Genomic DNA, 53,971 nt, shown 5'->3' on the forward strand with positions numbered 1-53,971 from the left:
GCAGCACGCGCACGTTGGCCTTCTTCTGCGCGTACTCCAGCGCGGCCGGCTCGTAGTCCGGAGCGATCAGCACTTCCACGAACTGGCGGTCCAGGATCACCTTGGCGGTGGCGGCGTCCAGCGGCTTGTTGAAGGCGATGATGCCGCCGAAGGCGCTGGTCGGGTCGGTGGCGTAGGCCAGCTCGTAGGCATCGCCGTTGCCGGCACCGACGGCCACGCCGCACGGGTTGGCATGCTTGACGATGACGCAGGCCGGCGCATCGAACTGGCGCACGCATTCCCACGCCGCATCGGCATCGGCCAGGTTGTTGTAGCTCAGCTCCTTGCCCTGCAGCTGCTGGAAGGTGGCCAGCGTGCCCGGCACCGGGTACAGGTCGCGGTAGAACGCGCCGCTCTGGTGCGGGTTCTCACCGTAGCGCAGGTCCATCACCTTCACGAAGGTGGAGTTCATCTGCGCCGGGTACTCGGCGCGCGCCGGCACTGCAGCGTCGGTAGCGGTGACTGCCGACAGGTAGTTGCTGATCGCCGCGTCGTACTGGGCGACGCGGTTGAACGCGGCCACCGAGAAGGCGAAGCGGGTGGCGGCCGTCAGCTGGCCATTGTTGGCGTCCAGCGAGGCCAGCAGCTCGGCGTACTGCGACGGGTCGGTGGCCACTGCCACACGGGCGAAGTTCTTGGCCGCCGAGCGCAGCATGGCCGGGCCGCCGATGTCGATGTTCTCGACCGCGTCGGCCAGGGTGCAGTCGGCCTTGGCGGTGACCGCCTCGAACGGGTACAGGTTCAGCACCAGCAGGTCGATGGCGCCGATGCCGTGCTCGGCCATCACTGCATCATCCAGGCCCGAACGGCCCAGCAGGCCACCGTGCACCATCGGGTGCAGGGTCTTGACCCGGCCGTCCATCATTTCCGGGAAACCGGTGACCTCGGCCACGTCCTTCACGGCCAGGCCCATGTCGCGAATGGCCTTGGCGGTGCCGCCGGTGGACAGCAGCTCCACGCCGCGTGCCGCCAGCGCAGTGGCCAGTTCGGCCAGGCCGGTCTTGTCGGAAACGGAGAGGAGGGCCCGACGGACGGGCAACAGATCAGCAGTCATGGGGACAGGGCAATCGGCAGCGGAGCGGGGCCGATATTGTAGGCGGTGGGGGCCGGTGGCGGGCGCTGGCGCGGAAAATCGACCCGCACCGACGGCCCGGCGGCCGCCTTCAGCACAGCCCGGCCAAGGTCGGTCCGCAAGCAGATCGATGGGGCGCGCTGCTCCAATCGGGTAGGCTGTGCCGGAACTGCCAAGGATCAGCGGGTTCGGATCGTGTCGATCTATGCATTGAAAGGACGTTTTCAGGACCTCCTGCGTCCGGCCGTACGCGGCCTGTACCGCACGGGGATCACCGCCAATGCGGTGACCGTGGCCGCCGCCGTGGTCTCGCTGCTGGTGGCCGGCGCCGTCTGGTGCTGCGCGCCGGCCCAGCCCCTGCTGTACCTGCTGCTGCCGCTGTGGATGCTGCTGCGCATGGCGCTCAACGCCGTGGACGGCATGCTGGCCCGCGAGTTCGGCCAGCAGTCGCGGCTGGGCGCCTATCTGAACGAGCTGTGCGATGTGATCGCCGATGCGGCGCTGTACCTGAGCCTGCTCAGTGTGCCGGGCGTACGCCCGGAGGCGCTGTGGCTGCTGGCCTGGACCGCGGCGCTGAGCGAGTACGCCGGCGTGCTGGGGCTGATGGTGGGGGCCAGCCGCCGCTATGACGGCCCGATGGGCAAGAGCGACCGCGCCTTCGTCATCGGTGGGCTCGGCCTGTTGCTGGCATTCGGCTGGGTCGGTGCGCCGGTGGTCAGCGGCATGGCCTGGGCGATGTCGATCCTGTGCGTGATCACCCTCGGCCGTCGTGTGCGGCAGGGATTGAAGGAATCTGCGGCGACGCCGCAGCGATAACACAACACGCCCAACCAATACGGAGATTGCATGCGCCAGGCGCAGGAACGGGAATTCCACAGCTTCGACCAGGTACCGCTGTTCTACCGGTACTGGGCGGGCACCACCGCTACCCCGGCCACCCGGGCCATTGTGCTGCTGCACCGCGGCCATGAGCACTCCGGGCGTGTCACCCACCTGGTCGATGAGCTGGACCTGCCCGACACCGCCTTCTTCGCCTGGGATGCGCGCGGCAATGGCCGTTCGCCGGGCGCGCGCGGCGATGCACCGGGCTTTCCGGCGCTGGTGCGCGACCTCGACAGCTTCATCGCCCACATCGGCGCCGAGCATGGCATCGCGGTGGAGGACATCGTGGTGATCGCGCAGAGCGTGGGGGCGGTGGTCGCCGCGACCTGGGTGCACGATTACGCCCCACGCCTGCGCGCGCTGGTGATGGCTTCGCCTGCGTTCAAGGTGAAGCTGTACGTACCGTTCGCGCGGCCGGGCCTGGCATTGATGCAGAAGCTGCGTGGCAACTTCTTCGTCAACAGCTACGTCAAGCCGCAGTGGCTGACCCATGATCCGGTGCGGGTGGAAAGCTACCGCACCGATCCGCTGATTACCCGGCCGATCTCGGTGCGCGTGCTGCTGGGCCTGTACGAAGCGGCTGACCGCATCGTCGCCGATGCACAGGCGATCAGTGTGCCGGTGCAGCTGCTGGTGTCCGGCTCGGACTTCGTCGTGCACCGTGGCCCGCAGGACCGCTTCTACGAGCGCCTGTCCAGCCCGGTCAAGGAGCGTGTGCACCTGCCGGGCTTCTTCCACGACACCTTGGGCGAGCGTGATCGGGTGCCGGCGCTGGCGCGCATCCGCAGTTTCATCCAGGCGCGTTTCGCCGAGCCGCTGCGTGAGCTGTCCCGCCGCGATGCGCACCGCCATGGGCCGACCTTCGAGGAATCGGAGATCCTGGCCTGGCCACCGGAGCGCAACAGCCTGGCCGACCTGCGCTGGCGCGTGGTACGCGGCGGCCTGCGTTTCGGCGGCACGCTGTCCGAAGGCATCGCGCTGGGACTGCAGACCGGTTTCGACTCCGGCAGTACGCTCGACTACATCTATCGCGACGAAGCGCGCGGCAAGGGCCCATTGGGTCGCATGGTCGACCGCAATTATCTGGACGCGATCGGCTGGCGCGGCATCCGCATCCGTGGCCAGCACCTGCAGGAACTGCTGCGCGACGCCGCCCAGCGCCTGCGCGGGCAGGGCGTGCCGGTGCGTGTGCTGGACGTGGCCGCCGGCCATGGCCGCTACGTGCTCGAAGCACTGGGCCAGGGTGAACAGCGCGCCGACCGCATCGTGCTGCGTGACTTCAGCGATCTGAACGTGACCCAGGGCCAGGCCCTGATCGAGCGCCTGGGTGCGGCCGACATCGCGCGCTTCGAGCAGGGTGATGCGTTCGATCCGGCGCAGCTGGCGAAGGTCGATCCGGCGCCGACGCTGGCAGTGGTGTCGGGCCTGTACGAACTGTTCCCCGACAACGACGCCGTGCTGCGCTCGCTGCAGGGCATTGCCGCAACGGTTCCGGTGGGTGGCTACCTGGCCTATACCGGCCAGCCCTGGCACCCGCAGCTGGAATTCATCGCCCGCGCGCTGACCAGCCATCGGGGGGGCGCAGCGTGGGTGATGCGCCGCCGTACCCAGCAGGAAATGGATGAGCTGGTGCGCCTGGCAGGGTTCGAAAAAGTGGCGCAGCGTATCGATGAGTTCGGCATCTTCACCGTGTCGCTGGCTCGCCGGACCGCGTGATGGCGACGCTTGTCGCAACTCCGCTGGCAGAGCAGGGGCGCCCCTGGCGGCGCGCCCTGCTGTGGCTGGCCCTGCTGGGCCCGTTCTTCTTCGCCAGCTATGGCTTTGCCAACTGGATGGCCGGCCGCCACGCCACGCTGCCGGTGATGGCGTTCGCATGGGAGGTACGCATCCCGTTCGTGCCGTGGACGATCGTGCCGTACTGGTCGATCGACCTGTTCTACGCGATCTCGTTCTTCCTGTGCCGGCAACGGCTGGAACTGGACCGGCACGCATTGCGGCTGTTCAGTGCCCAGCTGATCGCGGTGAGCTGCTTCCTGTTGTGGCCGCTGCGCTTCAGCTTCGAGCGGCCGGAGATCGATGGTGTGTTCGGCTGGCTGTTCGATGTGCTGCTGGGCTTCGACAAGCCGTTCAACCAGGCGCCATCGCTGCACATCGTGCTGCTGATCGTGCTGTGGGTGAAATTCGCGCAGTACCTGCACGGTGCCTGGCGCTGGGTGCTGCATGCGTGGGCGCTGCTGATCGGTGTCTCGGTGCTGACCACGTTCCAGCATCATTTCATCGATATCCCGACCGGGCTGCTGGCCGGCTGGCTGTGCGTCTGGCTGTGGCCAGAGCAGGGCACGCCGCCATTGCGCGCCTGGCGCACTGCGGATGACGCCAGGCGCTGGCGGCTGGCGGCGCTGTACCTGCTCGGGGCGGCGATGCTGCTGGTGCCGGTGTTCCTGCTGCGCGGTGTGGCGCTGTGGTTGCTGTGGCCGCTGGTGTCGTTGCTGCTGGTAGCGCTGGCCTATGCCGGGCTGGGTAAGGCGGTGTTCCAGAAGCGCGCCGATGGACGCCTGACGATGGCCGCGCGCTGGCTGCTGGCGCCGTACCTGGGCGCGGCCTGGATCAATTCGCGGCTGTGGACGCGACGTGCACCGCAGCCGGTCCCCGTGATGGACGGCGTGTGGCTGGGACGTATTCCCTGCACCGTGTTGCCGGCACCGCTGGTGGCCGTCGTCGATACCTGCGCCGAGCTGTCCTGCCGTGCGCCGGGCGCCGCATATGCCAGCGTACCGATGCTGGACCTGGTGGTGCCCACGCCGGAACAGTTGTGCGAGGCGGCCGAGGCCATCGAGCGGCTGCGGACGCAGGGGCCTTTGCTGGTGTGCTGCGCATTGGGTCGTTCGCGCAGCGCCGCCAGCCTGGCGACGTGGCTGCTGCGCAGTGGTCGTGCCACCGATGTCGACGCGGCGGTCGCGATCGTGCGTGCCGCACGCCCCGGCATCGTGCTGGGCCAGGCACATCTGCGTGCCATCGAGGCGGCGAAGGAAGGCCTCGCATGAGCGCGGTTCCCGACCTTGCGACCATGCAGCTGCTGCTGCGCCAGGGGCGTTGGCCAGCGCTGCTGTCGCTGGGGCTGCTGCTGGTGGCGTTGCTGCTGCTTGGCATCGAACCCGGGCTGGCGATGATCGCCGCTGGCCTGTTGCTGCTCAGTCTTGCCGCGGGGCTCGTGCAGGCCTACCACGCGTGGCGGGTAGGCCTGGATGCCAGCCTGCTGCAGCTGTTGCGCGATGAAGGGCTGGACGGCGAAGCCGCTGCGCACCGTACCGACCAGCTGCTGCACGACAGTGGCCTGCGCCGTACGCGGCCCGACGCGCCGCTGCGCGGCTGGGACGTGCGCTGGGCCGGCATGCGCCGCCTGCTGCTGCGCCAGTACCTGCTGACGGCAGTGCAGGCCGCACTACTGGTTCTGGCCGTGTTGTGGCCGCAGACGTGAACGGGAGGGACCGATGTTCGCCGAACTGATTGCCCGCGCCTGCAGTGGCGCGATCCATGTGGTGACCGGCGCCCGCGCGCTGTGGATCGGCTGTGCGCCGTCCAGCGAGCGCCGCGTGTACTACGGCAACCACGCCAGCCATGGTGACTTCGTGCTGATCTGGTCGTCGATGCCACCGGCTTTGCGACGCCAGGTGCGCCCGGTTGCCGCAGCCGAATACTGGCAGCGCGACGGCCTGCGCCGCTACCTGATCGATGCGGTGTTCAACGGCGTCCTGGTCGAGCGCGAGGCAGGCCATCGCCAGCAGGACCCGTTGCAGGCGCTGCGTGATGCGGTGGACGAAGACTGCTCGCTGATCCTGTTCCCGGAAGGCACGCGCAATGTGGGCGACGAGCCGCTGCTGCCGTTCAAGAGCGGCATCTACCACCTGGCGCGGCAACGGCCGGAGCTGGAGTTCGTGCCGGTGTGGATCGACAACCTGAAGCGGGTGATGCCGAAGGGCCGGTTCCTGCCGCTGCCGCTGCTGTGCACGGCCACCTTCGGCACGCCGCTGCGGCTGCAGGCCGACGAGGACAAGGCCGCGTTCCTGGCCCGCAGCCGGCAGGCGCTGCTGGACCTGGCGCCGAATGGAGGGCGCGCATGAGCTATCTGATGGACGTGTCCGGTGACCTGGCCGCGCGCAGCGTGGGCCAGCAGACCGGCCTGTTGTTCGCCGGCGTGGGCGCAGTGCTGGTACTGGCCACGCTGGTGGCGGAGACCCTGCGCTGGCGCCAGCGCGGCCGGCCCAGTGCGGTGATCGCCAATCTGGTGTCGCGCATCCGCGCCTGGTGGGTGATGGCGATCGTGGTCGGGCTGGCGTTGTTCTTCGGCCGTGCCGGGGTGATCGTGCTGTTCGCGATCATCTCGCTGTTCGCGCTGCGCGAGTTCATTACCCTGGCACCGACGCGCTCGGGCGACTACTACGCGCTGCTGGCCGCGTTCTACATCGTACTGCCGTGGCAGTACTACCTGGTGTGGATCGACTGGTACGGCATGTACACACTGCTGATCCCGGTCTATGCATTCTTGTTCCTGCCGATCCTGTCGACCATCGGCGGTGACACCACGCACTACCTGGAGCGGACGGCGAAGGTGCAGTGGGGGCTGATGATCTGCGTGTTCTGCATTTCGCATGTACCGCTGCTGCTGAACCTGCATGTGCCCGGCCATGATCCTTCGCGCAACGTGTTGCTGTTCGCCTTCCTGGTGATCGTGGTGCAGTCCTCGGACGTGCTGCAGTACATCTGGGGCAAGCTGCTCGGCAAGCACCTGATCGCGCCGAAGCTGTCGCCCTCGAAGACGGTGGAGGGCTTCGTGGGTGGCGTGCTGAGTGCCAGCGCGCTGGGTGCGGCGCTGTGGTGGATCACCCCGTTCACGCCGCTGCAGGCATTCGGCCTGTCGCTGCTGATCAACCTGATGGGGTTCTGGGGGGGGCTGGTGATGTCGGCGATCAAGCGCGACCGCGGCATCAAGGACTGGGGCCACATGATCGAGGGCCATGGCGGCATGCTCGACCGGCTCGATTCAGTGTGCTTCGCCGCGCCGGTGTTCTTCCATGTGGTGCGGTATTACTGGAAGGCGGGCGGGGGCGGGTGACCGCACCGGGTGTCATCCACGCATGGCGTGGATCTACCGGGCGGGGGGCGGGTGATTGCACCAGGGGCATCCACGCATGGCGTGGATCTACCGGTCCTGCCATTGTTCATGGGTTTGCCGGCCAGCGGCCGGCACTACCCGTGCGCGCTTACGCGCTGATGCCGTATTCCTTCAGCTTCTTGCGCAGGGTGGCGCGGTGGATGCCCAGCATCGCCGCGGCGCGGCTCTGGTTGCCTTCGCAGTGGTTGAGCACTTCCACGAACAACGGGATTTCCATCTCGCGCAGCACGATCTCGTAGACATCGTCCGCGTCGCAGCCATCAAGGTCACGCAGGTAGCGGCGCACGGACTGGGCGACGTGTTCACGCAGCGGTGGCCGGGGAGCGCCACGACTGTTGTCAGGACGAGAGAGGACAGCGTTCAAGGGGGTTCCCGATTCGGTTGGCCCGTGCGCGCGGAGCGCGCGGCCGGACAAGGTGGTGGCGGCCAGTCTAGCGCGAGCGTGCCCGACCTGCCACGGCTGGTGCCTCTACCTTGGTCAGAGGAAGTCGAAGGTGAATGCGACGGTGGATGCGGCGGGCTCCTGCACGCGGAACGCGATGCGTGCACTCTGGCCCGGTTCCAGCAGGGCCGCGCCGGGGTTCTCGCCGAGGTACTGCGCGGGTGCGAACACGCCGCTGCCGATCACCCGGCCATCGGCATCGGACAGCGACAGGCGCAGGTCCGGCCAGGCCTGTGCCCAGCGCGCATCGTTGCGGATGCTGGCCTGCACCTGCAGCACGCCGGCCTGGCCTGGCAGGGGCCGGATCTCGCGGCTGGTCATGGTGAACGCGGCCGGCTCGTGCCAGGCCGGCAGGCTGCAGCGCAGTACGCCGCACAGTGCCCCCAGCCAGGCGCGGTTGCCGGCGTCGGCGGCCAGTCGTGCACGATCGGCCAGCACGCTCTGCAGGACCAGCAGCAGTGCCAGCCCGGCGACCAGCACCCAGTGCCAGCGCGGCGTCGGCAGCGCGCGTGGCCGCGTGGTGCCCAGGAAACTCGGCGCATCGCCGGCCACGGCCTGCGGGGCCGGGGTGGCAACGACGGGTTCGATCCCGGCCGCTCCGTCGAGGATGACGATGTCATCGCTCTGTCGCGTTTCCTCCATCGGCGGCATGTCCGTGGCCAGCGGGTCGCGGGTTTCCGCTGCCGGGATGTCACGCATCGCCGGGTCGGGCGTGTGCGCATCGGTCGCAGGTGCAGCTTCGCCTTCCGGCGCGGGGCGCAGGAAGGTGGCCAAAGGGCGGCGCGGCGGGTTCGGCTCGGACATGCTCAGGGTGCGGGCTCGGATCCAGCGGTCATTCAATCACGATCAGGCGCGGCGCACGCCGGTGATACGCATCCAGTCACCATCCTGGGTGGCCTGCAGATCGTCGAACCACGCGGCATAGCGCTGCAGCAGTTCGCCTTCCTGGCCATGCAGGATGCCCGACAGGGCGATGCGGCCGCCGGTGGCGACGCGCGCGGCCAGCAGCTCGGCCAGTGCATCCAGCGCCGAGGCGAGGATGTTGGCAACCACGACCGGATAGGTGGCGACCGGTTCGTCCTGTGGCAGGTATACGTGCATGCGGGCCTGCTCGCCATTGCGTTCGGCATTGTCGGCGGTGGCGACCAGCGCCTGCGGGTCGTTGTCCACGCCGATGGCGTCGGCGGCACCCAGCTTCAGCGCTGCCAGCGCGAGGATGCCCGAGCCGCAGCCGAAGTCGAGCACGCGCTGGCCCTGCAGCTGGCCGTCCACGGCCAGCTGGTCCAGCCAGCGCAGGCACAGTGCGGTGGTCGGGTGGGTGCCCGAGCCGAACGCCAGGCCCGGGTCCAGCCGCACCACGGCGGCATCGGCGGCCTGCGCGGCGTCCGGCAGTTCATGGTTCCACGGCACGATCCAGGTACGGCTGCCGAAATCCATCGGCTGGAACTGGTCCAGCCAGGCGCGTTCCCAGTCCTCGTCCTCGACCGCGCGGAAGCTGCCGCCGCTCCAGTCCAGTTCCGGGTCGAACGATTCCAGTGCGGCCAGCAGCAACAGCGCATTGCTGTCGGCGGGGAACAGTGCGCTCAGCACCAGGGTGTCCCACAGGGGGGTTTCACCTACGCCGGGTTCAAGGATGGCCTGTTCGTTGCTGGTGTCAGCTTCGGCATCGAGCAGGGTCACGGCCAGTGCGCCAACGTCCTCCAGCGCATTTTCATAGCGGGGCTGGGTGGCTTCGGTGCAGCGCAGGGTCAGTTCCAGGAACGGCATGGCGGTGGGGACAGTCGCGGGAAAGGGGGCCATGCTAGACCATCGGGGCGTCTCCGTATTGCCTGAGATGCCACCCCGAGATGAACGGGGGTAGTTCAGACAGGCCTCTCCGGCCTTGCTAAACTCGGCGCTTTCCTGTGCGCCGTGATCGCTTACCGCCGCCGATGGCCTTCGCTCCGACCCTGAAAACCTGGTTGCTCGTGCTGCCGGCGGTGGCCGTGCTGGGCGTGGCCGGGTATCGGGCCAGCGGCCACGCTGCGGGCGTGGCATCGCCGTCGCCGGACCTGCCGACCGCCGTGGCCAGCCGCGACAGCGGAGCGCCGCTGCCGGTGGTACCAGAAGCGCTGGCGCGGCGGCTGGCCGCCTTCGAGCGCGGCAACATGCTGCCGTCGGGCCTGCCGCTGGACCTCCGTGCCGACATCGAAGACGCCAGCGATCTGTATGCCTACGCCCAGCGCCTGCGCGTGCAGGCCGATTCCGGAAACCATGAGGCGCGCTGGATGCTCAGCCGCGTCTATGACTATTGCGCGCAGTACGCACTTGATCCGGGCGGCTACCGCCTGGACAACAACGTACTGAGCGGGCTGGGCTTGACCGCAGCGCCGGCGATGATCGAGGCACGCGAGCGCGTGGCGCAGCGGTGTGGCGGTTTCGTGCCGGGTGACAAGCTGGGCGCGGCGCTGGTGCTGGCCGAACGCCGCAAGGCGGCCGCGCAGGGCAACCTTGCCGCAGAAGCATCGCTGTTCGCCGAGGGTGAGCCGTTGCATGACAGTGCCGAGTACCGCCGTGACCTGGTCGAGCGCGTGCGCACCTCGCGTGATCCGGAGGCCTATATGGCCATCGCGCCGGGCATGGGCGTGCGTGCAGCCGGTGACAGCGCGCTCGATGGCCTGGTGGCGGGCGAACAGCTCAGTGAACTTGCATGGCGGCTTGCGGCCTGCGAACTCGGTCTACCGTGTGGAGCGGACAGCGTGCTGGTCAACAGTTTGTGTGCGAACGGAGGGATCTGTTCGCAGGATGGAGCGCAGGATTTCCGGGATTTCGTGTATGACGCTGCGGTATCGCGGCAAGGTGCTGGGAAAATGAAGGAATGGATCAAGCGATTGGTTGGAAAGAGGGACGGCCGATGAATTACCGTCGATTCCTGCATGGGGCCAAGTTCTGGTTCTGGGTGGCGCTGTTCGTGGCCTACTCGGCCGGTGCGGTCGGCCTGCTGATGATCGATACCTACGAGGATCGCTACCGGCATCTGTCGAAGGTGGAACTGACCACGGTGAAGGCGCAGGAGGACGTGCGCCGCGCCGGTGCCAGCCAGGTCGCTGCGGTCTATCGCGCGCAGAGTGGCATGCCGTTCGCTTCACTGCCGGCCGGCAGCACCTTCCAGGTGGTGTGGCCGGATGGTTCCACCGAAACCATGGTGATCGTCGATCCAACCTCGCCCAATGGCGTGCGGCCGCTGGCCAACTCGCAGATTCCGGCGACGGCGGCGGACGCGCGCTGAGCCGGTTCCGGTAGAGCCGAGCCTGCGCTCGGCTCCACGGCAACAGAAAAAGGGCGGGGATATCCCCGCCCTTTTCATGTCCAGCACCTGCTACCGATCAGGTCAGCGCGATCGGCTTGTTCTTGCGCTCGGCAAGACGCTTTTCCAGGTAATGGATGTTCTGGCCACCGGCCTGGAAGCCCTTGTCGCGCATGATCCGCTGCTGCAGGGCAATGTTGGTCTTGATGCCATCGACCACCATCTCGCTCAGTGCCACCCGCATGCGGGCGATGGCGGTTTCGCGGTCCGGACCGTGCACGATCAGCTTGCCGATCATCGAGTCGTAGTTCGACGGCACGCGGTAGCCACTGTAGATGTGGGTGTCCACGCGCACGCCGGGGCCACCCGGCGGGTGGAAGCCGGTGATGGTGCCCGGGCTCGGCACGAAGGTCTCAGCGTCTTCGGCGTTGATGCGGCACTCGATGGCATGGCCGGTCAGCACCACGTCGCTCTGCTTGATCGACAGCTTCTGGCCAGCGGCGATCTTCAGCTGCTCGGCCACCAGGTCGATGCCGGTGACCATTTCGGTGACCGGATGCTCCACCTGGATGCGGGTGTTCATTTCGATGAAGTAGAAGCGGCCGTCCTCGTACAGGAACTCGAACGTGCCGGCACCGCGGTAGCCGATGCGCACGCAGGCTTCGGTACACACCTTGCCGATCTGCTCGCGCTGTTCGGCGCTGATGCCCGGTGCCGGTGCTTCTTCCACCACCTTCTGGTGGCGGCGCTGCATCGAGCAGTCACGTTCGCCGAGGTGGATGGCGTTGCCCTGGCCGTCGGCCAGCACCTGGATCTCCACATGGCGCGGATTCTCCAGGAACTTCTCCATGTAGACCTCGCCATTGCCGAACGCGGCCTTGGCCTCGCTCTTGGTGGTTTCGATCGAGGTCTTCAGCGAGGCTTCGGCGTGCACGACACGCATGCCGCGGCCACCGCCACCGCCGGCCGCCTTGATGATGACCGGATAACCGATCTCACGGGCGATCTTGGTGTTGGCGACGATGTCCTCGCCCAGCGGGCCGCCCGAGCCGGGCACGCACGGCACGCCGGCGGACTTCATGGCGCGGATGGCTTCGACCTTGTCACCCATCATGCGGATGGTGTCGGCCTTGGGGCCGATGAAGATGAAGCCGGATTCTTCAACGCGCTCTGCGAAGTCTGCGTTCTCCGACAGGAAGCCGTAGCCCGGGTGGATGGCCTGGGCGTCGGTGACTTCCGCCGCGGCGATCAGCGCGGGGATGTTGAGGTAGCTCTGCGGCGACGGTGCCGGGCCGATGCAGACCGACTCGTCGGCCATGGCCACGTGCTTGAGGTTGCGGTCGACCGTGGAGTGCACAGCCACCGTGCGGATGCCGAGGGTATGGCACGCGCGCAGGATGCGCAGCGCGATCTCCCCTCGGTTGGCGATGACGACTTTGTCGAGCATGGCGTGCCCCTCAGCCGATCACGAACAGCGGCTGGTCGAATTCCACCGGCTGGCCGTTCTCGCCGAGGATGGCGACGATGGTGCCGGACTTGTCGGCTTCGATCGGGTTGAACATCTTCATCGCTTCGATGATGGCCAGGGTTTCGCCTTCCTTGACCTGCTGGCCAACGGTGACGAAGGCCGGCTTGTCCGGGGCGGACGAGGCGTAGAAGGTGCCGACCATCGGCGAGCGCAGCACGTGGCCTTCCGGCAGCGCCGGGCCCGGCTTGGCGGTGCCGCCGGTGGAGGCTTCGGTCGGCGACTGCATCGGCATCGCCTGCGGCGCCGGAGCGGCCGGAGCGGCATACACCGGGGCAGCAATCGGGGCGGCATAGCCGGCCACCGGGGCACGCGACAGGCGCACCGACTCTTCGCCTTCCTTGATTTCGATTTCAGCCAGGTTCGACTCTTCCAGCAGGTCGATCAGCTTCTTGATTTTGCGGAGATCCATGGTGGCCTCTTTGCTCTTGATGTCAGTGTGGTGGAGAGTGCGGTTGCACCCGGGTCAAAGCAGTTCGTAGAACTCGCGCAGCTGCCGCGTACGGTCGCGCGCGAGGGTGGTCAGGCAGCGCATCTGTGCGCCGTTGCGTGCCGTACCATCGGAATTGAGGGCATAGACTGCGTTGCAGTCGTGGTCGCGCAGCTGTATCCAGGCACGCTGGGCCAGGACCAGCTCCTGCTCGGCATCGCCGCAGTAGCTGCAGCCGCCGCCCTTGGCTGGCGTGCGCAGCTGCTGGCGTGCCAGGGCATATGTGGCGTTGAGTTCCGCATCAGCGGCTGCGGCCACGTCCGAGGCGCACAGGTCGCTCTCCATCGTGGTGGTCGGATGCGCGCAGTCGATGCCTTCTTCCTTGCGGTCGAAGGCGACGGCGGCACCGCACAGGCCGGCCCACAGCATGATGCTGGCGAGCACGCGCGGCAGCATCTTCACGCGCTGGCCGCCTGCACGCGCAGCAGCGCCGCGTCCATCGCATAGCGATAGCTGTCGGCACCGAAGCCGCACACCACGCCCACCGCCTTGTCACTGAAGTAGCTGTGCTGGCGGAACGGTTCGCGGCTATGCGGGTTGGACAGGTGGATCTCGATGAACGGCACCGCCACCGCCGCCAGCGCATCGCGCAGGGCAACCGAGGTGTGGGTGAAGGCGGCGGGGTTGATCAGGATGAAAGCGGTTCCGTCGTTGCGTGCGGCCTGCACGCGGTCCACCAGTACATGCTCGGCGTTGGACTGCAGGCTTTGCACGGTGTGCCCGGCGGCCGATGCCTGGGTGGCCAGGGCCTGATCGATGTCGGCCAGCGTGGTGTGGCCGTAGACCTCCGGCTCGCGGGTGCCGAGCAGGTTGAGGTTGGGGCCGTGCAGGACCAGCAGCTTCGCCATGGGATCCGGAAGACGGGAAAGGGCGGCAGTCTGGCGGAACCGGCGGATGCTGTCCAGTTCGGCGAAGTTTGCCGCGTTTCAATCGTATGTTTGAAATTCGCCGGAGCGCTTGTGGCCGTATGGCGGGCGCTGGATCAAGGCGCGCTGAACGCCGCGCTGGCCGGGGATGCGCGCACGTAGGCCGACGATGGCAGCAAGGCCCATGGGGCGGTCGATCCACGTCATGCGTGGATGAGGGCCGCCGATCAGTAGATCCATGCCATGCGTGGATGAGGGCCGCCGATCAGTAGATCCACGCCATGCGTGGATGAGGGAAGTTCGGTGCTCAGCAAGCTACGCACCCACCGGAGGGTGGCTCAAGGTGCGCAGCAAGCTACGCACCCACCGAAGGGCGGCTCAAGGTGCGCCGCAAGCTACGCACCCACCGGAGGGTGGCTCATGGTGCGCAGCAAGCTACGCACCCACCGGAGGGCGGCTCAAGGTGCGCAGCAGGCTACGCACCCACCGGAGGGTGGCTCATGGTGCGCAGCAGGCTACGCACCCACCGGAGGGCGGCTCAAGGTGCGCAGCAAGCTACGCACCCACCGGAGGGCGGCCCAGGGTGCGCAGCACGCCACCCACCGCAACCGCCGCATGCCCACTCACGTCTCCAGTGGCACCGTCGGCACCACGTTCGGGAAGACCTCTTCCAATGCCTCCCGCTCGCCGGGCTTCGGCGCCGGCCAGTTGTAGGCATTCACCGGCTGCGCGCGGTTCACCCACAACGCGTAATGCAGATGATCGGCGCGACCATCACCGGTATTGGGGTGGATCAGGATGGTCAGGCCCAGGCTGTTGAGCTGCAGCCAGGGCACCAGTACCGGCAGCAGGTCGTTGGTGAAGCCGAAGTAGAACGACGGGGTGACATGCGGGCCACGTGGCTGCAGGTTCCAGTTGCCCAGTTCCACCGGGAAGCGCTCGGCGGCCCAGCGCCGCAGCAGCGCGGCCTTCTGGAAGCTGTCCTCATCGAAGTAGATGTGCGCGTGATAGCTCTTGATGGCGGTGTAGGCGCGTGGCGTGGCGGGCAGCGTGGCCTCGCCAGGGCGCACGCTGGCCGGGCGCGGGGTGGGTTCGCTGGCGGTGGCCTGGCCCCAGGGGCTGCGGCCCTCGGGCGCTGGCGGAACAATGGCGCGGAAGCCGGGCCGCCCGGGTTCGGTGGTGTTCACGGTGCTGTCGCTGCGCGCGGCGGCGGTCGACGCGCTGGCCAGGCCGCCGGCGGCCAGTCCGGCCGAAGCGATCAGGCGGCGACGAGCGGGCGAGAGCAGGTCGGCCCAGTGGGCGTCATCGTCGCCGGCGTCGATGAGGGTGTGCGGGTCCGGGTGCATGAAGGGCTCCGTGGCGGCTTTGTGTGGGCAGGCAAGGCAAGCACGCTCGGGCAGGGCTGCCGGTGGCGTCCAATAAGAAGCCGGCATCACCTCATGCACGGCGGGCTTCGTCGCCATTGAGCGCGACCGGGCGGCAGGCTAGGGTGCAGGTCTGCCCCCCCGGAGCGCGCCATGGTCCCGCCTGATGCCGACACCGCGCGCAAGCGCGCTGCCTTCCGCCAGCTGCATGCTGCGGGGTGCTTCGTGCTGCCCAACCCATGGGACGTGGGCAGTGCGCGCTACCTGCAGCGGCAGGGCTTCCTGGCGCTGGCCACCACCAGCGCCGGCTGTGCCTGGAGTGAAGGGCGGCCGGATGGCGCGGTTTCACTGCCGGCCACGCTGGAGCATCTGAGATTGATGGCGGCGGCGACCTCGTTGCCGTTGAATGCCGACTTCGGTGATGGTTTCGGTGCCAGCCCGCAGCTGGTCGCCGAGGCAGTGAGCGCTGCCATCGATACCGGCATCGCGGCGCTGTCCATCGAGGATGCCAGCGGCGTGGCCGATGCACCGTTGCGCCCGATCGGCGAGGCCGTCGAGCGCCTGCGTGCAGCGCGCACGGCGATTGATCAGGCCGGTGGCGACGTGCTTCTGGTGGGGCGTGCGGAGAATTTCTTCGTTGGCGTACCGGATCTGCAGGACACCTTGCGGCGCCTGCGTGCCTACGCCGAGGCCGGTGCCGATGTGCTGTATGCACCGGGCATCAGCACGCGCGAGCAGATCAGTGCGGTGGTCGCCGCGGCGGGAGCGAAGCCGGTCAACCTGCTGGTGGGTGGGCCGACGCCGCTGAGCCTGCAGGACATCGCCGCCCTGGGCGTTCGCCGGGTCAGCCTGGGCGGTGCGCTGGCGCGCGCGGCCTGGGGCGGCTTGATGCAGGCCACCCAGCCGATCGTGCAGGAGGGGCGCTTCGATGGCCTGCAGCAGGCGGCAGCGGGCGCAGCGTTGAACGCGTTGTTCCGCTGACCGAACCGCCGCCACAGGTCCAGGCCCAGGGATCGGCCGACGGATCCGCGCCCGGCGTGGATGGATGAGCCCGCAGGCAGCGATATCCTGCCATTGCGCTACAGCGTTTCCACTTCACCCTTGGGCAGGGTTACGCCCGGCTCCAGTGCAGGCAGCAGATGCCACAGCAGCGAAGGGTCTTCCATCAGCCCGGCGCCATCCAGATAGCTCCACTGCGCGGCGCCGACGCGACGCACGGCGACCATGAACGAGGTGCTGCGGATCGGGGTTTCGCGTACACGCAGCAGTGACTGCCGTGGGACGAAGCAGACTTCCTCGTCGCCGGCGGCATAGGTGCGGCTGGGCACCCCGGCCTCGTCACTGATGATGACGACGCCGGCCTTGTGCAATGCCTTGATGGTATCGCGGGTCGATCGGGCATAGCGCTCATCACCGCCGGCCAGGCGCTTCAGGCTGGGATGCGTGCGGGCGATGATCAGCTCGGCATCACCTTGGGCAAGTGCGGCCAGCATCGCCTGCACGTCCTGGCGCAGGCCGGCCGATTCGGCAGGGGTGAGCTCGCCGGCCAGGGCTGGCGGTGCCAGCGTGGCCAGCAGCAGGAACAGCAGTGGGGCGAACAGGTGTCGGAACATCGTCAAGCGTCTCACGGGCAATCGCCGCACTATACGGTGGACGCGAAAACAGCGTCCCACGCATGGCGCTGGTATCCTGGATGCTGTTACTTACCATTGGTAGGTAATGCTTCCTGGAGATCCCCACATGCACAGCCTCGTTGTCATCACCCATCCTGAGCCCGGTTCGCTCACCCATGCCATCGCCCAGCACATCGGCGAGGCGATCGCTGCGGCCGACGCCCGCAACACCGTGGCCTACGCCGACCTGATGGACGAAGGCTTCGACCCACGGTTCACTCCGGGGGACCAGGCATTGTTCCGCGGTACCGGCGTGGTGCCGGACGATGTCGCGGCCGAGCATGCACGGCTGGACGCCACCGACACGCTGGTGCTGGTCTATCCGCTGTACTGGTGGTCGTTCCCTGCATTGCTGAAGGGGTGGATCGACCGCGTGTTCACCCAGGGCTGGGCCTACCAGGACGGCGCCGATGGCAAGGTGCAGAAGAAGCTGCACCGCCTGCGCGTGCATCTGATCGGCGTCGGTGGAGCGGGCGCGGAGATGATCGAACGGCGCGGCTACGGCGCAGCGATGAAAACGCAGATCGACATGGGCATCTTCGACTACTGCGGCGCCCACGTACTGTCGTCCGAACTACTGCTGGAGGCCGACAGCGGCGCGGCCGAGGCGCATCTGCAGACCGCGCTGCAGATCGGCCGTAAAATCGGTACTCCGACAAGCTGATCGCCGTGTTCCGCCGATGCCTGCCAACGCCGCCCCCACGCGCCGCCGACTGACCCGAGAGCAACGCGCCCGCCAGTTGCTGGATGTGGCCTGGGCACTGGTCGGCGAAGAAGGCACCAGCGCGCTGACGCTGGGGCGGCTGGCCGAGGCCGCCGGCGTGACCAAGCCGGTGGCCTACGATCACTTCGTGACCCGCAATGGCTTGCTGGCGGCGCTCTATGATGACTATGACGGACGCCAGACGGTGGTCTTCCACGAGCGCATCGGCCGCGCCCGGGCGCAGCTGGCCGACCGGGCGGCGGCCATCGCCTCCGGCTACATCGACTGCATCCTCAGCCAGGGCAGTGAAGTGCAGGGCATCCTCGCCGCACTGGTGGAGGCGCCGGAACTGCATGAGGTACGGCGGCGCTACCAGCAGGATTTCATCGACAACTGCCAGGTCTGGCTGGGCCCGTTCGCCGCCGAGGGAACGGTGCCATTGGCGGGACGCTGGGCGATCCTCGGTGCGGCTGAAACCCTTTCGGAGGGCGTGGCTGCCGGTGCGCTGGACAAGGCCGATGCCGAGGCCGAGCTTCAGCGCCTGATTGTGGCAACGGTCAAGCGGCGCTGAGCCGCACGAGCGATCAGCCGTCGGCCAGCGCGGCGAATCCTGCCGCCAACTGATCGCGCACCAGCGCGTCGCGCGCGTCGCGGCTTTCAGAACCCAGCACCACGGTGATCAGGCGCACCGGCGGGTCCCGTCCGGGCACTGCCCGGCATGCAGTGGCGGCCAGGCAGAAGCCTGCGGCCCGGGTGTAGCCGGTCTTCAAGCCATCCACGCCGTCTTCGCCAAGCAGGGCGTTCTGGTTGTTGCGGTGGAAGCTGCCATGCGCGAACGCGCGCTGCGCGGTGATTGCCAGTATCTGCGGATGATCGTTCAACAGGCAGGCGGCGAGCACCGCCATGTCGCGCGCGCTGGAGGCATGGTTCGGCGTGGTGATGCCGGAGACGCTGGCAAACCACGTGCTGCGCAGCCCCAGCTGGCGCGCGTGCCGGTTCATGCGGTCCAGGAATGCCGTCTGCGATCCGTCCAGATGGCGCGCGATCGCCAGCGCAGCATCATTGCCGGAGACGATCATCAATCCTTCCAGCAGGCGCGCCAGGCTGATTGTTTCGCCGGGCGCCAGGCCCATGCGCGTTTCATCTTTGGCCACGGCGTGCACATCGTCGTCGGCGATGGTGACGGTCTCGTCCCAGCCACGTCCGCTCTCTTCGACGCACGCATAGGCGGCGTAGGCGGTCATCAACTTGGTCAGCGATGCCGGTTGCCGCGCGGTTTCAGCGTTGTGCTGGTGGATCACCGCGAACGTGCCGGCTTCAACGGTGATGGAGGAGGGCGCGGTCGGCGATGCTGGCATGTCGGGAAGGCTGTACGGGAATGCCGCACGAGGATAGCGGATCACAGGCGTGCGGACCGGTTCCCGGCATGAATCTTGCCTGTGCATCGCCCCGTACGAATGTGCCGGCAAGTACGCTAACGTTGCGCCTCCGCCGGGCCGGAAAGCCCGATTTTCCAGTAGCGAAAGGATATCCATGAAGAAGCGTCTGATCGTCACCGGCCTGGCCTGCCTGATGCTGGTGGCATGCGCCAACCCGAAGAACACGGTGATTCCGCAGGACGTGGACCAGTTGGCCACGATCAAGCCCGAGCTGGAGAAGCTCACCCCTGAAGAACAGCAGCTGGCTGCCGCCTACATCGTGCGTGTGACCCTGACGTCGAAGATGGCCGGCGTATTCGGCGGCAAGGAAGGCCAGGGCATTCCGCCGGGCATGACGCTGGGCAAGGCCGTGGAAGAGCAGCGCCGCTTCGTCGAAGAGCGCAAGGCCGAGGAAGCGCGCCAGGCCACGTTGAAGGCGGAACTGGAAGCGCGTCGCGAAGCGGCGATGAAGCCACTGCGCGAAGCGGTCACCGTCACCGTGGTGTCCAAGGGCATCGAAGTGCAGCGTTCGCATGGCATCACCACCGACGAACTGCTGGTCGTGGATTTCGGCTACCAGAACAACACCGGCAAGGACATCGCCGGCGTGAAGGGCTATGTGTCGGTACGCGATCTGTTCGGCGAGGAGATTTCCGGATTTGCCATCACCAATGACGTGACCATTCCGGCCGGCCAGAGCGTGATCTGGCAAGGCAGCCGCTCGGTGCGTTTCGCGCAGACCCAGAGCAATGACCGCAAGCTGGCCAGCCTGGATGAGAGCAAGTACACGGTGGTGTGGACGCCGGAAGCCGTGGTGTTCGTTGATGGCAGCTCGCTGACGTTGCCGCAGGACGCGGCGTCCTGAGCCCGTCGGCCGGACCCGATGGCGGGTCCGGCCCCTTGGGCGCTGCTCCGGTGGCGCCCGCACACTCCTGCAATATAGCAATGCTATAACGTTGCAAAAGCGACGCGATCCGTCGCTGATCCGTTTGCAGGAGCCCATGAACCGACCCGTTGCGCGACGTTGGCTGTGCCCGTCGATCCTGGCCGTACTGGCCACCCTGAGCGGCTGCCAGCCGAACCTGCGCGCCGATGCTGTTCCCGTCGCCGAAGCCCGTCCGCACAACGTGATCGTGATGATCAACGACGGTGCCGGCTGGGGTACCTGGGATGCGGCGGCCTACTGGCAGTACGGCAGCCGCGAAGGCGCACCGTATGCCGATTTCCCGCAGCGCCTGGCGGTGACCACCTTCCCGTTGAACGCCAGCAGCCAGCCGACCCGCGACAGCGCGCAGACCCTCGGCTACGACGCAGCCAGGGCGTGGGATGACACCCCGGTACCGGCGCCGGACCTGCCGTTCGCCGGCTACCAGTACCTGGCGGCGGTCGCGACCGACAGCGCGGCGGCGGGCACCGCGTTGTCCTCGGGTATCAAGACCTACAACAACGCCATCAACTTCAACAATGATGGAAACGCGGTCGAGTTCAACACGCTGCGCGCCAAGCGCCTGGGCATGGCCACCGGCGTGGTCACCTCGGTGCCGTTCGCGCATGCCACGCCAGCCGCGTTCGCTGCGCAGAACGCGTCGCGCAACAGCTACCACGCCATTGCGCACCAGATGCTGGCGCAGGGCCACATGGACCTGGTGATGGGCACCGGTGGTCCCGGCTACAGCGTTGATGGTCGCGCCTGTGAGGAGGGCGCGGGCGCGGCGAAGGCCGAGGGCTGCGCGAACCCGTGGGAGTGGGTCGCGCAGCAGGACTGGCAGCAGCTGGAGGCGGGCAGCACCATTGCCGGCAATCCAGCGGGGCCGTGGCGCCTGATCCGCAGCAAGGAGGAGTTCGCCGCACTGGCGCAGGGACGGCTGCCGGCCGACCGGCCACTGATCGGGGTACCGCGCGTGGCCAATACGCTGCAGCAGGCGCGCCAGCTGCAGGTGCTGGGCAAGGATGCGACCACGCCGTCCGGCGTGAGGAAGATCGACAGCGTCCCCGACCTGGCAACCATGACGCGTGGCGCGCTGCGGTTCCTGCAGCAGCGTTCGAGCAAGGGCCTGTTCCTGATGGTGGAAGGCGGCGCCACCGACTGGGCGGCGCATACCAGTGCCTGCGGCACCGAATGGCACTACGGCCAGTGCAGCGACCAGCCGCAGTTCGGCCGCCTGATTGAGGAAACCGTGGAGTTCAACGACGCGGTGACGGCGGTGGTCGAATGGATCGAACGCAACGGGGGCTGGGAACGCAATCTGCTGATCGTCACCACCGACCATGACAACAGCATGCCGATGGGCCCGGATGCACAGAAGGTTGCCTTCGCGCCGGTACGCAACAATGGCCGCGGACGCATGCCGGGAATGAGCTTCCGCCCAACCGGCAACCACTCCAACGCGCTGGTGCCGCTGTGGGCCAAGGGCGCCGGCGCGGAGCTGCTTGGAAAGCGCGTGCGCGGTATCGATGCCGGATACCGCGAGCATGTGCGCTGGAATGACGGCAGTTACATCGACAACACCGACGTGGCTGCGGCGGTGCAGGAGGCGCTGCAGCGCTAGGGACGTACCGGCCAGCGGCCGGCACTGCCGGACGGTGGGCGTTGTACCGGCGCGGCGGGCTGCGGAGCGCACCGCGGCGGGACCGGGCTGGCCAGCTGCCGTGCCAGCTCGGCGCTGGCCACGTGGCCGTGCAGGAACAACAGGCTGCCGAAGATGTTCATGAGCGTGCCTCCACTTGAGTGGATTGCACGATACGGGCAGCATGGAAGGGCAAAAAGCGACATTTCCGCAAGCTCGCCTTGAGAGGAATTCAAAGCTTATGTCCCGTCCACCCCTCCATGCCCTGCAGGGCTTCGTGGCCGCCGCACGGCTGGGCAACCTGTCACGTGCGGCGGCGTCGATGAACCTGACGGTCAGTGCGCTCAGCCACCAGATGCGCCAGCTGGAGGAGCGACTCGGGCAGCCGCTGCTGGTCCGCCAACCGCGGGGCGTCACCCTCACCCTGGAGGGGCAGCGCCTGCTCGACCAGGTCGGCCCGCATCTGGATGCGATCAACGAGGCCTTCCAGCCCTATGCGGCACGCGCCGAGCACGTGCTGACGATCAGCGCGGTGCCGTCGATGGCGTCGGCGTGGCTGGTGCCGCGCCTGGGTCACTTCGTGGCTGAACACCCACAGATCGAGATCAACCTGCAGTCGAGTGAACGCCTGATCGATTTCGAGCGGCAGCGCCAGTTCGACGCCGCGCTGCGACTGGGCAGCGGACAGTGGCCGGGCCTGGTGGTGGAGCCGCTGTTCGACGAATGGCTGTTGCCGATGGCCAGCCCGGCATTGATCGAGCGCATGGGAGGGATCGACCGCGTGCCCCTGAACCAGTGGCCGCTGCTGGGTGACCCCGATGGCGCGTGGGGGGCCTGGTTCGCGTTGAGCGGGCTCAGCCCGCCGCCGCGCTTCGTGGCGGTGCTGGATGATTCGGAGGCACACCACCGTGCGGCGCTGGACGGGGTGGGCGTGGCGCTGGGGCGGGTGACGCGGGCGCGCCTGTTGCTCGATTCCGGCCAACTGGTTGCGCTGTCCAGCCTGCGCCTGAAAACCGCCTGGCCACACTGGCTGGTCTACCCGCAGCGTTCGGCCCGCCATCGCGGCTTTCTCGCCTTCCGCGACTGGCTGCACGCGCAGGCTGCCGAGCATGTGAGGCACATGGCGGCGCAGGAGTCGCCAGGCTAGACAGGTGCACCGGCCTGTGCAGCCGCTGTCATCAGGGCGTGGCCGGGCGCGGCGAAGCTGGGAACCTCCGCCCAACGCTGCCTGCCGCCATGCGCTACCGCCTTGCTGTCCTTGATATCGCCGGAACCACTGTTGCCGATCCGGGCCTGGTCGCGCAGGCCTTCGCCGACGCGATGGCCGCCGCCGGCCACGCCATCGAAGTGGAGGACGTGCGCCCACTGATGGGCTATCCCAAGCCGCAGGCGATCGCGCGGCTGCTGGGGGCCACGGTGGACGACCCGCGCGTGGTGCCGATCCACACCGACTTCGTGGCGCGCATGCTCGAGTGCTATCGCCATGCACCGGGCATTGCGCCGCTGCCGGGCGCCGAGGCGCTGTTCGACACGCTGCGCGCGCACGGCATCCGCATCGGCCTGGATACCGGGTTCTCGCGCGACATCGCCGAGGTGATCATCGAACGGCTCGGCTGGCACGATCGCATCGACGCGCTGGTGGCCAGCGATGAAGTGCCGTCGGGCCGCCCGGCGCCGTACATGATCCAGGCACTGATGCAGCGCACCGGTGTCGACGATGCTGCGACGGTGGTCAAGGTGGGTGACACCGAAGTCGACATCAACGAAGGGCGCAATGCCGGTGTCGGCCTGAACGTGGCGGTTACCACCGGCGCCTTCACCCGTGCCGAACTGCTGCCGCATGGGCCGGACCACATCATCGATCATCTCGACCGCCTGCCGGCGCTGCTTGGCCCGGCACGCTCCGGCACGGTCGCCGCTGCATGAACCGGGCATCGCTGTGGGCGCGCCTGCAGGGGCATCCGCTGGCGCTGACCGTGTTCGCCGGCAGCGCCGCGCTGTCCACCTACGCGTGCATGTATGCCTTCCGCAAACCGTTTGCGGCCGCCTCGTTCGACCACCAGCATCTGTTCGGCGCCGACTACAAGGTGTGGCTGGTGGTGGCGCAGGTGCTGGGCTACATGTGCAGCAAGTTCATCGGCGTACGGGTGATCGGCGAACTGCGCGCCGAGCGCCGTGCCAACCTGCTGCTGGGCCTGATAGGTATCTCGTGGCTGGCCCTGCTTGGCTTCGCACTGGTGCCGGCACCCTGGAACATCCCGTTCCTGTTCCTCAACGGCCTGCCCCTGGGCATGGTCTGGGGCCTGGTGTTCAGCTATCTGGAAGGGCGACGGACCACCGAAGCGATGGGCGCGATCCTCGCCTCCAGCTTCATCATGGCCTCCGGCGTGGTGAAGTCGGTCGGCAAGTGGCTGCTGCTGCAGGGCGTGAGCGAGTTCTGGATGCCCTTCCTGTGCGGCCTGCTGTTCCTGCCGCTGCTGCTGGTGTCGGTGCGCATGCTCGAACGCATTCCCGCCCCGGACGCCGCCGACCTGCGCGAGCGCTCGCCACGCCTGCCGATGGACCGTGCGCAGCGTCGTGCTTTCGTGCGCCGCTTCCTGCCGGGGCTGGCGCTGATGATCCTCTGCTACGTATGCCTGACCGTGGTCCGCGATTTCCGCGACAGCTTCGAAGCCGAGCTGTTCCGCGAGCTGGGCTACGGTGGCAGCGCCGGCGTGTTCGCCGCCATCGAAACGCCAGTGGCGTTCGCGGTGCTGGCACTGACTGCCGGCCTGACCTGGTTCCGCAACAACCTCAACGGCCTGATGGCATTGCACGTGCTGATGTTCATCGGCCTGGCCACCGCAGGATTGAGCACGCTGGCATTCCGCGAAGGCATGCTGCACCCGCTGGCATGGCTGGGGTTGGTGGGCTTCGGCCTGTATCTGGCCTACGTTCCCTTCAACTGCGTGTTCTTTGAGCGCCTGATCGCCACTTTCAAGGTGGCCGGCAACGTCGGCTTCGTGATGTACCTGGCCGATGCCTTCGGTTACCTCGGCAGCGTGCTGGTACTGCTCGGTCACGAGTTCTCCGGCCTGCAGCTGTCCTGGGTGCGCTTCTTCTCCAGTGCCGTGATCCATCTGTCGCTGCTGGGCGGTGCCTGCCTGCTGTTGTCCCTGCTGTACTTCCACCACAAGGCGTTGCGCCTGGCCCGCATGCCGGCACTCGCCTCCGTCTGAGTCCATCCCCCATGAAGAACACAACCGCCCTCGTGGTCGGTGCCGGCATCGTCGGTCTGGCCGTGGCCCGCGCACTGGCTGTCCGAGGCTGCAAGGTCACCGTGCTGGAGCGCCATGAACGCGCTGTCGGCGCCTCCATCCGCAACTTCGGCATGGTCTGGCCGATCGGCGTGCCCAATGGACCGCTGTATGAGCGCGCGCTGCGCTCGCGGCAGATCTGGCAGGAGCTGATCGACATTGCCGGCCTCTGGCACGATCCCAGCGGATCGATGCATGTCGCCCATGCCGACGACGAGTGGGCCGTGCTGCAGCAGTATGCGGCGGCCAATGCGCAGCTGCGCCCCTGCCGCCTGCTGGACCGCGACGCAGCACTGGCGAAGTCGCCAGCACTGGTTGCACGCGAACTGCGCGGCGCGCTGTTCAATGCCGACGAGCTGGTCGTCGATCCACGCCAGGCGATTCGTGCACTGCCGGATGTCCTGCGCGAGTGCCATGGTGTGCAGTTCCATTGGTGCACCCCCGTGACGGCGGTGGAGAGTGGTCGCGTGTGGTCCGGGAATCGCCAGTTCGAGGCCGACCAGGTCTTCGTCTGCAGCGGCCCGGAGTTCGAGCAGCTGTATCCGGAGTTGTACGCGGCAGCGCCATTGACCCGCTGCAAGCTGCAGATGCTGCGCCTGGCTGCGCAGCCATCCGGCTTCCGCCTGGGTGCCGCGCTGTGTGGTGGCCTGTCGCTGGTGCACTACGCCGGTTTCCGCGAGGCTGCGGACGTCGCCCCGTTGCAGGCACGCTACCAGGCCGAGCATGCCGACCTGATCGAACTGGGCATCCACGTGATGGCAGCGCAGAACGGTCTCGGTGAAGTCACCATCGGCGACTCGCATGCCTACGCGCACACGCACGACCCGTTCGATGAGCACGCCATCAACCAGAAGGTGCTCGACTACCTGGCCCGCTTCATGCAGGTGCCCGACGCGCGCATCGCACAGACCTGGCATGGCGTCTATCCCAAGCTGCTGGATGGCAGCAGCGAATTCGTCGCCGAGCCCGCCTCCGGCGTGACCATCGTCAACGCCATCGGCGGCGGTGGCCTGGGCATGACGCTCAGCTTCGGCCTGGCCGAAGAGCTGGTGGACGGCCGCTACAGCGCATTGCGCCGCGCGGCCTGAGGCTACACCTGCGGCGGGCGCAATGCCCGCTGCATCCCCTCTACGGATCGCTGCTGACCATCAGCTGCACCCAGTCGCCGGCGAAGCAGGTGATGCCGAACTGCACGGGTTGCCCCTGCGGATCGACATTCAGCGAGTGCACGCACAGCACCGGCCGGCGCGTCGATTGCCCGAGTACACGCGCGACGTCGGCATCGGGAAGGCGTGCCATTACCGTGGTGTGCCGGCGCAGGTAGTCGGTCACCCCGAATGCGGCCAGCGTGCGGGTGACCGACGGCGTCCGTGCGAACACGTCGCCCAGCCCCGGGAAGCGGGCGGCCGGGAAATAGGCCTCGCTGTGGTCCACCGTGCGGCCCTCCACCTGGCTGGAATACAGCACCCGATGCACGCGTTCGCCGGCCGGCAGGCCAAGCGCACGCGCCACCTGCCGGCTCGGCACCTGCACGCGGCAATCGAGCAGGGTGTAGTGGCTTTCCACGTTCAGGTCATGCATGGCACGGCCAAAGCGGGTGCGGCGGCTGATCGGGTAGTGGTAGGGATGCTCCTGCACGAAACTGCCGCGGCCGGTTTCAGTGCGCACGTAGCCGCGTTCTTCCAGAGCCTCGATCGCACGCCGAACGGTGTGGCGGTTGACCGCGAAGCGCTTGGCCAGCACCTGCGCCGAGGGCAGCTGGTCGCCTTCCACCAGCTGGCGCTCGCGGATCTGCCGCAACAGCGCCTGTTCGATCTGTTGCCACAGCGGCAGCGCCGAAGCGCGCGGCGCGGCGGTTGGCTCGGTCATGGTCATCAAACCTCCATCTGCGGCTGCTGGACTAGACAGGTGCACTGCACGTGCAGGCATATCAACGCGTTGCGGTTGCAGCGGCATGACACAGGTGACGGAATCCATGGGCGAACGCATCCTCGACAACCTGAAACTGGTGCTGGCCGAGGAGGTCGTGCACGGGCATGTGGTGCTGGACGGGCCGCGCATCCGTGCAGTGGGGCAGGGACGAGTGGGCCTGCCGGGCGCCGAAGACTGCGGTGGCGACTGGCTGCTGCCCGGGTTTGTCGAACTGCATACCGACAATCTCGAGAAGCATCTGGTACCGCGCCCGGGTGTGGCGTTCCCTGCAGCAGCAGCGGTGCAGGCGCACGATGCACAGCTGCTGGCCGCCGGCATCACCACCGCCTGTGACGCGCTGGCGGTGGGGGACGTGGAAGCCGACAGCGTGCGTGTGCGCAGCCTGCAGGCCGCCCATGCGGCGCTGGCCGAGGCGCGCCGTTCCGGCGGCCTGCGCAGTGACCACTACCTGCACCTGCGTGCCGAGCTGCCGTATCCCGGATTGCTGCCACTGCTGGAGCCACTGCTGGACGACCCGGCCGTGCGCCTGGTGTCGTTGACCGATCACACGCCCGGACAGCGCCAGTTCCGCAACCTGCAGCGCTACGCGGCCTACTACGGCCTGCCGGCCGACCCACGGACCGGCTATCTGGACGATCTGCTGCAGGCACGCCGTGAGCAGCAGGCACGCTTTCGCCCCACGCATCTGCAGCAGGTGCTGCGCTGGGTGCGCGAGCGTGGCCTGTGCCTGGCCAGCCATGACGACACCCTGGCGTCCGATGTGGACGAGGCACTGGCCTGCGGTGCGTGCATCTGCGAGTTCCCGACCACGCTCCAGGCCGCTGCGGCCGCGCGTGGGGCCGGCCTGACGATCGTCGCTGGCGCCCCCAACCTGGTGCTGGGGGGATCGCATTCCGGCAATGTGGCCGCGCTGGACCTGGCCCGGGCCGACTGTCTCGACGTGTTGTCCTCCGACTACGTGCCGGCCAGCCTGCTGCCGGCGCTGGGCGTGCTGTGCGCGCAGCTGGGCTGGAGCCTGCCACGGGCGGTGGCCACGGTCAGCCATGCGCCGGCACAGGCACTGGGGCTGCAGGATCGCGGCCGCATCGGCGACGGCCTGCGCGCCGATCTGCTTCGGGTGCGTGGATCCATACCGGACTACGTGGCCGAGGTATGGGTGGGCGGGCGTCGCCTGCTCGCCCAGTAGCCGCCGCCGCACGAACGCCTAGACAGCTGCCCCGACCTGGCTAGTCGCTGCCGCCAGCGCTTCACCGCGCTCATCGAAAGTGGCCGTCATCGCCGCTCCGCTGTGAGCGGTCCACTTTCCCTTGCCGCCACCATCGCCATGCCCACACTGCCTACGCGCCACCCGCTCACCCTGGGCCTGCTCGCCCTGCTGCATGCCCCGCTGGCCGTCCAGGCCGCCACTCCGGTTGCGACCGATAGCGCCCCCGCCCCTTCCGCCGTCGATCTGGATACCGTCACCGTGGTCGGCAGCATCGTCAGTGGCGAGAAGCAGGCGCTGGATGCACAGCGCGAAGCCAGCCACCTGATGAACGTGGTCAGCGCCGACGGCATCGGCAAGCTGCCCGACCACAACGCGGCCGAGGCGGTGCAGCGGGTGCCCGGTGTGTCGATCGAGCGTGACCAGGGCGAGGGCCGCTTCGTCGCGGTGCGTGGCCTGCCGGCGCAGTGGAGCTCGACCACCCTCAACGGTGACCGCCTGCCGACCGCCGAGGAGGAAACCACCAGCCGCGCCACCGCATTCGATTTCTTCCCGACCGAGCTGATCGAGCGCATCGAAGTCAGCAAGACGCTCACGCCCGATCGTGAGGGCGATGCCATCGGTGGCCAGGTCAACTTCGTCACCCGCACCGCACCGACGCGCCGCACCTTCGCCGCCAGTGTGGCTGGAAACTACAACGACAAGGCCGTCGATACCGGTACCAGCGCCAACGTGCTGTACGGTGACCGCAGTGCCGATGGCCGCTTTGGCTTCCTCATCAACGGCACCTACTGGAAGCGTCCGTGGGCCACCGACAACTTCGAGCCGCGCCGCAGTGCCGACGGCCAGGGCATCTACCGGCTTGAACTGCGCGACTACACCGGCGAGCGCACCACCCGCGGTGTCAATGGCGGCATGGAGTTCCTGCCGGCCGATGGCCACCGCCTGTACGTGCGTGGCCAGTATGGCGAGCTGAGCGACGACGAAACGCACTACAAGCATCGCTACCGCTTCGACAAGGACCGCGTCGAGCTGCAGAACATCCACAACGAGCTGATCACCAAGTTCAGGACCTTCGAATTCGGTGGCCAGCACACCTTCGGCCGCGGCCAGGTGGACTGGAGACTGGCCACTGCCGAGAACGACTTCCGCTATGGCTGCATTCCCACCTGCGCCGACAATGCCTACTTCGTGGTCCAGTTCAACCAGGGCAAGGTCGGCTACCAGGGCCTGCAGGACCGTGGCGTGGGTCGCAACTCCTACAACACCGTCGATGGCGGCAACGTTGCTGCCGATGCCCCGGACACCCACCTGCCGCCGGGTTTCACCATGGATCCGCGGAAGATGGCGCTGAGCGCGGTCGAGCTGTACCGGGTGGCGATCAACGAGAAGGACAAGGCGGTTGCGCAGCTGGACTTCAGTTTCGATGCCAGCGACACGCTGACCTGGAAGGTGGGTGCCAAGTACCGTGACAAGCAGCGCCGCGCGCGCTTCTCCGACGAGTTCTACGCCTGGAATACCGCAACCGGCGGGCCGGTGCCGACCCTGGCCGACTTCCCGTTGATGGATCAGCCCGGCCGCAGCGGCTATGACATCGGCAACGGCCGCGACTACGCCCGTGACTTCTCGCAGGTGGTGCCGATGCAGGCCCTGGCCGAGTGGTACCGGCAGAACAAGCAGCACCTGGTGCTGGTGCCGGGCGACTCGGCGCTGGTGGCCAACGGTGCGGCGCTGGGCCGCAACTTCGACCTGGCCGAAAAGCAGTACGCGACCTATGCGATGGCCACCTGGAAGCCGGACGAGCGCTGGGACGTAGTCGGCGGCGTACGCCTGGAACGCACCGCCACCGACGTGCGCGGGCTGGTGCTGGAGCGCGATGCCGATGGCAGCAGCGCGCTGGTACCCAACCTCGGTCGCAAGCGCTACACGTCGGTGTTGCCACAGCTCAACGTGCGCTTCTCGCCGCGCAGTGACCTCAACCTGCGGTTGGGCCTGACCCGCAGCTTTGCCCGCCCGAACTTCGGCGACATCAATCCCGGTGGCTCGTTCATGGAGGCCGATGGCACCTTCACCTCCGGCAACGCCGGCCTGGATCCGACCTATTCGGACAACCTGGACCTGATGGCCGAGTGGTACGCCGGCCCGCTGGGCCTGCTGTCCGGCGGCGTGTTCTACAAGAACATCAGCAATCCGGTGTTCCAGAGCAGCAGCACCGGCAACTTCAACGGCAATCCCAACGTCACCTTCTACCGGCCCGAGAACGGCGACGACGCCAAGCTGTGGGGCGCCGAGTTCGCCTTCGTGCGCCGCTTCGATTTCCTGCCTGGCCTGTGGAGCAACTTCGGCATCAACGCCAACCTGACCCTGATGGACTCGCGCATGCGCATCCCCGGGCGCAGCGGCGACGTGCCGATCACCGGCCAGGCCGACCGCCTGTACAACGTCACCGTGTACTACGACGACGGTGCCTTCGCGGCCCGCCTGGCGACCAACCACAAGGGTGCCTACATCGAATCGCATGGGGACAGCAGCACCACCGATGCCTGGTACGGTGCCAATACCTCGGTCGACTTCAGCGCGTCCTACACCTTCGATCGCTGGACCGTGTTCGCCGAGCTGGGCAATCTCACCAACGAACCTCTCAAGTACTACCAGGGCAGCCCGCAGCGCCCGCTGCAGGTGGAGTACTACGGTCGCCGCGCGCAGATCGGCCTGAAGTACCTGTTCCAGTGATCCGCAGTATCACCGCAGCAGCGTAACCGCCTGTCCTGCACGGGCAAACGCGGCTTCCAGCAACACGCTGGCCTTGATCGCCTCCACCTCGTTGAACAGCGCCTGCAATGCATCGGCCGGCCGCGAGGCCGGCGCCGCGACCGCCTGCTGGATCGCGGTGAAGCGGTCGGCCAGCACGCGGTGGCCGGGATGTGCCTGCGCCCAGGCGGCCAGCGGTTGGCGCACGCCGGCGGCGGCATCCAGGCGCTGCTGTTCAAACAGGATGACAGCTGCTGCCGACGTCCCGGCCCGTTCGATCGTGGCGTGGCGCAGTTCGCGGCTGTGGAACAGGTCGTAGGCCGCACCACGGCCGACTGCGATGCGCAGGCCTTCGCGGTCCATGTCGGCGACCCGGCGGGCAGGGCTGTCCTCGCGTACCAGGTAGGTGCCTTCGATTTCCACATAGGGGGCACTGAAGGCGATGCGGTCGGCCCGCGCCGGATCGATGGCCAGGAAGGCCAGGTCCCAGGCATCCGCGCTGGCGGCAGCAACCACCGATGCGGCCGCGTCGTGACAGCTGAAGCGGGCCTGCACGCCCATGCGCTGCGCCAGTGCCGTGGCCAGTTCCAGCGACGGGCCGCGCGGTGAGCGGGCATCGCCCTGCGCAAGGACCGGATTGCCCAGGTTGATTGCCACGCGCAGGAAGCCCAACGGTGCCAACGCACTCCGGTGATCGGCCAGGGACATGCAGGACTCCACGGGGCAGGGGGGATCCAGCATGCCAGTGCTGCCCTGCAAGGGGATGTCAGTATCCGGTTATCCTGCGGGCATGAACCCCATCCTGCACGTTGAGATACCGGTCAGTGACCTGGCCCGGGCCATCACGTTCTACCAGCAATGGCTGCAGGTGGTGGTGGAAAAGCCGATCCTGCTGCACGACTGCAGGATGGCCTGCCTTCCGTATGCCGACGAGGCGGCCGGCGCCAGCATGGCGCTGGTGCAGGGGACTGACTATCAGCCCTCCGAGCACGGTGCACGCATCTACATCGGGGTTGATGACCTGGACGCCAGCCTCGACCGCGCGCTGAAGGCGGGGGCCGAGCTGCGCTTTGGCCCGGCCGATGCCGGCGACTGGCGCGTGGCCGAGATCGCCGACAGCGAAGGCAACCGCATCGCGCTGCAGGCGCGCGCGCCGTTGTAGAGTCGAGCCCTGCTCGACTCCACACCTGCATCCGCTACACAGCCGCGGTACGCGAACGCTGCAGCCAGTCGTTGATCGCCGGATCCAGCCGTGGGTCGTCCGGCAACTGCATGCCGAAGCGCTGCTGCAACACCTCGCGCACGTCGCCAACATCATGCAGCGGGCGCCTGTCCGGTGCCTGGCCGGGGCGATACTCGGTGTAGTTGCCGCTGCCGATGGTGCGCCGCCAGTCCGGTCCGGTCAGCGACGCGCGCAGCTGGCCGGGGAAACTGGAATCGGGATGGGTGCACACGTACCAGTTGCCCACCACGTTGTCGATCGGCGCTGGCGCGTGCAGGTCGAAGCGATACATCGCCCGCCAGCCATCGCCGGACTCGGCGGACAGCACGAAATCGCCCTCATCGGGCAGGCGCTGCAGCAGGTAGCGCTCGTGTGGCGTGGGCTGTGGCTGCGGGTCGCGCAGGCGTAGCGGTACGGTGGGGGTCAGGCTGCCGAACCCGGCATCCACCAGCCAGTCATCGCCGTCCACCCGCACGCGCAGCAGCAGGTGGGTACGTGCGGTCACTTCGTCGTCCTGGGCGGCCAGCAGCACCCGCGCGCTCAACGGCTGCGCATCGAAGCCCAATGCCTGCAGCAGCGCCAGCAGGCCGCCATTGAGTTCGAAGCAGTAACCGCCACGGCGGTCGTCCAGCAGCTTGCGCTGCACGCTGTCCAGGTCGATCGGCACCGCATCGCGCAACAGGCAGCTGAGGGTCTCGAACGGCAGCAGTGCGTTGTGACGCTGCTGCAGCAGGGTCAGGCCAGCCAGCGTCAGCGGTGGTGGTGCATCCAGCTGCAGGCGCTGCAGGTAGCGGGGGACATCGAGCGTCGTCATGCGGGCACCAGGCGGGGGAGGGAGGTCCACTGTGCTCCCCCAACCGGGGTTGAGGTCAAGCACGGCTCTGGTGTCATCCCCCCGTCGCCTGTGCCGGGTACAAAGGCCGCGTCCGCCAGCAAACAGCGGGGCAGAACCAGAAACGCCCTAAAGTTGCTCCAGATCCAGCCGATACAGGTGCGTCCTTCCGTCTGGAGCCTGTCATGTCGGCCGTTGTCCCCCACCTCCGGTCCCTGCGCACGCGGCTTGCCGCGCTGCGCTCGGCATCCCCCGGCCTGCTGCTGTGGCTGCAACCGCACCGGCTGAGCGTGGCCAACAAGCTCAAAGCGACCCTGTGGGTCTGTGGCCTGGGCCTGATCGCGATCGCCGTCGTCTATGCCTGGACCGGCCATGCCAGCACGCAGGCTGCACGCAGCCAGGCCAGCTACCAGCGCGGCAGCGATCTGGCCGCGAGCCTGGCCACGCGGGTGGCCGAGGCGCGCCGCCTGCAGACCCAGTATGCGCGCAGTTTCGACGATGCCGACCGCGCGCAGTTGCTGGCGGCGCAGAAGGCGCTGCAGATCGATCTGCAGGCGCTGCGCGCGATGCCGATGGATGCCGGCCGGCGCAAAGCGCTGCAGGCGCTGACCGAAGCCGCCGACGCGTTCTCGCAGGGGGTGGCCGCGCTGTTCGAGCGCGTCGATGAGATGGGGCGTGGTGACGCCGGCCTCGCCGCGCAGCTGCAGCAGGCTGCCGACACCCTGCAGGCGCAGGTGGATGCGCTGCAGCGGCCGATGTTGGCGTTGTCCCTGCAGAAGATGCGGAGGCAGGAGGCGCTGCTGCTGCTTGATGGCGATTCCACCCACGCCGACCGCGCCAGTGAGGAGAAACTGCCATTCGACCTGGCACTGGCGGGGTTGCCCGCCGATGTGCAGGACACCCTGCGCAGCGGAATGGAGGGTTACCAGACCGCGCTGCTGGGCTACACCGCCGCGCGTGTCGGGCTGGACGTGGAAGCGCAGTCGTTGCTGGATACCGCCGCCGGCGTGGCACCGGCGCTGGCCGCATTCCAGCAGGCGCAGGTGGCGGCGCTGGCCAGTGCACAGGCGCGCCAGCAGGCCGGGGCGCGCACCATGAGCGTGCTGTTCGCACTTACCCTGATGCTGGTTGCCGGTGTACTGATCACCAGCCTGGTGCTGGTCCTGCGCGCGGTACGCCAGCCGATCCAGGACACCCTGCGTTTCGCCAGCGACATCGCCGACGATCGCCTGGATACCACCCTGCGCGTCTACAACGCCAATGATGAGATCGGCCAGCTGGCCCAGCGCCTGGTCGACATGCAGCAGCGCCTGCGCGCGCGTATCGAGACCGAACGTGCGGTGGCGCGCGGCAACACCCGCGTGCGCCAGGCATTGGACAGCGCGCAGACCGGCCTGATGGTGATCGATGCCGAGGGCCAGGTGGCGTATGCCAATCCGGCGCTGCTGCAGCAACTCGAACGCCAGGTCGACGACCTGGTGGGCAGCGATGCAGTGCACCTGCATCCGGCGCTGGGCAGCCTGTCCAGCGTGCGCCAGCGCGAGGAGCGCGAGATCGGTCATGCGGGCGTGCGCTACCAGCTGATCGCCAACGCCATCATCGACGAAGGCCAGTTCCTTGGCGTGGCGGTGGAATGGCGCAGCCGTGCGCTGGAAACCCTGCTGGAAACCGAAGTGGCCGCGCTGGTCGATGCCGCCGCGCACGGTGACCTGCACGGGCGTATCGCACTGGAGGGCAAGCAGGGCTTCGTGCGCACGCTGTCGACCAGCATCAACCGGTTGCTGGCCACGTTTGAAACCAACCTCGGCGACCTGCAGGCGCTGCTGGCGGCACTGGCCCGCGGTGACCTCAGCGTGCGCATGGAAGGTGAGCTGCAAGGGGTGTTCGCGCGCATGCGCGACGATGCCAATGCCACCGTGGCGCAGCTGGGCCGCATTGTCACCCGCATCCAGCAGGCCACGTCGAGCCTCGATACCGGTGTCGGTGAGATCGTTGCCGGCCATCACGATCTGTCACAGCGCACCGAGCAGCAGGCCGCCAACCTGGAAGAGACCGCGGCGTCGATGCATGAGCTGACCGACACCGTCGGCCGCAATGCGGATGCGGCGGGGCGTGCCGACGCGCTGGTCAAGGGGGCCGCGGCGGTGGCGCAGCGTGGCGGCGAGGCCGTCGGCCAGGTGGTGGCGACCATGCATGGCATCAGTGAGGCGTCGCGGCGGATTGGTGACATCACCCAGCTGATCGATGGCATCGCTTTCCAGACCAACATCCTTGCGCTCAATGCGGCCGTGGAGGCGGCTCGCGCGGGCGAGCAGGGCCGCAGCTTTGCCGTGGTGGCTGCCGAAGTGCGCCTGCTGGCCCAGCGCAGTGCCGAGGCGGCCAGGCAGATCAAGGGCCTGATCGAGGATTCGGTCGCCCGTGTCGGCCAAGGCAACCAGCAGGCAGAACAGGCAGGGACCACGATGGGCGAGATCGTCGGAAGCGTGCAGCAGCTTGCCGATCTGCTGGCAGGCATCCGCAGTGCATCGCAGGACCAGCATGCCGGCATCGCGCAGGTGAACCAGACCATCGTGCAGATGGAAGCCAGTACCCAGCGCAACGCCAGCCTGGTGGAAGAGGCCGGTGCCTCGACCGCACAGATGCAGGCGCAGGTGCATGCACTGGCCGAAGCGGTGGGTGCGTTCCGTTTGCAGCCGATGTCACAGGCAGCACGAGCGGCGGCCTGATCCTGCTCCGGTAGTGCCGGCCGCTGGCCGGCACCTCCATGATCATGCCGGCCGCTGGCCGGCACTACCGGCGTGGCTCAATACACGTCGCGACGGTAGCGCCCGTTCTCCAGCAGCGTTTCCACTGCCTCATCGCCGAGTGTTTCACGCAGCACCTGGTCCACGCCTTCGGCCATGCCCAGCAGCGAACCGCAGACGTGGATCACCGCCCCGCGCTGCATCCAGTCGCGCAGGGTATCGGCAGCCGCACGCAGGCGATCCTGCACATAGCCACCGTCGCCATCACGCGAGAACGCCTGGTCCACCCGTGCAAGATGACCCTCGGCCTGCCAGGCCTCGATCTCGTCGGCGAACAGGAAGTCGTGCGCACGTTGGCGTTCACCAAACAGCAGCCAGTGCCCGTGCTCTCCCGCATGGGCGGCTTCGCGCAGCAGGCTGCGCAGGCCGGCAATGCCGGTGCCGTTGCCGATCAATACCATCGGTGCTGCACCGACACGATGGAAGCGGGGATTGCGGTGCACACGGGCAACGATGTCGGCACCGATCGGGGCATGCATCGACAGCCAGCCCGAGCCGAGCCCGGCGCGACCGGAGGTGTCATGCACCAGGCGCACCACCAGCTCCACCACGCCGTCATCCGTGCAGGAGGCGATGGAGTACTCGCGCCCCGGCAGCAACGGCAGCCCGGCCAGCCACAGGCATGCATCCTGTACCGCCAGGGCAGCATCGGCATCGGGCAGCTCGCGTTCGCTGGCCAGCGCCAACAGCGTGCGCGGCTGGCCGTCGATCAGCAGCGGCTGCAGGGGATCCAGCCCATGGGCCTTCAGCACCGCACTGGCGTGCCGCGCGTTGTGGCGGGGCGCGACGTGCAGGATATCGCCCGCCTGCCATTGCGCATTGGCTGGTGCAGCAAGACGGATGTGCCAGATCGGGCCGCCGATGCTGCCAGGATTGAGGCGCTCGCGACCGAGCAGGCGCCACTCGTGCATCTGCGTGGCGACCGGCAGCACGCTGTCATCGGTGGTGATGCCGGTCAGCGCGCCCAGCTGCTGCTGCCACTGGCGCAGCGCCGGTACCGCAGCGGCATCGACATCGATGCGCTCGAACAGCGCATGCGCGCCGTTGCTGATCAGCCAGCCATCGACCTGGCGGCCAAAGCCGCAGTAATGGGGGTACTGGCGGTCACCCAGGGCGAGCAGGCCGAACTGCAGGCCCGACAGGTCGGGTGCCTGTGCCAGCATTCGCCGTGCGGCGCCCCGCGCCGTATCCGGGGGTTCGCCATCGCCAAAGGTACTCAGCACGAACAGGGCTTGCGTGGTACGCGCCAGCTGCGCGGCATCGACCCGGGCCAGTGGCAGCACCTGCACCGCATGTCCGGCGGCCTGCAGCTGTGCGGCGGCACGCCAGGCCAATTGCTCGCCCAGCCCGCTCTGGCTCGCGTGCACTACCAGCCACGCTGCGTGGCCATCAGCGGCGGACGCAATCGGCAGCGACTGGCGCAGCCCGCGCGCGGCGCGCTGGCTGCGGCGGCGGTCGAGGTACAGCATCCAGCCGGTGATGAAGAACAGGCTCATGCCCAGGCTGCTGAGCATCACAACCACGCGCCCCGGCACCCCGAAATAGCTGCCCGAATGCAGAGCGAACACGCTGGTGGCCAGTTGCCCGCCGGCGCCCTGGCGCGCATACGGGCGCGAGTCGAGGATGGCACCGGTGCCGGGGTCCAGCTGCAGCAGATCATGCGCGCGGTCATGGTGGCCACTGCGCTGTGACGGATCACCGGCCATCACCCGCACGTTGAGTACCTGGCCGGGCTTTTCGGGCAGGCGCAGGTCGATGAAGCCGGTGCGCACACCGGGCAGGGCGTACAGCGTGGTCTCGATGCGGCGCAGGTCAAGCGCCGCATCAGCGGCGACCTTGTGTCTGGCGGCGGGCGCGACGCCCAGCAGAGTATTGGCGGCGCTGCGGTACCAGTCGAACGACCACCACAGGCCGGTCAGTGCACTCATCAGGTAGATCAGCAGTACCCAGGTGCCGACCACCGAGTGCAGGCTCCACAGGAAGCCACGACCGCTGCGTTTCCACTCCACTGCCAGCCAGCTGCGCCAGTGCCACCAGCGTCGCGGCCAGCGCAGGTAGAGCCCGGACAGGGTGAAGAACAGCAGGGCGATGGCACAGCTGCCGGTGATCCACTTGCCGCGTTCGCCAGCGGCAAGATGGCGATGCAGGTCCTCGACGAAGTCGAAGAACGCCTGCCCGCGCAGGGCGCTGAAGCGCTCACCACTGTACGGATCGAAGTACACCCAGTTTTCCTTGCCACCGGCAAAGCGCGCCACCGACGGCCGCTGTCCGGTGGCATCGACGCGCAGGCGTTGCAGGGGGCGCTCGCTGCCGGCCTGCAGCAGCGGCACCAGCTCACTGAGCGCAAGGGGATGCTGCCCGTCGGCATGGTGCTCGGCGATCTCGGCGAAGCCGGGATTGGCGGCGCGCAGCAGCTCGTCCTCGAAGGACAACATGGCGCCGCTGAGGCCCATCACGGCCAGTACCGCACCGGCGGTGATGCCCAGCAGCCAGTGCAGTTGGAACAGGACGTTCTTGAACATCGAAGGAGGAGGGCCCGGAAGGCTGCCGCTCGCATCCTGCGCAACAGCAAATGAGAATTAGTCGCGGGAATTCTCCGTGGCGGACGGGCTACGGTCAAGGAGGGTCTTGTTGCAGGGCTTTGCAGCCCTGCACCCGCTGCAAGCCGGAGCAACGTCAACGTCAAAAGCTGGCTTTCCGTGGATTGGCGGGGTGGGTCCGGTTGAGGGGGACGCTGCAAGTACGTCCCTGTAAGCTCGGTCGCCGCATTCATGCGGCTCACGCCCCCTCGACCGGACCCACCCCGCCTTCGACAGTTTCCTACGATCTGTCGGAAATACTCTTGGGGTCAGATCCATTTTCCTGCGGAAAACGGATCTGACCCCGGAATTTCATTCGATATCTGATAGGTGTGTCGACCAAGGTCGACATCTACCAACAGCCATCGGAATCTGTCAGAGGTGGGGCGGTGTCGGAGTGCGGGGTGTCAGCCCCGCCAACCCACGGAATGCCCGCTGTTGCTGTTGCTTCGGCCGTTGCTTCCGAGGTTGCCGGCCAGCGGCCGGCACTACCGCGGGTGCAGGGTGCAACCCTGCCGCACCCTCACTTCACCCAGCTCTCGATCTCGCCGTGGGCGAACGGTCCCAGCTTCGTTTTCAGCATGCGCCCCTGTGCATCGAACAGCACGCTGTAGGGCAACAGGCCCTGCGCATTGCCCAGCTGCACGCTCGCGTCGCGCGGCCCCGGTGTCTCGATCACGATCGGGTAATCCACCGGCACCTGCTGCAAGAAGCGGCGCACGTCTTCCGGGGTATCCAGCGCCAGGCCCAGCACCTGCACACCGTCCTCGCCCTGCACGTGTGCGAAACGCGCCAATTCGGGCATTTCCTCCACGCAGGGCGCGCACCAGCTGGCCCAGACATTGATCAGCAACGGGCGGCCGGCGAAGCGCTGGCGCAGGTCCAGGGGCTGGCCTTCAAGATCGGGCAGCGACAATGCGGGCAGGCCGTCGCCGACCTGCAGGGCCGGCGGCGCAGCCGCGACAGCAGGCGCCGCTGGCACGGCCTCAGGCGCCACCGGCGCCGGAGCCAATCGATGCCCGGCCCACAGGCCCAGGCCGGCGGCCAGCACCGCTGTCCACAGCAGCGCTGGCCGTTGCCACTTCATCGTGCGGTGCGCAGCAGCGCTTCCTCGACCACCGCCTGGGTCAGCAGGGTCGGCAGCACGGTTGGTGGCGCGCCGGGGCCGTACACCACGTACAGCGGCACGCCCACGGCCTTGTGCTCTTCCAGGAACGTGGTGATCTGCGGGTCGACATTGGTGTAGTCACCACGCATGTACACCGCGTTGGTGCGCTTGAGCAGTTCCTTGAACTCCGGCCGCGACAGCACGGCACGTTCATTGGCCTTGCAGCTCACGCACCAGTCGGCGGTCATGTTGACGAACACCACGCGGTTGTCGGCGCGCAGGCGGTCCAGCAACTGCGGTGAATACTCGACGACGTTCTCGCTGGCGGCCTGTGCGGCCCGCGCGGGCGGTGCCAGCTGGGTCACGCCCCAGGCAGGAACCAGCGCACCGATTGCCAGCAGCACGCCGAGCAGGGTCACCGCGCGCGAGCCGGTCCAGCGGTTGCGCTCGAACAGCCACAGGCCGAAGGCGAGCAGCAGCAGGCCACCCAGCACCAGCGCCATGCCGTCCACGCCGCGCTGCTTGCCCAGCACCCACAGCAGCCACAGCGCGGTGGCATACATCGGGAAGGCCAGCACATGCTTGAGCGTTTCCATCCACGGGCCGGGCTTGGGCAGGCGGCGTGCCAGCGCCGGCACGAAGCCGATCAGCAGGAACGGCAGTGCCAGCCCCAGGCCGAGGAACAGGAACACGGTCATCGCCTTCAGCGGCGGGGCAATGAACGCGTAGGCGATCGCGCCGCCCATGAACGGGCCGACACAGGCACTGCCGACCAGGCAGGCCAGCGCACCGGTGAAGAAATCACCGGCCGGGCCGCTGCGGCTGGCCAGCGACTGGCCGAGGTTGCCGATGCCACCGCCGAGGGTGAACACGCCGGACAGGCTCAGGCCCACCGCAAACATGATGTACGCCAGCGCCGCCACCACGCCCGGGTGCTGCAGCTGGAAGCCGATGCCGACGGCGTTGCCGATCGCACGCAGGCCCACCATCAGCGCGCCGATCACCGCGAACGCCACCAGCACGCCCAGCGTGTACCAGAGTGCGTGGCTGCGCGCCCGCTCAGGGCTTTCGCCACTCTGGGCCAGGCTCAGCACCTTCAGCGACAGGATCGGCAGCACGCAGGGCATCAGGTTCAGCACCAGGCCACCGGCCAACGCCAGCAGAAGCACCCAGACGAACGAACGGTCCGGGTTCGGAGTGCTCGCCGGCGGGCGCGTGCGCAGCGCGTTGTCACCCCGCGCGTCGGCGGCGAACTCATTGCCTGCACCTTCACTTCCGGCCGTGGCCGGGGCGGCAGCGCCGTTGTTGGGCACGGTCGGCAGCAGGCGCAGCGGTGCGCCGTCGGCGGAGGCACGCGGCGCGGCGGCAGCGCGCAGCGGGTTGATCACTTCGTCGCGCACTGGCGCCTGGCTGGCGCTGGCGCTGATCCTGCCGGCTGGAATCGACAGCTTCACCCGGCGGGTCATCGGCGGGTAGCAGATGCCATCGGTCTGGCAGCCCTGGAAGGTCACCACCAGCGTGCTGTCGACCGCATCAGTGACGGTGCGGCGCAGCGGCAGCGGCACTTCCACCTGGTTGAAGTACACCGAGACATCGCCGAAGTGCTCGTCGCGATGCGACTGCGCGGCCGGCCAGCGCGGCTTGTCGGCCAGCACGCCGGCGCTGCCTTCCAGCTTCAGCGAGGTGCGGTCGCGATACAGGTAATAGCCGGGTGCCGGGCTGAAGCGCAGCAGCAGGGTGTTGCCGTCGCTGGCGATGGCATCGAAGCCGAACGCCTGTTCCGACGGCAGCGGCAGTGCCTGGCTGTTGTTGGCCGCGCCCGGCAGGCGCAGGCCACCGCTGTTGCCGGCACCGGCCAGCGGGTTGTTGAACGGGCTCGCCGCACCGGTACGCGCGGCAGGCGCCGCGGACGCCGCACCGGCGCCCGGCAGGGTGACCTGCACCACGCGCTTCTGCGGCGGATAGCAGACACCGGCATCGGCGCAGCCCTGGTAACGCACTTCCACGCTGATGGTGCCGGCGGCCTCGGTCGGCGTGCCGGGCAGGGTGGCCTGCAGGCGCTCGCGATAGGTCTCGACCTCGCCGAAGAAATCGTCGTGGTGCTTGTCGCCCTTGGGCATCTGCAGCGTGCCGGCGTTGAAGGCCGGGTCGGCCTTGACGCTGGTGCGGTGGCGATAGAGGTAATAGCCCGGCGCGATCTTGAACTGCAGTTGCACCTGGCCCCGTTCGGGGGCACTGGCGGTCAGCGCGAACGCCTGGTCCACCGGCAACAGGTCCTTCTCATCCAGCGCGAAGGCCGGCAGCGAGAGCCACAACAGGGCGCACAAGGCGGCGCCGCGCGCAAACAGAGTCTTCAATCAGTGTCCTCCCGGGTCTGTGCCCGGATCCAGTCCAGATACGCCGGCAGGCCGGCCCGGGTTTCGACCGCGATGCACTCCGGGAGTTCATACGGATGCAGTTCGACGATCCGGGCAATTGCGTCATCGACGCGGCTCGCGGTGGTTTTCACCAGCAGCTGCAGCTCGGCGTCGGTGGTCACCTCGCCCTGCCAGCGGTAGGTCGACTGCGCGCCATCGAGGCGGGTCACGCACGCTGCCAGGCGCTCGCCGACCAACGCGTGCGCGATGCGCTCGGCACTGGCCCGGTCCGGGCAGGTGGTCAACAGCAGCAGGACGGGATCGACGGTCGACATGACCGTCGAGTATAGGGCCGCCGCCGGGTCAGGGCCCGGCGGCGGCAATGGACCGCTGCGTTGCGCGGTCAGTTGGCCAGCTGGCAGGTGGCCGGCTTGGCCGAGGTGAACAGGGCCGGGGTTGCCCACTCGGGGTGGTCGATGAACGGGTTGCGGTTGCCCTGGAAGCTGTAGACCACGTCATTGCGCGCACGCTCGGCATCATCCGGCGGATCGGACAGGTGCCAGTCGATCAGGGTCGACAGCAGGCCCATGTAGGCCGGCGAGCTGCTGGTCTTGACGATCTTGCTGCGGTCGTCGGTCAGCTCCAGGTCCGGCTCGGACTGGCCGGTGGCCGCATCCTTGCCGCCTTCGTAGCGGATCGCCATGTACATCACCGCACGCGCCATGTCGCCCTTGCGCTTGCCCCACACCTCGAACGTGCCGGTGTTGCCGTCCGGCGTGCGCACCCAGTTGGAGTTGCCCGGATAGCCGCCGCTGCCGCCACCCTGGCCGTTGTTGGCCTCGGTGGCGCGCTCGCCACAGTTGGCGTCGCACTTGCCGAACGGCTTGTTGCCGCGGTCGGCGTTCCACTGCGCGTCGGTCAGGTACAGCATGTGGGTGTCGGTGTACGGCGCGTATGGCAGGCCCTTGTCACCGGTGGTGGTGGCAAAGCCCAGCGAGTTCGGCCAGGTGTGCTCGCGGTTGTACTTCAGGCCACTGCCGCTGCCGGCGCGATCGGTCACCTTGGCGTAGCTGCGGTTGCGATACGCGTCGAGGATCCTGCCGGAATTGTTCGGGTCCTCGTCGGCGATTTCCAGGATGGTCCAGGTGCTGGTGCCCGAGCCACTGTAGGGGTAGGCGGTATGGCCCTTGATGGTGGCGTGCAGCGAGCAGCGCAGCTGGCTGGGGCTGCTGGTGTTGACCCTGGAGTAGTAGCCGGCCGGCACGCCCGGGTTGCCCGGGTCCGGATTGCCGCCGGTGCTGGCCACGGTGAAGGCGATACGGCTGTCGGCGGCCGGATGCGCGCCCTGCAGGTCGGTGATGCGCGCGGCGCGGATGTCGAAGCGGCAGGCTTCGCCGGCCACCAGCGCGGTGTTGGTGGACAGCTTCACGCTGCGGCCGCTGGCCGGGAAAGTCAGCGGCACGCTGCCGGAGGTGCCGCAGCTCAGGGCGAAGGCGCCACTGGCCAGGTTCACCGTCTCGCTGAACACCACTTCCAGGTCGGCGGCGGCCGGGAAGGTGCTGCTGCCCTGCGCCGGGGTGGTGGTGGATACCGACGGCGGCGTGTTCGGGCCCGGGGTGCCGCCACCGCTGAAGGTCTGGCCGTTGTTGCAGCTGCCAAAGGTCTGCCTGGCCGATTCGGCCCAGGTGAAGTGGGCGTACTGGCTGCCGCTGCCGGTCAGCTGCAGTGAGGTGCCCGGCGCCGTGCTGTTGGTCTCGGCCACCGGGATGTTCTGGCTGGTCATGCCGGCGGCAGGGCCGCCGGCGGCGGTGATGGCGCCCTCGTAGCTGAGGAACTGGACCACCTTGCCGCTGGCATCGACCAGGGCGATGCCGTCGTTCGGGCCGTTCTGGATGCCGTTGGTTGGGTAGTTGACTACGGCGATGGTCGCGCTGCCGCAGCCGGCAGCGGTACCGGCCGGGACCGGATTGTTGGCGTAGACCACGGCCGCCGAGGCGTTGGCCCCGTTGTACAGGTACAGGCGGTAGCCGGACAGGTCCTCACCGGCGGTGGCCACGACCTCGATCGCTTCGCCGACGTCACCGGCGGCGGTGCTGTCGTCGTAGTGCAGTTCATTGATGAAGACCTCGGCCTGGGCCGGCGCAGCGGCCAGGGCCAGCAGGCAGGCGGCGGCAAGCGGGGACAGCAATCGCATCGACTACTCCTTGTGATTGGGAATGCGCGGCCGAGCCTAAGGCCGATCCAGTGACACTTTGTCGTAAATGAACGTCAGATATCTGACAGTGCGACGGGAGTCACCAAATGTCGAGGGTTTGGGACCCGGAGTTGTCGCGTTGCACCGGCACGCATGCCTTCACGCAGGGCGGGGATCCGCGTTGTCCCCGGCGGCAAAAATTTTTCCTCGACCGGCCTTGAAAGGTCCGGTGGCAGCTCCATCTCTGTCCTGCTCCCGATTCATCGGGCTTTTTCGCGAGCAATGCTGGCAGTCACCTGGGGTGAGTGCTAACATCGCCAGACTTTTTCAGACCAATCAATAACTTAAGAGGTCTCTCATGAGCATCAAGCCGCTGCACGACCGCGTTGTGGTCAAGCCGATCGAAGCCGACGAAATCTCCGCCGGTGGCATCGTCATTCCGGATTCGGCCAAGGAAAAGTCCACCAAGGGTGAAGTCGTGGCCGTCGGCCCGGGCAAGCCGCTGGACAACGGCAGCGTGCGCGCTCCGTCGCTGAAGGTCGGCGACAAGGTCATCTACGGCCAGTACGCCGGCAGCTCGTACAAGAGCGAAGGCGTCGAGTACAAGGTCCTGCGCGAAGACGACGTGCTCGCCGTCATCGGCTGAGCCCCGGCGCGACCTGTTTCAACCTGATCCCCAAATCCCAGCCGCCGGGCATCGTCCGGCGCTACCAATGAGGTAAATGCAATGGCTGCCAAGGATATCCGTTTCGGTGAAGACGCCCGTTCGCGCATGGTGCGCGGCGTCAACGTTCTCGCCAATGCCGTCAAGGCCACCCTGGGCCCGAAGGGCCGCAACGTCGTGCTGGAAAAGAGCTTCGGCGCTCCGACCATCACCAAGGACGGCGTCTCCGTCGCCAAGGAAATCGAACTGGCTGACAAGTTCGAGAACATGGGCGCGCAGATGGTGAAGGAAGTTGCCTCGCGCACCAACGACGACGCCGGCGACGGCACCACCACCGCCACCGTGCTGGCCCAGGCCCTGATCCGCGAAGGTGCCAAGGCAGTTGCCGCCGGCATGAACCCGATGGATCTGAAGCGCGGCATCGACAAGGCCGTCGTGGCCGCCGTTGCCGAACTGAAGAGCATCTCCAAGCCGACCGCCGACGACAAGGCGATTGCCCAGGTCGGTACCATCTCGGCCAACTCGGACGAGTCGATCGGCCAGATCATCGCTGACGCGATGAAGGAAGTCGGCAAGGAAGGCGTGATCACCGTTGAGGAAGGCTCGGGCCTGGACAACGAGCTGGACGTGGTCAAGGGCATGCAGTTCGACCGCGGCTACCTGTCCCCGTACTTCATCAACAACCAGCAGTCGCAGACCGCTGACCTGGATGACCCGTTCATCCTGCTGCACGACAAGAAGATCTCCAACGTCCGTGACCTGCTGCCGGTGCTGGAAGGCGTCGCCAAGGCCGGCAAGCCGCTGCTGATCGTCGCCGAGGAAGTCGAAGGCGAAGCGCTGGCGACCCTGGTGGTCAACACCATCCGTGGCATCGTCAAGGTCGTGGCCGTCAAGGCTCCGGGCTTCGGCGACCGTCGCAAGGCGATGCTGGAAGACATGGCCGTGCTGACCGGCGGCACCGTGATCTCCGAAGAAGTTGGCCTGTCGCTGGAAAAGGCCACCATCAAGGACCTGGGCCGCGCCAAGAAGGTGCAGGTTTCCAAGGAAAACACCACCATCATCGATGGCGTGGGTGACAAGGCTGCCGTCGATGCACGCGTCGGCCAGATCAAGACCCAGATCCAGGACACCTCCTCCGATTACGATCGCGAGAAGCTGCAGGAACGCGTGGCCAAGCTGGCCGGCGGCGTTGCCGTGATCAAGGTCGGCGCTTCGACCGAAATCGAAATGAAGGAAAAGAAGGATCGCGTCGACGACGCCCTGCACGCTACCCGTGCAGCCGTTGAAGAAGGCGTGGTCCCGGGCGGCGGCGTTGCCCTGGTCCGTGCGGTCACCGCGCTGGCCGGCCTGAAGGGCGCCAACGAAGACCAGAACCACGGCATCCAGATCGCTCTGCGCGCGATGGAAGCCCCGCTGCGCGAGATCGTCGCCAACGCCGGTGAAGAGCCGTCGGTCATCATCAACAAGGTCAAGGAAGGCACCGGCAGCTTCGGCTACAACGCCGCCACCGGTGAGTTCGGCGACATGCTGCAGTTCGGCATCCTGGACCCGACCAAGGTGACCCGTTCGGCCCTGCAGAACGCCGCCTCGATCGCTGGCCTGATGATCACCACCGAAGCCATGGTTGCCGAAGCTCCGAAGAAGGACGAGCCGGCCATGGGTGGCGCTGGTGGCATGGGCGGCATGGGTGGCATGGGCGGCATGGACTTCTAAGTCCACGCCCCCGGCGGTAGTTGCCGACCTTGGTCGGCACGCCGTCCCGATGTAAAGAAGAACCCCGCCGCAAGGCGGGGTTTTTCGTTGCGCGCTTCCCGCGTCCGCCGGGAAGCCAGGCCCGACGCTATCGGCCTTGCCTGCTGGCCGGGTTCTGCATCAGGCTGGCAGCGTGGTGAACCCACGCTGCGGATTGATTCCGGTCACAAGGATGGTCATGCCCCTGTTCCGACCTGCATTTGTATTCCCGTTGGTGCTGCCGTTGGCTGCCTGTGCGCAGAGCGAGACACCACGCAACATGTCGCCAACACAGACCAACGAGCAGGGCTGCACGCGACAGCGCAGCATCGGGCCGCAGGATCCGTATGCCAACTCTGCGCCGCTCAAGCAGGCCTGTGTTGGCCCGTATCTGCTGGAACTGCCACAGAACTACTACAGCACCCAGATGGGCCCGCAGCATGACGGGAGCTTCCGCCTGGCGCTGGAGTATCCCTCGCTGCAACCGTTCAAGCCGGGCGAGCGGATGAATCTCAGTGCCGACGTGTCCGTGCGAACGGTGAGTGTCAGTTACGCGTACATCGACCGGATCGATGTGCGGCGGGCGTTGCGCAATCTCTACACACCGCTGGACTACGAGCGTGATGACCCATCAGCATCGCTGGAGGGGCGCATCAAGGGAGGCATCATCCACGGCCTCGAACCCTACTACGTCGATATGGGAAGGGTCCGGGCCTACTACCAGGCCAAGGGATATCGCGCAGACGCGCCCGTGATGAAGCCGGTGCCATGGCACGCCGATTGGTTTGTTTCGCGCGATGCCTCCGGTGCGATCGACCAGATCATCAAGTGCACGCCCAGGGAGGTTGCCGAATCGGGCGTCGAGTACCGTGATGGAAAGATGGTCAAGAAGCATGTGCTCGGCTTTGCGGAGTGCACGCAGGATTTCATGATCGAGGACATGAGTACGCTTGTCGGTGTCAGGTACCCTCGCGAGGGGATGCAGCACTGGAAGCAGATCGCGGAGCGTGCGCGCACTGTGTTCGTTGAGCATGTTCGGGACACGCGCAGGGCAAAGCCGTAGCACGCCGCTGGAGCGATGTTGTTGATGCTTTTGATTGCGTACATTCCTGGCGTAATCAGCCTTGCCTGCATTCAGCGGCATCTATCAGACTGGAGGCTCGACACTCGCATCAGCTCCAACGATGCGAACGCACATTGTGTTGGTCATCCAGAAGGGATGTATGTCAATGATCAGATCGGGACTTGATCAGCGGGATCTGGATATCCTTGCGTTCTACGCTAAGAGCCAGAATCGCGAGCTCTACTTCAATTACCTCGCACAAAGGGAGGGTAGTGATGGGTATGCCCTGCTCGCCCTGGGCGTGGTTCGAAACGACAACGTGCCAGGTGCGACGGCGAACAGCTTTGCTGATCGCCAGGCCCGTGCCAATCGCATCCGGATGGGAGAGAGTGACTGGCAGGCATTTGGTGTGGACCTTATGCGGGCGGACTTCGTGCTGCGCGAAAGGCACTTCCGCGGTAAAAGGCCCGATCTCGCCTTGAATCTACCCGTTGAAGATGTCCAGGCTTCCCACGATCCCACTTTCAGCAGCCGGGGCATCGATCCTTCCGGCTGGACGCCGTATAAACTCATCGTGGCTGCGCGTGCATATGGCGGTGAGCCAGAAGCCGAAGCCGTCTGGAAGATGCTGCTGGACAATCGCAACCTGGGCCTCAACCGGGGTGCGGAAACCACGGCGCTGGTGGCCAGGTACCGCGAGCATATCGACAACCCGCAAGGCTATCTGGCCGATCTGGCGGCCGCGCGCCTGCCGCATGGCGTCGAGCCGGTGAACAACCTGGACCCCGACCGGGTGCTGTTGCACGGGCAGATGCATGTGCACGATGGCAGCAGCTGGCAGCAGGAAGTAAAGATGCCGGTGAAGGCGCCGCTGGGGCCGATCCCGGCTGCCGTGCCCGTGGGCTTGGTTCCGGCGGGAGCCCGGCCGGTCACCGATCCGCAACGGCTGCGCGATCTGGAAGATGCACGCGCCACCCGCCAGCTGCGCGAGGAGCTGCGGCAGCAGTTCCATCCCGAAGACCCCTGCCGGCACCGGCCGATCATGAAGAGCCCGGAGGTGCTGAGCGATGCAGCGCCGTTGCCGATGGATGCCGGGCGCCAGATGGCCGGGCAGTTCGACCCCACCTCAGCGCAGCACCCACGCAATGGCCTGTACCGCCAGTGTGCTGCCGGTGTGCAGGGCCTGGACGCCCAGGTGGCCAAGCCGTGGGACCGGCACAGCGAATGCATGGCCGCCAGCCTGACCGCGCTGGCGGCGGGCAAGGGGCTGGAGCGGGTCGATCATGTGTTGTTGAGCGGGCCGGCCCCCGGCCTGCAGCCGGGCCAGAATGTGTTCGTGGTGCAGGGTGAGCCCTCCAACCCTGCCCACCTGCGTGCGCATATGCCCACTGCGCAGGCGGTCGCCACGCCGCCGGAACAGTCGTTCCGGCAGCTGGCCGTGAGTGATCAGCAACAGGCGCAGGAACAGGCCCTGCAGCGCAGCCAGGAACAGCAGCCACAACAGGCGCACAGCGCCGTGGCCCTGCACGCCTGAGCAGGGTGGCCAGCATGGCGCGGGCCGGCCCCGCATGGTTGCCGCCGCGCCAGCGCATCGCTACGCTCGGTGACCATGCCTACCTCGTTCATCGTCGTTGACGACTTCCTTTCTCCCGCCGATGCGCAGGGGTTGCGCCAGGCGGCGCTGGGCCTGACCTATCCCGTGCAGGAGGGCGCGTTCCCCGGCCGCAATTCGCAGCAGCGGCTGGATCTGGATGGACTGTCCGGCGCGGTCTCGCGGCTGGTCAACGAACCGCTGCGGCCGGTCAACCCGCTGCAGTCGCATGGCAAGTTCCGCCTGACCCTGGCCGGCGATACCGGCCGCGCCAAGGTACATGCCGACCACTCGCACTGGTCGGGCATCCTCTACCTGAGTGCACCGGAACACTGCGAGGGCGGCACCGAGTTCTTCCGCCATCGCCGTACCGGCACCGAGCGCATGGCGCTGGATGCGGCGGAGCTGGCCGCCCTGGGCTATGCCAACGGCGGCGACATGCACCGCGACATCATCGAGCGCGACAGCAACGACGACAGCCAGTGGGAAATGACCATGCGCATCCCGATGCGCTTCAACCGGCTGGTGCTGCTGCGGCCCTGGTTCTGGCATACCGCCGGGCCGGCGTTCGGTGACCGCCCGGACAATGGCAGGCTGGTGTACCTGATGTTCTTCGAGCAGGCGCGCTGAGCGGGGCAGCCATCCACGCCATGCGTGGATGCTTGCATCCGGCCGTGCTCACCACGCAGGCGTCATCGCACCCTCATTCGACGAATGCCTTCGCCGCGCCGTACTCCCATTGCCACGGCACGCCGGTTTCGCCCAGCACGAACGCCACCAGTGCCGGGAACGTGGCCTCTGCCCGCACATCATTGCCCAGGATCACCACGCAGCGCCTGTGCCGCTCCACGCACACCAGCGTGTTGCCCACCGCATCGTCGTGGCCGCCCTTGTAGAAGCCTGCGCCCTGCGGGCCACTGAAGGCCACCACGCCCAGGCCCGCCGCCAGATCTCTGCGCTGCTGCGCCACGGGCAGCTCGGGCTGCAGGGTCGGGAACTGGCTGGCGGTGGTGATCGGCAGTTGTGGCCGCACCAGGTCCTTGCGCATTGAAGTGGATAGACCATCGCCGCGCACATAACCCGCGGCGAAGCGGGCCATGTCGGCAATGGTGGTGTCCATCGAACCCGCCGCCCGCACGCGGCTGCGCTGATCGTGCGGCTCCGTACTGCCTTCGGCAGTCCAGCCATCGGCCAGGTTGCCGGCGAAATCCGCGCGCCACATCATGCTGGTGCGGGTCATGCCGAAGCGATCGAACACCCGCTGCTGCATCAGTGCACCCACGTCCTGGCCCAGCCGGCCACGTTCGATCACGAACTGCAGCAGGATCAGCCCGTCGCCGGAGTACGCGTAGCGGCTTCCCGGGTTGAAGTGGAACCTCAACCGGCCATCGGGTTCGAGGAAGCCGAAGTTGGCAAAGCCGCTGGCGTGGTTGAGCAGCAGGCGCGGCGTGAGCTGGCGCCAGCGTGGATCGCCGGCCAGCACGCTGTAGTCAGCGTACTTCTTCGGTTCCGGTGGATAGTCCGGCAGCGGCTTGTCCAGCGCGGTGGCGATGCTGGCATCCAGATCGATCCTGTGGTCCTGCGCCAGCTGTGCGACCAGGTGGCCGAACGCCATCTTGGTCAATGACGCGGCATACATCACGGTGTCGGTGCGCAGCGGCTCGCCTGCGGCATTGCGTTCGCCGTAGGCAGCCACATGCACCACCTTGCCGCCATCGATCACCGCCAGCGCCATGCCGCGCACATGGGCGGCTTTCATCAGCCGCTGAGCCTCGGCATCGATGCGGGCCGGCGAAGGCAGCGGAGCAGGTGCGGCCAGTGCGGCCAGCGGGAACAGCGTCAGCAACATCAGGGCAGCACGGCGCATGCGTGGAACTCCTGGCGGGACGTGGCGCGATGCTACGCCAGCCCGCCGTCCGCGTCATGGCCCGCCGGGGTCAGGTGGCCACTGGCTGGCGCAGGCAGATCCGTGCCGCCCCCGCGCTGATGTCCACCTGGCTGCCGCGCATGGCGTCGGCACCGAGGATCAGCGCCGGGCGCTGCTCCAGGCCGATGGCTTTGAACACCGGCAGTTCGCTGATCCGCACTTCCATCGCCGGGTGCTGCCAACCGCTGCCGGTCATGCCGGGCAGGGTGTACAGCCAGGTCGCCTGCGGCTTGCCACCCAGGCCCTCGGTGCCCTTCTCGCGCACGCGCACTCGTCCATCGCTGCCGTCGGTGCGCAGCCCCAGTGCGCGCGCCGCCTGGTCATTGAGCACGGTCTGCGCGGCGCCGGTGTCGACCACGGCGATGGCTTCCGGCCCCGTGTCGCCCAGCTTCACGGTGATGAAGCCGAAGCGTTCCAGGCCCCGGCTGCGTTTGGGCAGTGCATTGGCCTGGCAGCCGGGGCCATCGACGTCGAGTGCTCCGGGCTTCCACAGTGCCAGCTCACCGCGGCCGAAGTCCCAGCGGGTATCCCAGCGGCCGGTCAGGTCGTTGCCGATCAGGCCGTCAATCGAGGGCTCGTCGTCCTTCTGCAGGTTGGAAAGATCGGCCTGCATGCCGCTGACGCTAAGCCGCCATCCGCCGATCTGCCATGAGGTCGTGTGCATGCGCTGCAGCGGGGCGTTGCCGGCGCTGGCGCCCTGGGCATGCGTGGCGGCGGACCGGGCATCCTCCAGGCCATAGCGGCGGGCCACCCGACCATCGACGAGGGTGGCCCCAGCCGCGCTGTCGACCACGAAGCGCAGCGGTTCGGCACGGTCGTCAAGCGAAACCGTCACTGATGGGTGGTTGCCCTGCATCCACATCGGCAACACGTATTCAGGTGAGCTGGCGGCCGGCGCAGGGAATGCGGCGGCAAGCAGGGGCAGAACGGTCAGGCGCACGTTGGATCTCCAGGGTGGAAGTGGAGGTCCATTGGTACGCATCGGCGTATCCCGGCAATATCGGCGTTGATACCGTCCTGATACACGCCTGCAGGATACTGGCCGCATGAACACTCCTGCCCGGGTCATCGTTGTCGATGACGACGCCAGCATCCGCGATGCCATCGCCGACTGCCTGCTGCTGCACGGCTACCAGGTGCGTGTGGCCACCGACGCTGCAGCGTTGGATGTGCTGCTGCAGAGCGAGCGTCCGGACGCCATCATCCTGGACTGGATGATGCCCGGTGAGGATGGCCTGTCGGTGTGCCGCCGGCTGCAGGCGCGGGCCATCCCGATCCTGATGCTGTCGGCGATGGGGACCGCACCGGACCGCGTGATCGGCCTGGAAATGGGGGCCGATGACTATCTGGCCAAACCTTTCGATCCGCGTGAACTGCTGGCGCGGGTGCGTGCACTGCTGCGCCGGCAGGACAAGCTGCGCGCCCAGGTGGCCAGCGAGCTGCGCTTCTGCGGCTGGCGATTGTTTCCCGAGCAGCGCCGCCTGCTTGCGCCTGATGGCAGCGAACTGGCGCTCAGCCGGGGCGAGTTCGTCCTTCTGCTGGCGCTCACCGAGCGCGCAGGGCGGGTGCTGGCGCGGGAGCAGCTGCTGTCGATGACCCGCGGTGAGGACAGCGAGAGCGTCGACCGCGCCGTCGATCTGGCGATCAGCCGGCTGCGCCGCAAGCTGGGCGGGGCGGTTCCCGGTGCGGAGGCGCTGGTGCAGACGTTGCGCGGCGAAGGCTATCGCTTCGACGCTGAGGTGCAGGTGCTGTGAGGGCACGATGGTCCACTGCACGCTGGATCGCGATGCTGGCCCTGGCCAGCCTGCTGCTGGCGACCCTGGTCAGCATGGCCGTGGTCGGCTGGATGCCACGACCTGCGCCGCCCCCCATGCGGCTGGACCAGGCCATGCAGGTCCTTCGCGGCGAGCGGTCCGCCACGCCTCTGGGACTGCATCTCGAAACCCGCGCCTCACCCCCCCAGGGCAGCAGCAACGACTGGCTCACCCGGCTGGTTGCATCGCAGATGGGCCTGCCGCTGGAACGCGTGCAACTGGTCTGGAGTGGCCGTGACAAAGCGCCTGACGTGAAGATCATTGAAGGCGGCATGGAGCTTGATGGCAATGCACGGTCGGACGCCTTGCAGGCGCAGGTGTCCGTGCTGACCGAGATGCAGTGGTCACCCTTCGAACTGGCGGTGCGGCAGGCCGATGGCCGATGGCAGGTGGTCGGCAGCGACCACAGCGATCTGGCCGCGTGGCGCCGGCAGGTTGTGCTGGCACTGGTAGCGGGGACCGTACTGTTGGCACCGCTTGCCGCCTTGGCGTCGATCCGCCTGGGACAGCCGCTGCGGCGGCTGGCCGAGGCCAGTGCACGGGTCGAGCTGCAGGATGGCACGCCGTTGCCGGACGACGGCCCACGGGAAGTTCAGATACTGGCCGCCGCGATCAGTACCGGACGTGAGCGCCTGCGCGAACAGGCCCAGGACATGACGCGCATGCTGGCCGCAGTAGCGCATGATCTGCGCACGCCCTTGACCGGACTGCGCCTGCGTGCGGAGTTCGCACCGCCGGCACAGGCCGCGCGGATGGTGGCCGACATCGAACGCATGGATACGATGATCGAGCAGGTCCTCGACTACGCACGCGGCGAACTGCAACCACTGCAACTGCGGCCGCTGGACCTGGCCGCCTTGCTGGAAGAATGCGTGCAGAGTGCACTGCTGCGCGGCGTCGAGATCACCATCGACGCACCGGACACACTACCCTGGCAGGGCGATGCACTGCTGTTGCAACGGGCGATCGACAACCTTGTCGACAACGCCGATCGCTATGCGGGTGCCGTGCACCTGCGCGCCGCCAGGGTGGGCGATCGCATGCAGCTGGATGTGATCGACCGCGGCCCGGGCATCCCCGAGGCCGACCGTGCACGCCTGCTGCAACCCTTCCAGCGCAGCGAGGGATCGCGCAGCCGCGCCACCGGTGGCACCGGCCTGGGCCTGGCGGTGGCGGCCAACGTCGCACGGCGGCACGGGGGCGAGCTCCTGCTGCTGCAGCACGACGGAGGGGGGCTGATTGCACGCCTGCTGTTGGGTCCGGCTTGCTGATATCCCGTTCTAGCGAATACTAGATCGAGAGTGGTGATATAGATCCACGGAGAGCCCCGTTTTTACGGGGCTTTCTGTTTTTCAATGGTTCTTGCACTGTTGAGAATTTCATATATAGTTGTGTGCATGGG

51 protein-coding genes (1 of these 51 only partly in view) are annotated in these 53,971 nt (G+C 67.6%); 28 read left to right on the forward strand and 23 right to left on the reverse strand.

Going from position 1 to position 53,971, the window contains the following annotated elements; all coding sequences use genetic code 11:
- Nucleotides 1-1,093: the 5' portion of a bifunctional phosphoribosylaminoimidazolecarboxamide formyltransferase/IMP cyclohydrolase gene (purH, locus tag B9Y64_RS20260; RefSeq protein WP_100442178.1), read on the reverse strand. The gene continues 491 nt to the left of window position 1, outside the view; 1,093 of the gene's 1,584 nt are visible here — the first part of the coding sequence; its start codon is at nucleotides 1,091-1,093; its stop codon lies off the left edge, out of view.
- Nucleotides 1,094-1,306: 213 nt separating this feature from the next.
- Between purH and B9Y64_RS20265 the strand changes: the two genes are divergently transcribed.
- The 6 genes from B9Y64_RS20265 to B9Y64_RS20290 are packed head-to-tail and all read left to right on the forward strand — an operon-like array spanning nucleotide 1,307 to nucleotide 7,106.
- A complete protein-coding gene (locus tag B9Y64_RS20265; protein WP_100442179.1) occupies nucleotides 1,307-1,927 on the forward strand; it encodes a CDP-alcohol phosphatidyltransferase family protein in 621 nt (206 codons plus the stop codon).
- Between the two features lie 30 nt (nucleotides 1,928-1,957).
- The gene (locus B9Y64_RS20270) at nucleotides 1,958-3,709 is read left to right on the forward strand and encodes a bifunctional alpha/beta hydrolase/class I SAM-dependent methyltransferase (protein ID WP_100442180.1); all 1,752 of its coding nucleotides are present in this window, start codon (nucleotides 1,958-1,960) and stop codon (nucleotides 3,707-3,709) included.
- Nucleotides 3,709-5,037, forward strand: coding sequence for a phosphatase PAP2/dual specificity phosphatase family protein (locus tag B9Y64_RS20275; RefSeq protein ID WP_100442181.1), 1,329 nt, complete (start codon nucleotides 3,709-3,711; stop codon nucleotides 5,035-5,037). Before B9Y64_RS20270 ends, B9Y64_RS20275 begins: the two co-directional genes overlap by 1 nt.
- Entirely contained in the window at nucleotides 5,034-5,471 is a 438-nt protein-coding gene (locus B9Y64_RS20280) for a hypothetical protein (RefSeq protein WP_100442182.1), read from the forward strand. Before B9Y64_RS20275 ends, B9Y64_RS20280 begins: the two co-directional genes overlap by 4 nt.
- Nucleotides 5,472-5,484: 13 nt before the next feature.
- Entirely contained in the window at nucleotides 5,485-6,114 is a 630-nt protein-coding gene (locus tag B9Y64_RS20285; RefSeq protein WP_005411260.1) for a lysophospholipid acyltransferase family protein, read from the forward strand.
- Nucleotides 6,111-7,106 carry a phosphatidate cytidylyltransferase gene (locus tag B9Y64_RS20290; protein WP_049446524.1) on the forward strand — a complete coding sequence of 332 codons (996 nt, stop codon included), beginning with the start codon at nucleotides 6,111-6,113 and terminating at the stop codon, nucleotides 7,104-7,106. Before B9Y64_RS20285 ends, B9Y64_RS20290 begins: the two co-directional genes overlap by 4 nt.
- A 148-nt stretch (nucleotides 7,107-7,254) precedes the next feature.
- Here the strand turns inward: B9Y64_RS20290 and fis are convergent, their stop codons facing one another.
- From fis to prmA, 3 genes are all read right to left on the reverse strand, one after another.
- On the reverse strand, nucleotides 7,255-7,530 hold the full coding sequence (gene fis, locus B9Y64_RS20295) for a DNA-binding transcriptional regulator Fis (RefSeq protein ID WP_005419706.1): 276 nt from the start codon (nucleotides 7,528-7,530) through the stop codon (nucleotides 7,255-7,257).
- Between the two features lie 114 nt (nucleotides 7,531-7,644).
- On the reverse strand, nucleotides 7,645-8,412 hold the full coding sequence (locus B9Y64_RS20300; protein ID WP_100442183.1) for a DUF3426 domain-containing protein: 768 nt from the start codon (nucleotides 8,410-8,412) through the stop codon (nucleotides 7,645-7,647).
- Between the two features lie 42 nt (nucleotides 8,413-8,454).
- Nucleotides 8,455-9,375 (reverse strand): 50S ribosomal protein L11 methyltransferase, encoded by a 921-nt coding sequence (gene prmA / locus B9Y64_RS20305; protein WP_100442184.1) that lies wholly within the window; start codon nucleotides 9,373-9,375, stop codon nucleotides 8,455-8,457.
- Nucleotides 9,376-9,539: 164 nt separating this feature from the next.
- On the opposite strand from prmA, the gene B9Y64_RS20310 reads away from it, so the two are divergent.
- Together B9Y64_RS20310 and B9Y64_RS20315 are read left to right on the forward strand one after the other, a co-directional pair.
- A complete protein-coding gene (locus B9Y64_RS20310; RefSeq protein ID WP_100442185.1) occupies nucleotides 9,540-10,505 on the forward strand; it encodes a hypothetical protein in 966 nt (321 codons plus the stop codon).
- Entirely contained in the window at nucleotides 10,502-10,876 is a 375-nt protein-coding gene (locus B9Y64_RS20315; protein WP_014038687.1) for a hypothetical protein, read from the forward strand. Before B9Y64_RS20310 ends, B9Y64_RS20315 begins: the two co-directional genes overlap by 4 nt.
- Before the next feature lie 97 nt (nucleotides 10,877-10,973).
- Here the strand turns inward: B9Y64_RS20315 and accC are convergent, their stop codons facing one another.
- From accC to B9Y64_RS20340, 6 genes are all read right to left on the reverse strand, one after another.
- Nucleotides 10,974-12,341 (reverse strand): acetyl-CoA carboxylase biotin carboxylase subunit, encoded by a 1,368-nt coding sequence (accC, locus tag B9Y64_RS20320; protein ID WP_006473295.1) that lies wholly within the window; start codon nucleotides 12,339-12,341, stop codon nucleotides 10,974-10,976.
- Between the two features lie 10 nt (nucleotides 12,342-12,351).
- On the reverse strand, nucleotides 12,352-12,831 hold the full coding sequence (accB, locus tag B9Y64_RS20325) for an acetyl-CoA carboxylase biotin carboxyl carrier protein (RefSeq protein WP_049443248.1): 480 nt from the start codon (nucleotides 12,829-12,831) through the stop codon (nucleotides 12,352-12,354).
- A 54-nt stretch (nucleotides 12,832-12,885) separates the two neighbouring features.
- A complete protein-coding gene (locus B9Y64_RS20330; protein ID WP_100442216.1) occupies nucleotides 12,886-13,305 on the reverse strand; it encodes a lysozyme inhibitor LprI family protein in 420 nt (139 codons plus the stop codon).
- Between the two features lie 2 nt (nucleotides 13,306-13,307).
- On the reverse strand, nucleotides 13,308-13,757 hold the full coding sequence (gene aroQ, locus B9Y64_RS20335) for a type II 3-dehydroquinate dehydratase (RefSeq protein ID WP_100442186.1): 450 nt from the start codon (nucleotides 13,755-13,757) through the stop codon (nucleotides 13,308-13,310).
- Nucleotides 13,758-13,835: 78 nt separating this feature from the next.
- Nucleotides 13,836-13,982 carry a hypothetical protein gene (locus B9Y64_RS22090; RefSeq protein ID WP_162292388.1) on the reverse strand — a complete coding sequence of 49 codons (147 nt, stop codon included), beginning with the start codon at nucleotides 13,980-13,982 and terminating at the stop codon, nucleotides 13,836-13,838.
- Nucleotides 13,983-14,398: 416 nt separating this feature from the next.
- Complete coding sequence (locus tag B9Y64_RS20340; protein ID WP_100442187.1) at nucleotides 14,399-15,121, reverse strand: DOPA 4,5-dioxygenase family protein; 723 nt, start codon at nucleotides 15,119-15,121, stop codon at nucleotides 14,399-14,401.
- A 171-nt stretch (nucleotides 15,122-15,292) separates the two neighbouring features.
- On the opposite strand from B9Y64_RS20340, the gene B9Y64_RS20345 reads away from it, so the two are divergent.
- Nucleotides 15,293-16,120 carry an isocitrate lyase/PEP mutase family protein gene (locus B9Y64_RS20345; protein WP_100442188.1) on the forward strand — a complete coding sequence of 276 codons (828 nt, stop codon included), beginning with the start codon at nucleotides 15,293-15,295 and terminating at the stop codon, nucleotides 16,118-16,120.
- A gap of 98 nt (nucleotides 16,121-16,218) precedes the next feature.
- Here the strand turns inward: B9Y64_RS20345 and B9Y64_RS20350 are convergent, their stop codons facing one another.
- Complete coding sequence (locus B9Y64_RS20350) at nucleotides 16,219-16,752, reverse strand: hypothetical protein (protein WP_100442189.1); 534 nt, start codon at nucleotides 16,750-16,752, stop codon at nucleotides 16,219-16,221.
- A gap of 127 nt (nucleotides 16,753-16,879) precedes the next feature.
- Between B9Y64_RS20350 and B9Y64_RS20355 the strand changes: the two genes are divergently transcribed.
- Together B9Y64_RS20355 and B9Y64_RS20360 are read left to right on the forward strand one after the other, a co-directional pair.
- Complete coding sequence (locus tag B9Y64_RS20355) at nucleotides 16,880-17,476, forward strand: NAD(P)H-dependent oxidoreductase (protein ID WP_100442190.1); 597 nt, start codon at nucleotides 16,880-16,882, stop codon at nucleotides 17,474-17,476.
- A gap of 16 nt (nucleotides 17,477-17,492) precedes the next feature.
- A complete protein-coding gene (locus tag B9Y64_RS20360) occupies nucleotides 17,493-18,086 on the forward strand; it encodes a TetR/AcrR family transcriptional regulator (RefSeq protein ID WP_100442191.1) in 594 nt (197 codons plus the stop codon).
- A gap of 13 nt (nucleotides 18,087-18,099) precedes the next feature.
- Here the strand turns inward: B9Y64_RS20360 and B9Y64_RS20365 are convergent, their stop codons facing one another.
- Nucleotides 18,100-18,873 carry a D-alanyl-D-alanine carboxypeptidase family protein gene (locus B9Y64_RS20365; RefSeq protein ID WP_100442217.1) on the reverse strand — a complete coding sequence of 258 codons (774 nt, stop codon included), beginning with the start codon at nucleotides 18,871-18,873 and terminating at the stop codon, nucleotides 18,100-18,102.
- Nucleotides 18,874-19,048: 175 nt separating this feature from the next.
- On the opposite strand from B9Y64_RS20365, the gene B9Y64_RS20370 reads away from it, so the two are divergent.
- Nucleotides 19,049-19,798 carry a hypothetical protein gene (locus tag B9Y64_RS20370; RefSeq protein ID WP_100442192.1) on the forward strand — a complete coding sequence of 250 codons (750 nt, stop codon included), beginning with the start codon at nucleotides 19,049-19,051 and terminating at the stop codon, nucleotides 19,796-19,798.
- 136 nt (nucleotides 19,799-19,934) lie between these two features.
- Nucleotides 19,935-21,482 carry an alkaline phosphatase gene (locus tag B9Y64_RS20375; RefSeq protein WP_100442193.1) on the forward strand — a complete coding sequence of 516 codons (1,548 nt, stop codon included), beginning with the start codon at nucleotides 19,935-19,937 and terminating at the stop codon, nucleotides 21,480-21,482.
- Here the strand turns inward: B9Y64_RS20375 and B9Y64_RS22195 are convergent.
- On the reverse strand, nucleotides 21,479-21,643 hold the full coding sequence (locus B9Y64_RS22195) for a hypothetical protein (RefSeq protein ID WP_202909093.1): 165 nt from the start codon (nucleotides 21,641-21,643) through the stop codon (nucleotides 21,479-21,481). The two genes, B9Y64_RS20375 and B9Y64_RS22195, sit on opposite strands and share 4 nt — an antisense overlap.
- 98 nt (nucleotides 21,644-21,741) lie before the next feature.
- On the opposite strand from B9Y64_RS22195, the gene B9Y64_RS20380 reads away from it, so the two are divergent.
- The 4 genes from B9Y64_RS20380 to B9Y64_RS20395 all read left to right on the forward strand — a co-directional run bounded on the left by B9Y64_RS20380 (nucleotide 21,742) and on the right by B9Y64_RS20395 (nucleotide 25,884).
- Nucleotides 21,742-22,647, forward strand: a complete 906-nt coding sequence (locus tag B9Y64_RS20380; protein WP_100442194.1) for a LysR substrate-binding domain-containing protein — start codon at nucleotides 21,742-21,744, stop codon at nucleotides 22,645-22,647.
- 89 nt (nucleotides 22,648-22,736) lie between these two features.
- Nucleotides 22,737-23,426 (forward strand): HAD-IA family hydrolase, encoded by a 690-nt coding sequence (locus tag B9Y64_RS20385; RefSeq protein WP_100442195.1) that lies wholly within the window; start codon nucleotides 22,737-22,739, stop codon nucleotides 23,424-23,426.
- Nucleotides 23,423-24,718 (forward strand): DUF5690 family protein, encoded by a 1,296-nt coding sequence (locus B9Y64_RS20390; protein ID WP_100442196.1) that lies wholly within the window; start codon nucleotides 23,423-23,425, stop codon nucleotides 24,716-24,718. The genes B9Y64_RS20385 and B9Y64_RS20390 overlap by 4 nt, the downstream gene beginning before the upstream one ends.
- Nucleotides 24,719-24,729: 11 nt before the next feature.
- Nucleotides 24,730-25,884, forward strand: coding sequence for a TIGR03364 family FAD-dependent oxidoreductase (locus B9Y64_RS20395; RefSeq protein WP_238379948.1), 1,155 nt, complete (start codon nucleotides 24,730-24,732; stop codon nucleotides 25,882-25,884).
- Between the two features lie 40 nt (nucleotides 25,885-25,924).
- Here the strand turns inward: B9Y64_RS20395 and phnF are convergent, their stop codons facing one another.
- Entirely contained in the window at nucleotides 25,925-26,665 is a 741-nt protein-coding gene (gene phnF, locus B9Y64_RS20400; RefSeq protein ID WP_157804548.1) for a phosphonate metabolism transcriptional regulator PhnF, read from the reverse strand.
- A 106-nt stretch (nucleotides 26,666-26,771) separates the two neighbouring features.
- Here phnF and B9Y64_RS20405 point away from each other — a divergent pair, with 106 nt between their 5' ends.
- Together B9Y64_RS20405 and B9Y64_RS20410 are read left to right on the forward strand one after the other, a co-directional pair.
- Complete coding sequence (locus B9Y64_RS20405) at nucleotides 26,772-27,914, forward strand: alpha-D-ribose 1-methylphosphonate 5-triphosphate diphosphatase (RefSeq protein WP_100442197.1); 1,143 nt, start codon at nucleotides 26,772-26,774, stop codon at nucleotides 27,912-27,914.
- A gap of 138 nt (nucleotides 27,915-28,052) precedes the next feature.
- Nucleotides 28,053-30,665 carry a TonB-dependent receptor gene (locus B9Y64_RS20410; protein ID WP_100442198.1) on the forward strand — a complete coding sequence of 871 codons (2,613 nt, stop codon included), beginning with the start codon at nucleotides 28,053-28,055 and terminating at the stop codon, nucleotides 30,663-30,665.
- Between the two features lie 9 nt (nucleotides 30,666-30,674).
- Here the strand turns inward: B9Y64_RS20410 and B9Y64_RS20415 are convergent, their stop codons facing one another.
- Entirely contained in the window at nucleotides 30,675-31,391 is a 717-nt protein-coding gene (locus B9Y64_RS20415) for a transporter substrate-binding domain-containing protein (protein WP_100442199.1), read from the reverse strand.
- A gap of 82 nt (nucleotides 31,392-31,473) precedes the next feature.
- Here B9Y64_RS20415 and B9Y64_RS20420 point away from each other — a divergent pair, with 82 nt between their 5' ends.
- The gene (locus tag B9Y64_RS20420) at nucleotides 31,474-31,845 is read left to right on the forward strand and encodes a VOC family protein (protein WP_100442200.1); all 372 of its coding nucleotides are present in this window, start codon (nucleotides 31,474-31,476) and stop codon (nucleotides 31,843-31,845) included.
- A gap of 34 nt (nucleotides 31,846-31,879) precedes the next feature.
- Here B9Y64_RS20420 and B9Y64_RS20425 read toward each other — a convergent pair whose 3' ends face one another.
- Complete coding sequence (locus B9Y64_RS20425; RefSeq protein WP_100442201.1) at nucleotides 31,880-32,719, reverse strand: arylamine N-acetyltransferase family protein; 840 nt, start codon at nucleotides 32,717-32,719, stop codon at nucleotides 31,880-31,882.
- 203 nt (nucleotides 32,720-32,922) lie between these two features.
- Here B9Y64_RS20425 and B9Y64_RS20430 point away from each other — a divergent pair, with 203 nt between their 5' ends.
- Nucleotides 32,923-35,463 (forward strand): methyl-accepting chemotaxis protein, encoded by a 2,541-nt coding sequence (locus tag B9Y64_RS20430; RefSeq protein ID WP_100442202.1) that lies wholly within the window; start codon nucleotides 32,923-32,925, stop codon nucleotides 35,461-35,463.
- A gap of 77 nt (nucleotides 35,464-35,540) precedes the next feature.
- Here the strand turns inward: B9Y64_RS20430 and B9Y64_RS20435 are convergent, their stop codons facing one another.
- From B9Y64_RS20435 to B9Y64_RS20455, 5 genes are all read right to left on the reverse strand, one after another.
- Complete coding sequence (locus B9Y64_RS20435) at nucleotides 35,541-38,063, reverse strand: PepSY domain-containing protein (protein ID WP_100442203.1); 2,523 nt, start codon at nucleotides 38,061-38,063, stop codon at nucleotides 35,541-35,543.
- Nucleotides 38,064-38,643: 580 nt separating this feature from the next.
- Nucleotides 38,644-39,207 (reverse strand): TlpA family protein disulfide reductase, encoded by a 564-nt coding sequence (locus B9Y64_RS20440; RefSeq protein ID WP_100442204.1) that lies wholly within the window; start codon nucleotides 39,205-39,207, stop codon nucleotides 38,644-38,646.
- On the reverse strand, nucleotides 39,204-41,585 hold the full coding sequence (locus B9Y64_RS20445; protein ID WP_100442205.1) for a protein-disulfide reductase DsbD family protein: 2,382 nt from the start codon (nucleotides 41,583-41,585) through the stop codon (nucleotides 39,204-39,206). Before B9Y64_RS20445 ends, B9Y64_RS20440 begins: the two co-directional genes overlap by 4 nt.
- Nucleotides 41,582-41,920 (reverse strand): divalent-cation tolerance protein CutA, encoded by a 339-nt coding sequence (cutA, locus tag B9Y64_RS20450; RefSeq protein ID WP_010481118.1) that lies wholly within the window; start codon nucleotides 41,918-41,920, stop codon nucleotides 41,582-41,584. The genes B9Y64_RS20445 and cutA overlap by 4 nt, the downstream gene beginning before the upstream one ends.
- 68 nt (nucleotides 41,921-41,988) lie before the next feature.
- A complete protein-coding gene (locus B9Y64_RS20455; protein WP_100442206.1) occupies nucleotides 41,989-43,779 on the reverse strand; it encodes an endonuclease in 1,791 nt (596 codons plus the stop codon).
- A gap of 358 nt (nucleotides 43,780-44,137) precedes the next feature.
- On the opposite strand from B9Y64_RS20455, the gene B9Y64_RS20460 reads away from it, so the two are divergent.
- The 5 genes from B9Y64_RS20460 (at nucleotide 44,138) to B9Y64_RS20480 (ending at nucleotide 49,458) form a co-directional block, all read left to right on the forward strand.
- The gene (locus B9Y64_RS20460) at nucleotides 44,138-44,425 is read left to right on the forward strand and encodes a co-chaperone GroES (protein ID WP_006396661.1); all 288 of its coding nucleotides are present in this window, start codon (nucleotides 44,138-44,140) and stop codon (nucleotides 44,423-44,425) included.
- Between the two features lie 81 nt (nucleotides 44,426-44,506).
- Nucleotides 44,507-46,156 carry a chaperonin GroEL gene (gene groL, locus B9Y64_RS20465; protein ID WP_075676061.1) on the forward strand — a complete coding sequence of 550 codons (1,650 nt, stop codon included), beginning with the start codon at nucleotides 44,507-44,509 and terminating at the stop codon, nucleotides 46,154-46,156.
- A gap of 217 nt (nucleotides 46,157-46,373) precedes the next feature.
- Nucleotides 46,374-47,237 (forward strand): hypothetical protein, encoded by an 864-nt coding sequence (locus B9Y64_RS20470; RefSeq protein ID WP_238379949.1) that lies wholly within the window; start codon nucleotides 46,374-46,376, stop codon nucleotides 47,235-47,237.
- A 139-nt stretch (nucleotides 47,238-47,376) separates the two neighbouring features.
- Entirely contained in the window at nucleotides 47,377-48,771 is a 1,395-nt protein-coding gene (locus B9Y64_RS20475) for an XVIPCD domain-containing protein (protein WP_157804549.1), read from the forward strand.
- Between the two features lie 75 nt (nucleotides 48,772-48,846).
- Nucleotides 48,847-49,458: a DUF6445 family protein gene (locus B9Y64_RS20480; protein WP_100442220.1), complete on the forward strand. Its 612-nt coding sequence runs from the start codon at nucleotides 48,847-48,849 to the stop codon at nucleotides 49,456-49,458.
- A 73-nt stretch (nucleotides 49,459-49,531) separates the two neighbouring features.
- On the opposite strand, the gene B9Y64_RS20485 is transcribed toward B9Y64_RS20480, so the two are convergent.
- Both B9Y64_RS20485 and B9Y64_RS20490 read right to left on the reverse strand, forming a co-directional pair.
- A complete protein-coding gene (locus B9Y64_RS20485) occupies nucleotides 49,532-50,695 on the reverse strand; it encodes a serine hydrolase domain-containing protein (protein WP_100442209.1) in 1,164 nt (387 codons plus the stop codon).
- Between the two features lie 70 nt (nucleotides 50,696-50,765).
- Nucleotides 50,766-51,695, reverse strand: coding sequence for a pepsin/retropepsin-like aspartic protease family protein (locus tag B9Y64_RS20490; protein ID WP_238379950.1), 930 nt, complete (start codon nucleotides 51,693-51,695; stop codon nucleotides 50,766-50,768).
- A 106-nt stretch (nucleotides 51,696-51,801) separates the two neighbouring features.
- On the opposite strand from B9Y64_RS20490, the gene B9Y64_RS20495 reads away from it, so the two are divergent.
- Nucleotides 51,802-52,509: a response regulator transcription factor gene (locus tag B9Y64_RS20495; RefSeq protein WP_100442210.1), complete on the forward strand. Its 708-nt coding sequence runs from the start codon at nucleotides 51,802-51,804 to the stop codon at nucleotides 52,507-52,509.
- A gap of 32 nt (nucleotides 52,510-52,541) precedes the next feature.
- A complete protein-coding gene (locus B9Y64_RS20500) occupies nucleotides 52,542-53,840 on the forward strand; it encodes a sensor histidine kinase (RefSeq protein ID WP_100442211.1) in 1,299 nt (432 codons plus the stop codon).
- Nucleotides 53,841-53,971: the final 131 nt, after the last annotated feature.

The sequence above is a fragment of the Stenotrophomonas maltophilia genome, assembly GCF_002799245.1.
Classification (GTDB): domain Bacteria; phylum Pseudomonadota; class Gammaproteobacteria; order Xanthomonadales; family Xanthomonadaceae; genus Stenotrophomonas; species Stenotrophomonas maltophilia_S.

Bases quoted from the DNA above. Each gene is read 5' to 3' on its own strand.
- B9Y64_RS20270 (WP_100442180.1), top strand. From the start codon at position 1,958: ATGCGCCAGGCGCAGGAACGGGAATTCCACAGCTTCGACCAGGTACCG.
- B9Y64_RS20275 (WP_100442181.1), top strand. From the start codon at position 3,709: ATGGCGACGCTTGTCGCAACTCCGCTGGCAGAGCAGGGGCGCCCCTGG.
- B9Y64_RS20280 (WP_100442182.1), top strand. From the start codon at position 5,034: ATGAGCGCGGTTCCCGACCTTGCGACCATGCAGCTGCTGCTGCGCCAG.
- B9Y64_RS20285 (WP_005411260.1), top strand. From the start codon at position 5,485: ATGTTCGCCGAACTGATTGCCCGCGCCTGCAGTGGCGCGATCCATGTG.
- B9Y64_RS20290 (WP_049446524.1), top strand. From the start codon at position 6,111: ATGAGCTATCTGATGGACGTGTCCGGTGACCTGGCCGCGCGCAGCGTG.
- B9Y64_RS20300 (WP_100442183.1), bottom strand. From the start codon at position 8,412: ATGTCCGAGCCGAACCCGCCGCGCCGCCCTTTGGCCACCTTCCTGCGC.
- prmA (WP_100442184.1), bottom strand. From the start codon at position 9,375: ATGCCGTTCCTGGAACTGACCCTGCGCTGCACCGAAGCCACCCAGCCC.
- B9Y64_RS20310 (WP_100442185.1), top strand. From the start codon at position 9,540: ATGGCCTTCGCTCCGACCCTGAAAACCTGGTTGCTCGTGCTGCCGGCG.
- B9Y64_RS20315 (WP_014038687.1), top strand. From the start codon at position 10,502: ATGAATTACCGTCGATTCCTGCATGGGGCCAAGTTCTGGTTCTGGGTG.
- accC (WP_006473295.1), bottom strand. From the start codon at position 12,341: ATGCTCGACAAAGTCGTCATCGCCAACCGAGGGGAGATCGCGCTGCGC.
- accB (WP_049443248.1), bottom strand. From the start codon at position 12,831: ATGGATCTCCGCAAAATCAAGAAGCTGATCGACCTGCTGGAAGAGTCG.
- B9Y64_RS20330 (WP_100442216.1), bottom strand. From the start codon at position 13,305: ATGCTGCCGCGCGTGCTCGCCAGCATCATGCTGTGGGCCGGCCTGTGC.
- aroQ (WP_100442186.1), bottom strand. From the start codon at position 13,757: ATGGCGAAGCTGCTGGTCCTGCACGGCCCCAACCTCAACCTGCTCGGC.
- B9Y64_RS22090 (WP_162292388.1), bottom strand. From the start codon at position 13,982: ATGACGTGGATCGACCGCCCCATGGGCCTTGCTGCCATCGTCGGCCTA.
- B9Y64_RS20340 (WP_100442187.1), bottom strand. From the start codon at position 15,121: ATGCACCCGGACCCGCACACCCTCATCGACGCCGGCGACGATGACGCC.
- B9Y64_RS20345 (WP_100442188.1), top strand. From the start codon at position 15,293: ATGGTCCCGCCTGATGCCGACACCGCGCGCAAGCGCGCTGCCTTCCGC.
- B9Y64_RS20350 (WP_100442189.1), bottom strand. From the start codon at position 16,752: ATGTTCCGACACCTGTTCGCCCCACTGCTGTTCCTGCTGCTGGCCACG.
- B9Y64_RS20355 (WP_100442190.1), top strand. From the start codon at position 16,880: ATGCACAGCCTCGTTGTCATCACCCATCCTGAGCCCGGTTCGCTCACC.
- B9Y64_RS20360 (WP_100442191.1), top strand. From the start codon at position 17,493: ATGCCTGCCAACGCCGCCCCCACGCGCCGCCGACTGACCCGAGAGCAA.
- B9Y64_RS20365 (WP_100442217.1), bottom strand. From the start codon at position 18,873: ATGCCAGCATCGCCGACCGCGCCCTCCTCCATCACCGTTGAAGCCGGC.
- B9Y64_RS20370 (WP_100442192.1), top strand. From the start codon at position 19,049: ATGAAGAAGCGTCTGATCGTCACCGGCCTGGCCTGCCTGATGCTGGTG.
- B9Y64_RS20375 (WP_100442193.1), top strand. From the start codon at position 19,935: ATGAACCGACCCGTTGCGCGACGTTGGCTGTGCCCGTCGATCCTGGCC.
- B9Y64_RS22195 (WP_202909093.1), bottom strand. From the start codon at position 21,643: ATGAACATCTTCGGCAGCCTGTTGTTCCTGCACGGCCACGTGGCCAGC.
- B9Y64_RS20380 (WP_100442194.1), top strand. From the start codon at position 21,742: ATGTCCCGTCCACCCCTCCATGCCCTGCAGGGCTTCGTGGCCGCCGCA.
- B9Y64_RS20385 (WP_100442195.1), top strand. From the start codon at position 22,737: ATGCGCTACCGCCTTGCTGTCCTTGATATCGCCGGAACCACTGTTGCC.
- B9Y64_RS20390 (WP_100442196.1), top strand. From the start codon at position 23,423: ATGAACCGGGCATCGCTGTGGGCGCGCCTGCAGGGGCATCCGCTGGCG.
- B9Y64_RS20395 (WP_238379948.1), top strand. From the start codon at position 24,730: ATGAAGAACACAACCGCCCTCGTGGTCGGTGCCGGCATCGTCGGTCTG.
- phnF (WP_157804548.1), bottom strand. From the start codon at position 26,665: ATGACCGAGCCAACCGCCGCGCCGCGCGCTTCGGCGCTGCCGCTGTGG.
- B9Y64_RS20405 (WP_100442197.1), top strand. From the start codon at position 26,772: ATGGGCGAACGCATCCTCGACAACCTGAAACTGGTGCTGGCCGAGGAG.
- B9Y64_RS20410 (WP_100442198.1), top strand. From the start codon at position 28,053: ATGCCCACACTGCCTACGCGCCACCCGCTCACCCTGGGCCTGCTCGCC.
- B9Y64_RS20415 (WP_100442199.1), bottom strand. From the start codon at position 31,391: ATGTCCCTGGCCGATCACCGGAGTGCGTTGGCACCGTTGGGCTTCCTG.
- B9Y64_RS20420 (WP_100442200.1), top strand. From the start codon at position 31,474: ATGAACCCCATCCTGCACGTTGAGATACCGGTCAGTGACCTGGCCCGG.
- B9Y64_RS20425 (WP_100442201.1), bottom strand. From the start codon at position 32,719: ATGACGACGCTCGATGTCCCCCGCTACCTGCAGCGCCTGCAGCTGGAT.
- B9Y64_RS20430 (WP_100442202.1), top strand. From the start codon at position 32,923: ATGTCGGCCGTTGTCCCCCACCTCCGGTCCCTGCGCACGCGGCTTGCC.
- B9Y64_RS20435 (WP_100442203.1), bottom strand. From the start codon at position 38,063: ATGTTCAAGAACGTCCTGTTCCAACTGCACTGGCTGCTGGGCATCACC.
- B9Y64_RS20440 (WP_100442204.1), bottom strand. From the start codon at position 39,207: ATGAAGTGGCAACGGCCAGCGCTGCTGTGGACAGCGGTGCTGGCCGCC.
- cutA (WP_010481118.1), bottom strand. From the start codon at position 41,920: ATGTCGACCGTCGATCCCGTCCTGCTGCTGTTGACCACCTGCCCGGAC.
- B9Y64_RS20455 (WP_100442206.1), bottom strand. From the start codon at position 43,779: ATGCGATTGCTGTCCCCGCTTGCCGCCGCCTGCCTGCTGGCCCTGGCC.
- B9Y64_RS20460 (WP_006396661.1), top strand. From the start codon at position 44,138: ATGAGCATCAAGCCGCTGCACGACCGCGTTGTGGTCAAGCCGATCGAA.
- groL (WP_075676061.1), top strand. From the start codon at position 44,507: ATGGCTGCCAAGGATATCCGTTTCGGTGAAGACGCCCGTTCGCGCATG.
- B9Y64_RS20470 (WP_238379949.1), top strand. From the start codon at position 46,374: ATGCCCCTGTTCCGACCTGCATTTGTATTCCCGTTGGTGCTGCCGTTG.
- B9Y64_RS20480 (WP_100442220.1), top strand. From the start codon at position 48,847: ATGCCTACCTCGTTCATCGTCGTTGACGACTTCCTTTCTCCCGCCGAT.
- B9Y64_RS20485 (WP_100442209.1), bottom strand. From the start codon at position 50,695: ATGCGCCGTGCTGCCCTGATGTTGCTGACGCTGTTCCCGCTGGCCGCA.
- B9Y64_RS20495 (WP_100442210.1), top strand. From the start codon at position 51,802: ATGAACACTCCTGCCCGGGTCATCGTTGTCGATGACGACGCCAGCATC.
- B9Y64_RS20500 (WP_100442211.1), top strand. From the start codon at position 52,542: ATGCTGGCCCTGGCCAGCCTGCTGCTGGCGACCCTGGTCAGCATGGCC.